This is a genomic window from Actinomadura sp. J1-007 (assembly GCF_009793335.1).
Lineage (GTDB): Bacteria > Actinomycetota > Actinomycetes > Streptosporangiales > Streptosporangiaceae > Spirillospora > Spirillospora yumaensis.
In genome coordinates this window covers 1-57,345 of record NZ_WING01000002.1, presented here as the reverse complement: position 1 = coordinate 57,345, position 57,345 = coordinate 1, and the positions used below count along the sequence as shown (strand labels likewise).

Here is a 57,345-nt window from a genome sequence, read left to right as displayed (position 1 = left end):
ACGCCGTGCAGCGTGACGTCGCGGGTGGTGGTGCGGAAGCTGCCGAGGCTGGCGCCGTCGATGCGGAGCGACTCCTCGACCATGCCCGGGATCAGGGCCGGGTCGGCGACGATCTCCTCCCAGACGGCGCGCTCGCGCAGGAGCCGGTGGACCGCGTTGGACAGCCCGTTCGGGACGGTGTCGTTGCCGCCGAGCAGCAGCGCGCTGATCGTCTCGACCACCTCGCGGTGCGACAGGCCGTCCGGTCCGGTGTCGATCAGCTCGGCCATCAGCGAGACGAAGTCGTCGCGCGGCTCGGCGCGGCGCTCGGTGACGAGCCGGTCGACGTAGTCGAGGTACTTGAGGAAGTCCCGGGCCAGCTCGCACTGGCGGTCCGGCGGCTGCGGCGACAGGAAGAGCTGGAACCAGGACAGCACCCAGTGCTTGACGCGGTCCTCGTCCTCGGGCGGGACGCCGATGAACACGGCCGCGAGGCGCGCCGAGGGCAGGTGCGCGATCTCGGACACGAAGTCGGCCTTCCCCTTCGGGACGACGCCGTCGAGCACGCCGTCCACCTCGGCGCGGAACGCGTCGCCGAGGCGGGCGACCGCGCGCGGCGTGAACGCCCGGGAGATGGCGCGGCGCATGCGGGTGTGCTTGGGCGGGTCCACGTTGGCGGCGAAGTCGTCGAGGAACGAGCGGTGGTCGCCGAGGATCTCCTTGACCTCGTCCGTGAGCGTGCGGGAGATCGTCAGCGAGCCGACGCTGGAGAACGCGGCGTGGTCCCGGTACGCGGCGCGGACGTCGTCGTAGCGGGTCAGCACGTGCATCGAGAGGTGGTCGCTCCAGAACACGGGCCGCTCGCGGCGGAGCCTGCGCAGGAACGGGTACGGGTCCGCCACGTGCCAGGCGGCGGTGACGTCGAAGTCCGTCGCGGTTTCCGGCGTCGCGTTCTGTGCGGTCACGGGCGCTCTCCGGTGAGGATGCGGCGGGGGTTGCCGACGAGCATCTGGTCGATCTGGTCCTGGGTGACGCCGCGGGCGCGCAGAGCGGGCAGGACGTCGCGCGGGATGTGCAGCAGGTGGTAGTTCGGATGGCGTTCGGCGACCACGGCCGGGTCGAAGCGGTCGTTGAAGCAGTACGAGTCGTGGGAGAGCACCATCGCGCCGGCGTGGCCGCGCTCGCAGAGGGCCGCGACGGTCGCGACGCGGTCCTCGAACGAGGTGAACTCGATGCCGAACCGGTCCATCCCGATGTACGAGCCGTTCGCGATGAGCTCCTCCAGGTAGCCGAGGTCGGTGGAGTCGCCCGCGTGGCCGATGACGACGCGCGACAGGTCCACGCCCTCGGCGGCGAGGAGCTTCTGCTGGTCCAGGCCGTTGCGGGTGGACGACTCGGAGTGCGTGGTGATCGGCACGCCGGTCTCGCGGTGGGCGGCGGCGACGGCGCGGATGACGCGCTCGACGCCGGGCGTGATGCCGGGGCGGCCGGTCGCGCACTTGAGCATGCCGGCCTTCACGCCGGTGCGGCCGATGCCCTCGGTGATGTCGCGGACGAAGAACTCGGCGAGCCGGTCCGGCCCGCCGAACAGCGTGCCCGGCCCGCGGTTGCCGAAGTACGGCGGCAGCGCGTCGTAGGTGTAGAGGCCGGTCGCGGCGACGATGTTGACGCCGGTGAGCTCGGCGACGCGCTGGACGGACGGCACGTGCCGGCCGAGCCCGATCACGGTCAGGTCCACGATCGTGTCGATCCCGGCGGCCTTGGCCGCGTCGAGCTTGGCGGCGGCCTCCCGGGCGCGCGCCTCCGGGTCCCAGCCCTCGGGGATGTCGGGCCAGTTCCACAGGATCTCGGGGCTGAGGCCGAAGACGTGCTCGTGCATGAGGGTGGCGCCGGGGTCGGCGACGGGCCCGCGCAGGGTCTCGATCACGACGGCACCACCGGGAACAGCGGGTGGTCGAACGGCTCGTTCACGGCGAGGCCGAGCCCGTCGGTCTGCCCGTACGGCGCGCCGGTGTAGAGGGTCGCGGCGTCGAAGTAGGTCGCGGTGAACGACAGCCTCGGCCGGTCGCGGCGGTTGGCGGGCGCGCCGTGGATCACCAGGCTGTGGTGGACGGTCGCGTCGCCCGCCGCCAGGTCGAACGGCTCGGAGAGCGGCAGCTCCCCCAGCCACGGGTGCTGGTCGAGCGCGCCGTCGTCCTCGCGGACGAAGCTGCGGCCGAGCGGGCCGTACCGGTGCGAGCGCTCGTAGAAGCGGAGCGCGCCCATGTCGGCGGGGACCTCGTCCAGGGCGAGCCAGACGGTCAGCATGGACGAGCGGTCCATCGGCATCCACGGGAAGTCCTGGTGGAAGACCGTCGCGCCGTGCCCGTCGGGCGGGCCCTCGGCGGCGCCCGGGTTCCCGGCGGGCTCCTTGACCAGCAGGTTGGTGACCTGGAGCCGGACGGCGTCCACGCCGACGAGCAGGCGGCGCACGTTGCGGGCGAGCGCCGGGGAGAGCGCGAGCGCGGCGTACGCCTCGTCGTGCCGGGCGATGTCGCGGTCCTGGCCGAACGCCTGGTCGACGTAGTTGTTGCGGAAGCGCCCGCGCCGTTCGCCGAGCCGTTCCAGGGCGCGTTCCCGCAGGTCGGCGACGTAGTCCGCGCCGACGAGGCCGGGGAGCCTCGCCCAGCCGCGCTCCCTGAAGGAGCCGATCTCGGAGTCGGTCACGTCGCGGACGGCGGGCTTGTCTGAACGAGCAGGCACCGGAACACCCATGGCCGTGACGGTAACGCCGGGACGGTTGACGAGCAAGCGCTTGGTATAGACTCGGGCGCATGCGACCGTTCCGTTTCGCCGCGGTGGTCCGGATGGCGGGCTCGGCCCGGGAGTGGGCGGCCAAGGCCCGGCGCCTGGAGGACTCCGGGTACGACGCGCTGCTCGTCCCCGACCACCTCGTCGGCCCGCGCTTCGCGCCCGTCGCGGCGATGGCGGCCGCGGCCTGCGCCACGTCCCGGCTGAGGGTCGGCACGCTCGTCTTCGCCAACGACTACCGGCACCCGGCCGTCCTCGCGAAGGAGGCCGCGTCGGTCGACGTGCTGTCGGACGGGCGGCTGGACCTCGGGCTCGGCACCGGCTGGATGGCGCAGGACTACCACCGGGCGGGCCTCGTCCTCGACCCGCCGGGCGTGCGGGTGGACCGCCTCGCCGAGGCGATCGACGTGCTGAAGGGGCTGTGGCGCGGCGGGCCGTTCTCCTACGCGGGCGAGCACTACCGGCTGGACGGCCTGGAGCAGGAGCCGGTGCCGGTGCAGCGCCCGGCCCCCGCCTCATGCTGGGCGGCGGCGGGCCCCGGATGCTGCGGCTCGCGGCCCGCGAGGCCGACGTCGTCAACCTCACCATGCGGGTCCGCGCGGACGGCTCGGGCCCCGACACCGCCGACGGCGGCCCCGGCGCGTTCCGCCGCAAGATCGAGGTGGTCAGGGACGCGGCGGGCGAGCGGTTCGGCGCGATCGAGCTCGGCACGTCGATCCTGCGGGTCGGCGGCGACCGGGCCGCCGCGTCCTGGAGCGCCGCCGACCCCGGCACCCAGCAGGACACCCCGCAGGTGCTGGCCGGCGGCCCGGACGCGATGGCCGACCGGCTGCGCGGCTGGCGCGAGGAGCTCGGCCTGAGCCACTTCGTCCTGCACCACGAGTCCGACCTGGACGCGTTCGACCCGGTCGTGGCCCGGCTCGCGGGGGCCTGAGCCCCACCCGCCTCGCACACCGACAGCGACCAAGCCGCTTCGGAGCGTACGATCGGGGACCTCCCCGTTCGCGGACCCCCGGTCCGCGAGCCGCGATCCCGAGGTGGACATGACGACTTCACTGGCGGCGGGCTCCCCCGGCGCCCGGCCCGGGGGCAACCTGCCCGCCGAGGTCAGCAGCTTCGTCGGGCGGCGCCAGGACGTCGCGGCCCTGAAGCAGGCGCTCGAACGGTCCCGGCTGGTCACCCTGTGCGGGGTCGGCGGGGTCGGCAAGACGCGGCTGGCGCTGCGCACGGCGACCGAGCTGCGGCGGCAGTTCGCCGACGGCGCGTGGCTGGCCGAGCTGTCGGCGCTGCGCGAGCCGGGGCCGCTCGGCCGTACGGTCGCCGACGCGCTGCGGCTGCCGGACCGGGCGCCCGGCGACGGGATCGACCTGCTGGCGGGCCAGCTCGCCGACAAGCGCATGCTGCTGATCCTCGACACCTGCGAGCACCTGATCGACGCCTGCGCGATGCTCGCCGAGGTGCTGGTGCGGGCCGCGCCCCACCTGCGGATCATCGCCACCAGCCGCGAGCCGCTGGACGTGATCGGCGAGCACACGATCATGGTGTCGCCGCTGCCGACGCCCGACCCGGCGGGCCCGCCCGCCGAGGACTGCGACTCGATGACGCTGTTCGCCGAGCGGGCGGCGGCGATGATGCCGGGGTTCGCGATCACGCCCGCCAACCGGGAGGCCGTCGCGCGGCTGTGCCACCGCCTCGACGGCATCCCGCTCGCGATCGAGCTGGCCGCCGTGCGGCTGCGGGTGATGTCGATCGACCAGCTCGTCGAACGGCTCGACGACCGGTTCCGGCTGCTCGGCACCGCGCGGACGAGCCAGTACCGGCACCAGACGCTGCACGCCGCGATCGCGTGGAGCCACGAGCTGTGCACGCCCGCCGAGCAGGTGCTGTGGGCGCGGCTGTCGGTGTTCCCCGGCGACTTCGACCTGGAGGCCGCCGAGCGGGTCTGCTCGGGCGACGACCTGCCCGCCGGGAGCCTGCTCGACGTGCTCGGGCGGCTGGTGGAGAAGTCGGTCGTCCGGTACGAGGGCGAGCGGCGCCGCTACCGGCTGCTCGACACGATCCGCGAGTTCGGCTCCGAGCTGCTCGACCAGGCCGACGGGCGGGACGGCCCGGCCCGCCGCCACCACCTGTTCTACGCCGGCCTCGCCGAACGGGCCGCCGCGGCGCAGAACTGCGGCGACCAGCTCTCCTGGACGCTGCGGCTGCGGGCCGAGACCGCCAACCTGCGGGCCGCCCTGGAGTGGGCGCTGACCACGCCGGGCGAGGAGGAGGCGGGGCTGCGGCTCGCGGTGCTGCTGCGCCAGTACTGGTACTCGACGGGCCAGTTCAGCGAGGGCCGCGACTGGAGCCACCGGGCCCTCGCCGCGACGTCGGGCGTCACCGCCGAACGGGGCTGGGCGACGTACGGGGCGGCGATGTTCACCGTCCTCCAGGGCGATCTGGAGCCGGCCGAGCCGCTGCTGGCCGGGGCCGTCCAGATCGCCGACACGCTCGGCGAGGCCGACCTGCGGGCGCACTCCGACCACCTGCGGGGCCGGGCGCTGTTCTACTCCGGCGACCTGGAGGGCGCGCTGGCGCGCTACCGCGAGGCGCAGGCGGGCTACCTGCGGGGCGGGCACACCGATCCCGACGCGCTGACCATCTACACCGACCTCGGAGCCGTGCTGTCGCTGTTCGGGGAGTTCGACGACGCGTTCGCCGTGCTGGAGGAGGGCCTGGCGGCCTGCGACCGGACCGGCGAGCGGTGGGCGCGGGCGTTCGCGCTGTGGATGCGGGGCGCGTCGCGGTGGCTGGCCGGGGCGGTCGACGAGGCCGTGGCCGACGCCTGCGCGAGCATGCGGACGATGGAGGCGTTCAACGACCTGGTCGGCGTCGCGATGTGCCTGGACGTGCTGATGGTGTGCTCGGTCGCGCGCGGCGAGCACGCGCGGGCGGCCGTCCTCGCGGGCGCGACCGAGGCGATGTGGCACCGGCTGCGCACGCCGGTCCAGCGCGGCCCGCACTACGCCGACCTGCGGGCCGCGGCGGTCGACGCGGCCCGCGACGCGCTCGGCGACGAGCGGCTGGAGACCGGCCTCGACGCGGGCCGGGCGATGCCCGTCGCCGACGCGATCGCGCTCGGCCTGGACCCCGGCCGCGTCCCGGCCCTGCCCGCCCCGCCCGAACGGCCGGCCGAGCTGCTCACCCGGCGCGAGCACCAGGTCGCCGAGCTGGTCGCCGAGGGCCTGTCCAACCGGGAGATCGCCGAACGGCTCGTGATCGCCAAGCGGACGGTCGACTCGCACGTGGAGCACATCCTCGGCAAGCTCGGCATGGCGTCCCGCACTCAGGTCGCGGCCTGGATGGCCGCCGCGGAAACGTGACCCCCCGGCCCGGCGGGCGGCGGGGGACGTCCGCCGCGGCCCCGGGCCCGGTCCCGGTCGCCCGCGCGACGATTTTGCTATAGCTCCAGCGTGTCAGCGCATTGGCGGGGACGTGCCACAGTGGGAGAGAGTGGAGCGGGGGGCTCTCCCCGGCCCCCGCCCCGGCACGACTGGAGGATGTGGACGATGAGCCGTAAGGCGCCGAAGGACGACTTCGACGACGACGCCCTGGAGGTGTCGAAGCCGAAGACGTGGGCGGCCGGCGTCCCCGGGGTCACGGCCGCGCTCCGCGACTCCTACGACCAGATGGGGGTCCGGCGCACCGCGCTGACGCTGCTGCGCGTCAACCAGAAGCGGGGGTTCGACTGCCCCGGCTGCGCCTGGCCCGAGGGCGACCGCCGGCACGTCGCCGAGTTCTGCGAGAACGGCGCGAAGGCCGTCGCCGAGGAGGCGACCACGCGGCGGATCACCCGCGAGTTCTTCGCCCGGCACACGGTCGCCGAGCTGGGCGAGCGCAGCGACCACTGGCTCGGGCAGCAGGGCCGGCTCACCGAGCCGATGATCAGGCGCGCCGGGTCCGAGCACTACGAGCCGGTCTCGTGGGACGAGGCGTTCGGGCTGCTCGGCTCGGAGCTGAACGCCCTGGACTCCCCCGACGAGGCGCTGTTCTACACCTCGGGCCGCACGAGCAACGAGGCCGCGTTCGCCTACCAGCTCTTCGCCCGAGCGTTCGGCACCAACAACCTGCCTGACTGCTCCAACATGTGCCACGAGTCGTCCGGGTCGGCGCTGAACGAGACGATCGGGGTCGGCAAGGGCTCGGTCCTGCTCGACGACCTGTACCGGGCCGACCTGATCTTCGTCGTGGGCCAGAACCCCGGGACCAACCACCCGCGGATGCTGTCGGCGCTGGAGCGGGCCAAGAAGGAGGGCGCGCGGATCGTCGCGGTCAACCCGCTGCCCGAGGCGGGCCTGATGCGGTTCAAGAACCCGCAGCGCCCGTCCGGCGTGGCCGGGCGCGGCACGGGGCTCGCCGACCGGTTCCTCCAGATCCGGCTGAACGGCGACCTCGCCCTGTTCCAGGCGCTCAACCGGATGCTGCTGGAGGCCGAGGCCGAGACGCCCGGCGCGGTCGACCGCGCGTTCCTGGCCGAGCACGCGCACGGCGTCGCCGCGTTCGAGGAGCACATCAAGGCGCTCGACTGGGACGAGGTGCTGGAGGCGACGGGCCTCACCCGGGGTGAGATCGCGGCGACGCTCGGCGACGTGCTCGCCGCGGAGCGGATCGTGGTGTGCTGGGCGATGGGCCTGACCCAGCACCGCAACTCGGTGCCGACGATCCGCGAGGTCGTCAACTTCCTGCTGCTGCGCGGCAACATCGGCCGTCCCGGCGCGGGCGTCTGCCCGGTGCGCGGGCACTCCAACGTGCAGGGCGACCGGACGATGGGGATCTACGAGAAGCCCGCGCCCGCGTTCCTGGACGCCCTGGCCGAGGAGTTCTCGTTCGAGCCGCCGCGCCGCCACGGCCTCGACACCGTCGACGCGATCCGCGCCATGCGGGACGGGACGGCCAAGGTGTTCCTCGGGATGGGCGGCAACTTCGTCCGCGCGACGCCCGACTCCGCCGTGACCGAGGCCGCGATGCGCCGCTGCCGCCTCACCGCGCACGTGTCGACCAAGCTCAACCGCTCGCACGCGGTGACCGGCGAGCAGGCGCTGATCCTCCCGGCGCTCGGCCGGACGGAGCGGGACGAGCAGGCCGCGGGGCCGCAGTTCGTGTCCGTCGAGGACTCGATGGGCATGGTGCACGCCTCGCGCGGGCGCCTCGCCCCCGCGTCGCCGCACCTGCGGTCGGAGGTCGCGATCGTGTGCGGGCTCGCCCGCGCCACGTTCGGCGACGCCTCGCCCGCCGACGCGGACTGGACGGCGATGGAGCGCGACTACGACGTGATCCGCGACCACGTCTCGCGGGTCGTCCCCGGCTTCGACGGCTACAACGAGCGGATCCGCGCGTCCGGCGGGTTCACGCTGCCGCACGCGCCGCGCGACGAGCGCCGCTTCCCGACGGCGACGGGCAAGGCCAACCTGACCGTGAACGCGCTGGAGGTGCTGCGCGTCCCCGAGGGGCGGCTGCTGCTCCAGACCGTCCGCAGCCACGACCAGTACAACACCACCGTCTACGGGATGGACGACCGCTACCGGGGCGTCAAGGCGGGCCGCCGCGTCGTGTTCGTCAACCCGTCCGACCTGGAGGCGCTCGGCCTCGCGGACGGCGCGACGGTCGACCTGGTCTCGGAGTGGTCCGACGGCGCCGAGCGGCGCGCGCCCGGGTTCCGGATCATCGCCTACCCGACCGCGCGGGGCTGCGCCGCCGCGTACTTCCCCGAGACCAACGTGCTCGTCCCGCTGGACAGCACCGCCGAGGTCAGCAACACCCCGACGTCGAAGTCCGTCGTCGTCCGGCTCGATCCGCCCGCGTAGCGGGGACCTCGGGGCCGGGCGGCGCGGGCCGCCGTCCGCCATCGGCCGCCCGTCCCCCGCGCGGGCTGGATACGATGCGAGGGTCCACGCACTGCGAACAGGTGGGGGCGCTTCGTGTCGGCTGTGTCGATGAACCACGGCGCCGGCAACCTCCCGGCCGAGGTCACCAGGTTCATCGGACGGAGCGGTGAGCTCGCCGAGGGCGCGCGGATCCTGGAGCGCGCCCGCCTGCTCACCCTGTGCGGGGCGAGCGGCGTCGGCAAGACCCGCCTGGCGCTGCGGCTGGCCGCCGACGCGCGCAAGCGCCACCCGCACGGGGCGTGGCTGGTCGAGCTGTCGGGGCTGCGCGAGCCGCATCTCGTCCCGCGCGCCGTGGCCGAGGCGCTCCACCTCCACGACCGCCCGGACGCCGACACGGTCGAGGCGCTGGAGGAGTTCCTCGCCGACCGGCGGCTGCTGCTGGTCCTCGACACCTGCGAGCACCTGGTGGACGCGTGCGCGATGCTCGCCGAGCTGCTGCTGCGGGCCGCGCCCGGGCTGCGCATCCTCGCGACGAGCCAGCAGCCGCTGAACGTGATGGGCGAGCACACCTACCTCGTCCCGCCGCTGGACTCGGGCGTCGGCGCGGACGGCGCCGCGGACTGCACCGAGCCGTCCGAGCCGTCGGAGCCGTCCGAGTCGGTCGAGCTGTTCGGCGACCGCGCCGCCGGGATCGTGCCGGGCTTCGCGCTCACCGACGCCAACCGGCCGGCCGTGGCGCGGCTGTGCCGCCGCCTCGACGGCCTCCCGCTCGCGATCGAGCTGGCGGCCGTGCGGCTGCGCTCGATGACGCTGGAGCAGATCGCCGCGCGGCTCGACGACCGGTTCCGGCTGCTCGGCACCGCGCGGTCCCGGCACGCGCGCCACCAGACGCTGCGCGCGGCGGTGAGCTGGACCCACGACCTGTGCGACCCGTCCGAGCGGCTGCTGTGGGCGCGCGCGTCGGTGTTCCCCGGCGGGTTCGACGTCGAGGCGGCCGAGGCGGTCTGCGCGGGCGGCGAGGAGGTGCCCGCGGGCGACGTCCTCGACCTGCTCGGACGGCTCGTCGACAAGTCCGTGATGACCTGCGACCGGGGCACCGGCCGCTACCGGATGCTCGACACCCTCCGCGAGTTCGGGGCCGAGCGGCTGTCGCCCGCGGACCTCCGCGAGCTGCGCCGCCGCCACCGCGACCACTACCTGGCCCTCGTCCGGCGCGCCGCCGACGGCGAGATGGGCCCCCGCCAGCTCGCGCTGGCCGGCGGGCTGCGCGACGAGCACCACAACCTGCGGGCGGCGCTCGACCACTGCCTGCGGACCCCCGGCGAGGCGCCCGCCGCCCTGCGCATGCTGGTGGCGCTGCACTTCTACTGGGTCCTCACCGGCAGGTTCGGGGAGGCGCGGAGCTGGCTCGCGCGGGCCCTCGCCCGCACCCCGCCCGGCGGCGCCGACCGAGGGTGGGCGCTGTACTCGGCCGCCGCGTTCGCCGCCGCGCAGGGCGACCTCGCCTCGGCCGGGTCGCTGGTCGACGAGCTGCGGGACGCGCACGGCGACGACGCGGCGCTGCGCGCCTGCACCGAGCAGATCCACGCGATCGCCACGTTCGTCGCCGGAGACCCCGAGGCGGCCCGCGCGTCCCTCGAACGGGCGCTCGCCGCGCAGGCCGCCGTCGGGTTCGACCGGCCGCACGCGCTGGTGACGTTCCCGGTCCTGGCCGCCGCGCTCGGCGTGCTCGGGGAGGCCGGGCGCGCCCTGGAGGTCGCCGAGGAGGGCCTGCGCGTCTGCGCCGCCACCGGTGAGCAGTGGTGCCGCTCGTACCTGCTGTGGGCGCGGGCGCTGGTCCGCTGGCTGGAGGGCGACCCCGACGCCGCGCTCGCCGACGTCCTGGCGTGCCTGCGGATCAAGGAGGCGTCCGCCGACGGCGTCGGCGCCGCCCTCGCGCTGGACCTGACCGCGTACTGCCTGGCGGCCCGCGGCGAGGGCGACCGCGCCGCGATCCTGCTCGGCGCGTCCGGGGCGCTCTGGGAACGGCTGCGCGTCTCCATGCCCGGCCCCGTCTACACCGGCGTCCGCGACGCGGAGCTCAGCCGGCTCGGCGTACGGCTCGGCCCCGAGCGGCTGGCGCTCGCGCGCGGCCACGGCGCCGCGCTGCCGCTCGGCGAGGCGACCGCGCTCGCCCGCGGCGAGCGCGACCCCGCGCTCCCCCGCGCGGCCCCGCCGGCGGGCTCGGCGGACGACCCGCTGACGCGCCGCGAGCGGGAGATCGCGGCGCTGGTCGCCGAGGGCCTCGCCAACCGGGAGATCGCCGAACGGCTCGTCATCTCCAAGCGCACCGTCGACTCGCACGTCGAGCACATCCTGGCCAAGCTCGGTTTCGGGTCGCGAACGCAGATCGCCGCGTGGACCCAGCGGCGGCCCTGACGGACGGTCCTGACGGGCGCGCCCCGCCGCGGCGGCGCGGCTGGAAGCGGCTGGAAGCGGCCACCCGGCGGCGATCCTGCCGTGGGACGGGGAGCCGCGGGCATACGATACGTACGCTCCGACGTACCGATCGAGGTGACCGTGACGGCTCTGGCTGACAGAGGGCGGCCTGGCAACCTGCCTGCCGAGGTGACCCGGTTCGTCGGCCGGCGGCGCGAGCTCACCGAGGCCAAGCAGACCCTCGGGCGGTCCCGGCTGGTCACGCTCACCGGCGTCGGCGGGGTCGGCAAGACCCGGCTCGCGGTCCGGCTGGCGTCCGACCTGCGCCGCTCGTTCGCCGACGGGGTCTGGATGGTCGAGCTGTCGGCGCTGCGCGAGCCCGAGCTGCTGCCCCGCACGGTCGCCGACGCGCTCCAGCTCCCCGGCCAGACGGCGGGCGCGCAGCTCGACCGGCTGTCGGAGCACCTGTCCGACAAGCACCTGCTGCTCGTCCTCGACACCTGCGAGCACCTGGTCGACGAGTGCGCCCTGCTGTCGGAGGTGCTGCTGCGCGCCGCGCCGCGGCTGCGGATCCTGACGACCAGCCGCGAGCCGCTCGACGTGATGGGCGAGCACAACCTGGTGATCCCGCCGCTGCCCGTCCCGGACGGGCCCGACGACGCCGGCGACGGCGCCGCCGGGGCCGCGGGCGAGGCGGGCGGCGGCGACGCCGTCACGCTGTTCGCCGACCGCGCCGAGGCGATGGTGCCCGGCTTCGCGCTCACCCCCGGCAACCGGGCGACGGTGGCGCGGCTGTGCCGCCGCCTCGACGGCATCCCGCTCGCGATCGAGCTGGCCGCCGTACGGCTGCGCACCATGTCGGTCGAGCGGCTGATGGACCGGATCGACGACCGGTTCCGGCTGCTCGGCACGAGCCGCGCGGGCCACGACCGGCACCGCACGCTGCGCGCCGCGATCGAGTGGAGCCACGAGCTGTGCACGCCGGAGGAGCAGAAGCTGTGGGCGCGGCTGTCGGTGTTCCCCGGCGACTTCGACCTGGAGGCGGCCGAGCGCGTGTGCGCCGGGCACGGCGTCGCGGCGGACGAGCTGTTCGAGGTGCTCGGGCGGCTGGTGGAGAAGTCGATCGTGCTGTGCGAGCGGGACGGCCGCCGCTACCGCCTGCTCGACACGCTGCGCGAGTACGGCCTCGAACAGCTGGACGGCCTCGGCGAGCGGCCCGACCTGCTGCGGCGGCACCGCGACCACTACCTCGGCCTCGCCGAGCGGGCGCGCGCGGCGGCGATGGGCGGCGAGCAGGTCGACTGGCTGATCCGGCTCCGCGAGGAGAACGCCAACCTGCGGGTCGCGCTGGAGTACTCGCTGACGACGGCCGGCGAGGAGCGGACCGGGCTGCGGCTGATCGTCGTCCTCCAGCACTACTGGATGTGCCTCGGGCTGTTCGGCGAGGCCCGCAGCTGGTACGAGCGGGCGCTCGCGGCCCCGTACCTGACCGGGATCGAGCGCGCGCGCATCGCGTACGGCGCGGGGATGGTCGCCGTCCAGCAGGGCGACGTCGACGGGGCCCGGCCGCTGTTCGCGGAGGCGCTGGAGGAGGACGACCTCGACCTGCGCGCGCACGCGCTGCACGGGCAGGGCCTCATCGCGCTGTTCGAGGGGCGGCTGGGCCCCGCGCGGTCGCTGCTGGAGGAGGCGTGCGCGGCGTTCGCCAAGATCGGGCACCAGGACCCGCTCGCGCTGCTCACCGGGCCGCACCTGTCGTCGGTGCACCTGCTGTGCGGCGAGGAGAGGGAGGCGCTCGCCGTCGCCGAACGGACCGTGCGGAGCGGGGAGGCGACCGGCGAGCGGTGGAACCACGCGTTCGCCCTGTACGCGCGGGGCGCGGCGCTGTGGTGGCTCGGCGAGCACGAGGCCGCCGTCCGGGACCTGCTCGACTGCCTGCGGATCAAGGAGTCGCTCGGCGACCAGCTCGGCATCACACTCGCGCTGGACCTGCTGACGCCCGCGCCGGTCGTGCGCGGCGACCACGAGCAGGCGGCGATGCTGCTCGGCGCGACCGACCGGATGTGGCGGACGCTCGGCGCGTCGCTCCAGTACGGGCCGCACTACATGAAGCGGCGGGCGATGTCGGAGCGCGCGATCCTGCGCACCCTGCCGCGGGACCGGTTCGAGGCCGCCAAGCGGCGCGGCGCCGCCCTGTCCGTGGCCGAGGCGATCGCGCTGGCGCGCGGCGAGGCCGTCCAGGTGCCGCGGGACGACGAGCCCGACCCGCTGACGGGCCGCGAGCGGGAGGTGGCCGCGCTCGTCGCCGAGGGCCTGTCCAACCGCGAGATCGCCGAACGGCTCGTCATCGCCAAGCGCACCGTCGACTCGCACATCGAGCACATCCTCGCCAAGCTCGGCTTCAACTCCCGCACGCAGATCGCGACCTGGACCGAGCGCCGCGAGCGCGGCGCCGCCCCGTCCGCCTGACCGGGCGGGGTCCCGGCCCGGGGCGCGCTGCCTTAGGCTCGCTCCATGACGAACCTCCCCGACCGCGCGGGCCCGCCGGACCCGCCGGAGATGCGCGCCTCCGACTCCGACCGGGACCGCGTCGCGCAGCTCCTGCGCGACGCGGCGGGCGACGGTCGGCTGACCCTGGAGGAGCTCGACGAGCGTCTCGACGCCGTCTACGCCGCCAAGACCTACGCCGAGCTGGAGCCGATCACCCGCGACCTGCCCGCGACGGCCGCGGCGGGCCGCACGGCGGCGGCGCCGGCGGGGGCGTTCGCGCCGGTGCCCGACGCGCCGTCCTGGAAGACCGGCATCGGCGTGATGAGCGCCTTCAAGCGGCAGGGCGTGTGGAACGTCCCGCGGCGGTTCACCGCGTTCACGTTCTGGGGCGGCGGGAAGATCGACCTGCGGGAGGCGCGGTTCGCCGGCGCCGAGGTGCGGATCATCGCGCTGGCGATCATGGGCGGGGTCGAGGTGATCGCGCCCGAGGACCTCACGGTGCACGTCAACGGCATCGGGATCATGGGCGGGTTCGACCACAAGGCCAGCGGCCCCGGCGTGCCCGGCTCCCCCAAGGTGATCGTCTCCGGCTTCGCGTTCTGGGGCGGCGTCGACGTCAAGCGCAAGGCCCGCCGCGAGGAGAAGCGCCTCCGCAAGGAGCTGAAGAAGCGCGCCTCCGAGGAGTGACGGCGGGGCCGCTGGCGGGCGGGCTCAGCCCGGGGCGAGCTTGCTGCCGGGGTACGGGCTGAGCAGCGTCTCGCGCCAGTCGCCCTCCAGGTACTCGCGGGCCTGCTTGCGCCACGAGAGCAGCCGGTGGTCGGGCTCGGTCTCGTCGTCCATGCCGAGGGCCGCGTCGCGGGCGCGCTGGAGGCCGAGGTGCGCGTCGATGTCGGTGCCCCACAGCGTGACGGCCTCGGTATCGCAGAACTGCACCTCGTACGCGCCGACGAGCCGGTGGCCGTGCTCGGCGAGCACGGGCGCGCGCTCCTCCCGCACGGCGGCGAGGTAGTCCAGCGCGGCGCCGGGGCGGACGCGGGCGCTCTCGAACAGGTACAGCGGCGCCGCGTACCCCTCGTCCAGCAGCCCGGCGATCGAGGGGCTGCCGGGCGCGGCGCCGAGCGGCCGGGAGAACGCGCCGTGCCGCAGGTCGTCGATGTCGGACAGGAACAGGTTCTTCTGGACGTCGTCGTAGATCTCCAGCATCTGCCGCCAGCCGCCGTCCCAGCCGCCGTGGCAGTCCCACAGCGTGACGACCTTGAACTGCGGGTGGCCGCTGATGCCGACCGCGTAGAACGCGCCGACCAGGTCGATGTCGCGGGACCTGATCGACAGGCCCTCGGTCAGCTCGTGCGCGCCCTCGGCGAGCCGGTCGTCCTCCTGCTTGTAGGCGGTGAGCCAGCGCAGGTACTCCAGGGGCCTGCGCGAGTTCATCGGGTGGAACTCGACCTCTTCGAGCAGGTAGACGCCGCGGCGCACGGACCCTCCCGGGGGCAGGCGGATTAACAAGCAGTTGCTTGCTTGGGACAGTAGACGCGCCCGCCCCCGCGCGCAATGCCCCGCCGCCGCGCCCCTCGCGGCGTACGGCCGGTCAGGCGCCGATCGGCGGGCGGCGCCCGTGCCAGGGCCGCGCCCGCTCGTACGCCCGGCACGCGGCCAGCACCAGGTCGTCGGCGTGCCGCGCCCCGACGACCTGGAGGCCGACCGGCAGGCCCGCGCGGGTGAGCCCGGCGGGCAGGCTCGCGGCGGGCTGCTGGGTCATGTTGAACGGGTAGGTGAACGGCGTCCAGTCCGTCCAGCGCGGGGCCGGGCGCCCGGGGCGCGCCGCCGAGCCCGCGGGCACCTCGCGGCCCGCCTCGAACGCGGTGATCGGGAGGGTCGGGGTGAGCAGCAGGTCGTACTCCCGGTGGAACAGGCCCATGATCCGCCCGAGCTCCATCCGGCGGGCGGTCGCGTCGAGGTAGTCGCTCGCCGAGTAGCGGGCGCCCCGCTCGCAGATCTCCCGCAGGCCGGGGTCCAGCCCGGCGCGGGCGTCCGGCGGCAGGTGCTCGGCGACCTTCGCGGCGCCGGAGAACCACAGGACCTCGAACTCCTCGACCGGGTCGCCGAACCCGGGGTCGGTCTCCACGACCTCCGCGCCCAGCTCGGCGAAGGCCCGCGCGGCGGCGGCGGCGAGACCGGCGACCTCGGGGTCCACGCGCGCGAAGCCGAGCGTCGGGCTGAACGCGACGCGCAGGCCCCGCAGGTCGTCCAGCGCCGCGTCCGCGAACGGCGGCGAGCCCGGCCCGCGCGGGGCCAGCTCGGACCAGTCGCGGCCGTCCGGCCCGCTGATCACGTCCATGAGCAGCGCCGCGTCCGCGACCGTCCAGGTGATCGGCCCGACGTGCGCGAGGGTGCCGAACGGGCTCGCCGGGAAGTGCGGGACGCGGCCGTACGTCGGCTTCAGCGTGAACGTGCCGGTGAACGCGGCGGGGATGCGCACCGAGCCGCCGCCGTCGGTGCCGAGCGCGAGCGGCGCGAGGCCCGCCGCGACGGCCGCCGCCGCTCCCCCGCTGGACCCGCCCGCGGTGCGGGACGGGTCCCACGGGTTGCGGGTGACGCCGGTGAGCGGGCCGTCGGTGACGCCCTTCCACGCGAACTCCGGCGTGGTGGTCTTGCCGACCAGGACCGCGCCGTGCTCGCGCAGCCGCGCGACCGACGGCGCGTCCTCGGTCCACGGCCCCGCCGGGTCGACGGCGCGGGAGCCGCGCAGCGTCGGCCAGTCGCGGGTGATCAGCACGTCCTTGATCGAGACGGGCACGCCGTCGAGCAGGCCGAGCGGCTCGCCGCGCCGCCACCGCTCGGCCGAGGCGCGGGCGGCGGCGAGCGCGCGGTCGGGGTCCACGAGGCAGAACGCGTTGAGCGCGGGATCGACCCGTTCGATCCGCTCCAGAACGGCCTCGGCGGCCTCGACCGGGGAGAGCCGCCCGGCCCGGTAGGCGGCGAGCAGCTCGGTGGCGGCCAGCTCGGTGACCGCGGTCGCCGGAGCGGAGCCGCCCGGGGGCTCGGGCGGCGGGCCGCCGTTCGTGGTCGCGGTGCCGTTCGTCATCGCTGCCCCCTCTGGTCGTCTCGCTGCGGGTCGGACGGGTCGGACGGGTCGGGCGCGCGCACGTAGCCGAGCCGCTTGTCGACGACGTTGCGCAGCGGCCGGCCGTGCCGGTGGCGGTCGAGGTTGTCGGCGAACAGCCGGACGAGGTCGTCGCGCCAGCCGGCGACGTCGCCGGACATGTGCGGGGAGACGATCACGCCGGGCAGGTCCCACAGCGGGGACGGCGCGGGCAGCGGCTCGTCCACGAACACGTCGAGGGCCGCGCCCGCGATCGTGCCCGCCCGCAGCGCGGCCACCAGGTCGTCCTCGACGACCAGCGGCCCGCGCCCGACGTTGATCAGCCGCCCGGTGGGCCGCATCCGGGCGAGCGCCGCCGCGTCGATCATGCCGCGGGTGGCGCCGGTGAGCGGCGCGGCGAGCACCACGTAGTCGGCCCCGGCGAGCGCGCCGTGCAGCCCGTCCATCGGCAGCACGTCGCCGAGGTCGGGGTCGCCCGGCCGCGCGGTGCGGCCGACGCCGCCGACCCGCATCCCGGCGGCGGCGAGGCGGCGGCCGATGGCGCGGCCGATCGGCCCGGTGCCGACGACCAGCGCGCGGGCGCCCGCGACGCGCTCGGTCTCGCGGTGCCGCCACCGCCGCTCGGCCTGGAGCCGCAGCGTCGTGTGCAGGTCCTTGGCGAAGCAGTGCACGAGCCCGAGGACGTACTCGGCGATCGGCTCGTCGAAGATCCCGCGCGAGTTGGTGACGGCCGTGCGGCCCTCGACCAGCGCGGGGAACAGCAGCCGGTCGACGCCCGCGCTCGCGATGTGCACCCAGCCGGGCCCGCCGCCGTCCGGCCACGCGCCCGCGAGCGCCTCGGACCAGAAGTCCCACATGAACAGCACGTCGGCGTCCTTGAGCGCCGGCGCGAGGTCGGGCTCGCGGACGTAGCGGACGTCGGCCAGCCGTTCGATCCCGTCCATGCCGGGCGGGCGGTCGTCCGCGACGAGGACCGCGACGCGGGGTCGTCCGGAGGGGGCGGGCGGCGCGGGTTCCATGGGCGTCACTTTCCGGAGTGCCGAGTTAACGCGGAGGCAACGCGAGTCAACACGAATGCAACCCGCAAGGGATTGACACGCTAGGAAGCATTCGTAGGATTGTCAACAATCAGCGCGGTCGTTATAGCAGGTAGCCGCACTGATCACGTGCTGCAAGACCGTCGCAACCGTGTCCCAGGCCAGGACGGCTCCCAAGGCGCTCTAACGCAAGAGTCCTCTCGGGTGAGCGACGATCATCGCCCGCCCCTGTGCACGGGGAGGCCCGGCATGCCGAAGCACATGACCATCTCGCTGGAGCGGCGCGGCGTCTCGTGCGTCGCCGAACTCCTCGAAAAGGACGCGCCGCGCACCTGCGAGGCCGTATGGCGCGCCCTGCCGCTGGGCGGCGACGCCTACCACGCCAAGTACGCCCGCAACGAGGTCTACACGATGGTGGAGACCTTCGCCGAGCAGGAGGTCGGCCAGGAGAACCCCACCGTCACCCCGATCCCCGGCGACGTCGTCTACTTCGCGTTCCCGGGCGGGATGCTCGACCGGGCGTTCAAGGAGGAGAAGGGGATCGCGGCGCTGCCCGGCGTGATCGACCTCGCGATCTTCTACGGCCGCAACAACCTGCTGCTGAACGGCGACGTCGGCTGGGTCCCGGGCAACGTCTACGCGACCATCGTCGAGGGGCTCGGCCCCATGGCCGAGGCGTGCAACGACGTCTGGCGCTCGGGCGCCGTCGGCGAGCGCCTCGTCTACCGCCGCCTCGACGAGACCTGAGCGGCGGCCCCGGATGACATTCGACCCCAAGCTGGTCAGCCAGCCGGAGCTGCTGGCCCAGCACGGCATCGGCGTGGTCGCGCCGTTCGACTTCGCCCTCGACCGCGAGCTGTGGCGGTGGACGCCCGACGACGTGTCGCTGTTCCTCACCCGGCTGCCGTACGTCCCGGTGCCGGTCACGGTGGAGATGGCGTCCGCGCTGTCGGACCACTCGATCGTCCGGCAGGCCGTCCGCGACGTGCTCGCCCCGGAGCCGCTCGCGGTGGCGTACGCCTGCGCCTCGGGGAGCTTCGTCCGGGGCGCGGCCGGCGAGCGGACGCTCCACCAGACGATGCTGTCGGCGGGGGCGCCCGCCGCGGCGACCACGTCGGGCGCCCTGGTGGAGTCGCTCCACCTGCTCGGCGCGCGGCGGATCGCCGTCGTGACGCCCTACATCGACACCGTCACCGGACGGCTGGTGTCGTACCTCGCCGAGCACGGCATCGAGGTCGTCTCGTCCGTCGGGATGGGCCTGCTCAGCCACATCTGGAAGGTCGGCTACGGCGAGATCGTCAGCGCCGTGTCGGCCGTGGACGGGCCCGAGGCCGAGGCCGTGTTCATCAGCTGCACCAACGTGCCGACGTACGACATCATCGCGCCGCTGGAGAAGATGCTCGGCAAGCCCGTCCTCACCGCCAACCAGGTCACGATGTGCTCCGCGCTGCGGCGCATGGGACGTCCCGCCGCCGGTTCCGACCAGTGGCTCGTCCAGTTCAGCAGTCCCACCGCCGCCTGAGCGCGGCGCCGCCACCGGGAGGGGCCCATGATCCAGACTGGTAGGATTGTCGACAACCTGTCCGCGGACGGGGTACCGGCGGCGCCGGCCGCCGGGTTCCTCTACCCGGGGCACAGCGCCGAGGACGACTATCCCGTGATCGAGAAGTTGCTGGGCGGCGTCCGGCTGCCGGTCGTCCACACGACGATGCGCGAGGACGCCCACCGCGTCGACGCGCTGCTCGACATCGGCGGCGCCGACGTGCTCGCCGAGGGCGCGCGCGAGCTGCGCGCCCTCGGCGTGCGGGCGGCGGTGTGGGCCTGCACGAGCGGCAGCTTCGTGTTCGGCTGGGACGGCGCGGCGGCGCAGGTCGCGGGCGTCGGCGAGGCCGCCGGGGTCCCCGCGTCGAGCACCTCGTTCGCGTTCGTGCACGCGGCCCGGCACCTCGGGCTGCGGCGGGTCGCGGTCGCGGCGACCTACCCCGCCGACGTGGCCGGGCGGTTCGCGGAGTTCCTCGGCCACGCGGGCGTCGAGGTCGTCGCGCTGTCGGCGCGCGGCATCGTCACCGCGGCCGAGGTCGGTACGCTCGGCCGCGACGCCGTGCTCGGCTTCGTCGCGGCCAACGACCATCCGGAGGCCGAGGCCGTGCTCGTGCCCGACACCGCCCTGCACACCGCGGCCTGGCTGGACGAACTGGAGGAACGCCTCGGCAAGCCGGTGCTCACCGCCAACCAGGTGAGCGTCTGGGAAGGTCTGCGCCTCGCCGCGGGCCCGGACGGGACCGTCCGCCCGCGCCCCGGCCTCGGGCGCCTGTTCGCTAGAGAGCGATGACGAAGGGGGCCCGGGCATGGGCCGATTGGGTGAGCTGGAACCTGTTCCGCGCAAGTCGACGGTCGAGCTCGTCTCCGACGAGCTGCGCGCCGCGATCCTGTACGGGTCGCTGGAGCCCGGCGCGCAGCTCGGCGAGGCCGAGCTCGCCGCGCGGCTCGGCATCAGCCGCGGGCCGCTGCGCGAGGCGATGCAGCGCCTCGTCCAGGAGGGCCTGCTGCACAGCGAGCCGCACCGCGGCCTGTTCGTGATCACCTTGGACGAGACCGACGTCGAGGACGTCTACCTCGCCCGGCTCGCCATCGAGCGCGCCGCCTGCGAGCTGATCATGCAGCGCAACCGCGGCGAGGCCGTGGTCCGCCTCACCGGCGCGCTGGACGCGCTGGTGGACGCGGCGCGCCAGCGCGACCGGGTCAAGATGAGCGACGCCGACCAGGAGTTCCACCAGGTGCTGGTCAGCTCGTCGGGCAGCGCCCGGCTGGAGCGGATGGCGCAGACGCTGCTGGTCGAGACCCGGATGTGCCTGAACGCCCTCCAGGACAAGTACCCCGAGCCGGGCGAGCTGGTCGAGGAGCACCGCCGCCTCGTCGACGCGATCGGCGACGGCGAGGAGGAGCGCCTGCTCCGGCTCATCGAGGAGCACATGACCGACTCCATCCAGCGCCTCCGCGTCACCTAGCCGGCGGCGCGCGCCCCGTCCGCGGCGGGAGCAGGACGATGTGACCGGCCCGCACTGGACAGCCGGACCCGGCCCGTGGTCCGATGGCTTGCAGTTTGTCGACAATCTACATCTCGGGAGGAACGCATGGCGAAGCTGTCACCGGTGCTGAAGCAGGCCACCCCCGTGCTGGCCGAGCGCGGCGAGGGCGTCCACCTCTACGACGAGCGGGGCCGGCGCCATCTCGACTTCACCTCCGGCATCGGCGTGACGAACACCGGCCACTGCCATCCCCGCGTCGTCGAGGCGGTGCGCGCCCAGGCCGGCACGCTGATCCACGGCCAGTACACGACGGTCATGCACCGGCCCCTGCTGCGGCTGACCGAGCGCCTCGGGGACGTCCTGCCGGAGGGCCTGGACTCGGTGTTCTACCTCAACAGCGGCAGCGAGGCGGTGGAGGCGGCCGTCCGGCTGGCCCGGCACGCGACCGGCCGCCAGAACATCGTGGCGTTCCAGGGCGGGTTCCACGGCCGCACGATGGGCGCCGCAGCGCTCACCACCGCCGGGACGAAGTTCCGCGCGGGGATCGGCCCGGTGATGCCCGGACGGGCGCTCGCCCCGTTCCCCCAGGCGTACCGCTACGGCTGGGACGAGGACGAGGCGACCCGCTTCGCGCTGCGCGAGCTCGACCACCTGCTCGCCACCGACTGCTCCCCCGGCGACACCGCCGCGTTCATCGTCGAGCCGGTGCTCGGCGAGGGCGGCTACATCCCCGCGCCGCCCGCGTTCCTGGAGGGCCTGCGCGAGCGCGCCGACCGGCACGGCGTCCTGCTCATCGCCGACGAGGTGCAGACCGGCTTCGGCCGTACGGGGCGCTTCTGGGGCCACCAGCACGCCTCCGCCCGCCCCGACGTCCTCGTCACCGCCAAGGGCCTGGCGAGCGGCTTCCCCCTGTCGGCCATCGCCGCGCCCGCCGCGCTGATGGAGCGCGCGCGGCCCGGGTCGCAGGGCGGCACGTACGGCGGCAACGCGGTCGCCTGCGCCGCCGCGCTCGCCACCCTCGACGTCATCCGCGACGAGGACCTGGTGGGCAACGCGGCCCGTACCGGCGAACGGCTCCAGGAGGGCCTGCGCAAGGTCGCCGCCGACCACCCGCGCATCGGCGACGTGCGCGGCCTCGGGCTGATGCAGGCCGCCGAGTTCACCGCGCCGGACGGCGGGCCCGACGCCGCCGCCGCGCAGGCGGCGCACCGGGCCGCCGCCGAGCGCGGCCTGCTCCTGCTCACCTGCGGCGCGTACGGCAACGTCGTCCGCTTCATCCCCCCGCTGGTGGCCACCGAGGCCGACATCGACGAGGGCCTGGCCCTGTGGGCGTCCGCCGTCGCCGCCTGCTAGCGGCCGCGGTCCCCGTTCCCGACCTTCCGGTAGACGATCGCCAGGGCCACCACCAGCACGACCAGGGCGACGACCACGATCCCGAACTTGATCAGCCGGTCCATCAGCAGCTCGCCGAGGATGTCGGAGTCGCCGCCGGCGAGCACCGCCGCCGTCATCGCCGTCATCGCCGTCCACCCCGTTCACCGCGTTCACCGCGGTCCTCCGGGCGCCGGTCGCGCGAACGGTCGTCGAGGTAGCGCAGGGCTCCCCGGACGGCGAGCCCGCCGAGGCCGCCGCGGCGCCCGCCCCCGCCTCGCGGCGGCCGTTCGGCCCAGGCGCGGACGACGGGCTGGACGGCGGAGGCGACGCGGCGGGCGTCCACGGGCCTCCCCCGCCGCTTCAGCGCGATCGCCACCGCGAACCCGGCGACGATCAGCACCGTGATCCCGGCGACGATGATCCCGAACCTGATCAGCAGCAGGTCCATCACCTCCCGCATCCCGTTCCCCTTCCAATGATTTAGCAGAGCCGTGCCAAATCAACGTAGCATGACCGTGCTATAAAGGACCATGCCCAAGGTCGTGGACCCCGAGGAGCGCCGCCGCGAGGTCGCCGAGGCGGTGTTCCGCGTCGCCCGGCGCGAGGGGCTGGAGCAGGCGTCGCTGCGCAACGTGGCCGCGGAGGCGGGGCTCGCGATCGGCTCGGTCCGGCACTACTTCGACGGCCAGGCCGACATCATGATCTTCGCGATGCGCTACTTCGCGCAGCGGGCGGGCGAGCGCCTGAAGGCCCGCGCGCAGCGGCTCAAGACCCCCGATCCGGACGCGCCGCCCGCCGAGCACGTCGCGGCGCTGGAGGCGCTGTTCGCCGAGGTGCTCCCCCTGGACGGCGAACGGCGCGAGGAGGCCGAGGTCTGGCTGACGTTCGTCACCAGCGCCCGCACGCACCCCGGCCTGGAGCCGTACGCGACGCAGATGCACGAGAACCTGCGCGGGCTGATCGTCCGCCTCCTCCAGGCCGCGGACGGCCTCGGCCTGCTCCGCGCCGGCCTCGACATCGAGGCGGAGGCCGACCGCGTCCACGTCCTCCTGGACGGCCTCACCATGCACGCCGTCCTGCGCCCCGCCGCGCTGGGCCCCGAGGAACTGTCAGCCGTCCTCCACCGCCACGTCACCGAGATCACCGATCCCGCCGCCCGCCGCTGAAGGGCCGCGCCACCTGCGATAGCCACTTTTTTGTGGGTACTTGTCGGCGGCCCGGGGGCGGCCCGAAGCTTGGTCGTGGACGGGCCGCAGGGGACCGTCCGATCCAGATGGGACGGGGAGGCCGGCGTGCGTCAGGAATCCGATCGTGACTCGGCCAGCTTCTCCAGGCGGCGGTGGCCCCAGTCGGAAAGGGGCGCCAGCGCCTCTGAGAGTTCGCGGCCGAACGGGGTCAGCGAGTACACGGTCTTCAACGGCCGCACATCGTGCACCTCCCTGTGGACCAGTCCGTCGCCCTCCATTTCGCGGAGCGTCTGAGTCAGCACCTTCTCGCTGAGGCCCGGCAGCCGCCGGCGCAGTTCGCCGGGACGGTGCGGACCCGATTCCAGGAGCCACAGCAGGATCGTCTTCCATTTGCCGTCGATCACGGCGATCGCGGCGGTCACACCGCAGACGTTCGGGTCCTGGGCACGGCTGCGCGTCATCTTCTTCCCATCATCGCCGTTCGCCATCACTTATCGAGGAGTTGAGGCATGACCTCGCACACCGAACAGTCTGCCGTCACCGTGCTCGGGTTGGGACCGATGGGCAGGGCCCTGACCGGCGCCTTCCTGGACGCCGGCCTACGGACCACGGTCTGGAACCGGACGCCGGGCAAGGACCGCGAACTGGTCGAGCGGGGCGCGGTCAGCGCTGGATCGCCCGAGGAGGCGGTCGCCGCGAGCGGGCTGACCGTGGTCTGCGTGGTGAACTACGACGCGGCGGACGCCATCGTGCGGCGCGGCGCGGTCGCCGACGCGCTCAAGGGACGCACGGTCGTGAATCTGACCGCCGACACCCCCGACCGGGCCCGGGAGGCCGCGGCATGGGCGGCCGAGCGGGGCATCGGCTACCTGGACGGCGCGATCATGACGCCGACCACGACCATCGGGACACCGGCCGGGGTGTTCCTCTACAGCGGTCCCGAGGAGCTCTACCGCCGGCACCGGCCGGCGCTGGACGCGCTGGGCGGCGCCCACACCCACCTCGGCGAGGACATCGGGCGGGCGGCCGCCTACGACATCGCCCTGCTCGACATCTTCTGGACCGCGATGGCGGGCTACGCGCACGCGCTGGCCGTGGCGAGGGCCGAGGGCGTCAGCGCGCGGGAGCTGGCGCCGTTCGCCAAGGGCATCGGCGCGATCCTCCCGCCGATCTTCGAGCGGTCCGCGGAGGACGTGGACGGCGGCGGCTACTCCGGCGAGGGCAACCCGATCACCTCGGCGGTGTCGTCCATGGCCCACATCGTCCACGCCTCCGAGGCCCACGGCATCGACGCGGGCGTGATGCGCGCGGCCGAAGGTCTCGCGCGCCGCGCCATCGGGCGGGGCCACGGCGCGGACGGGTTCCTCCGGATCACCGAGATCCTGAACCCCCGTTGAGAGGGGCGCGAGATCGCCGCGGCGAAGGGCCCGAGCCGGGCGGACGGGAGCGCGGTGCCGGCGGCGCCGGGGGGCTGGGCTAGCCTCTTAGATTCCGAATCTCGTTCTGGTCATGTGGCCCCCCGGAGGAGTGCGATGAGTCCTTGGAACACGCCTGAGCGCTTGGCGCTGCGGGAGCTGGTGCGCGAGTTCACGGCCAAGGAGATCGTGCCGTTCCTGGCGGAGTGGGAGCGGGCCGGGGAGCTGCCGCGCGAGCTGCACCGCAAGGCGGCGGACGCGGGGCTGCTCGGCGCCGGGTTCCCCGAGGCGGCGGGCGGGGCGGGCGGCGAGGTGTTCGACGCGCTGATCGTGGCGGAGGAGCTGATCCAGGCCGGCGGGTCGGGCGGGGTCGTGGCGTCGCTGTTCACGCACGGGATCGCGCTCCCGCACCTGATCGCGTCCGGGAACGAGGACCTGATCGAACGGTTCGCGCGGCCGGTGCTCGCCGGGGAGATGATCGGCGCGCTCGGGGTGACCGAGCCCGACACCGGGTCGGACGTGGCCGGGATCCGCACCACCGCCGTGCGCGACGGCGACGTCTACGTGGTGAACGGGGCGAAGCTGTTCATCACCTCGGGCGTGCGCGCCGACTTCGTGACGGCGGCGGTGCGGACGGGCGGGCCGGGGTTCGGCGGGATCTCGCTGCTGGTCATCGAGAAGGGCACGCCCGGGTTCACGGTGTCGCGGGCGCTGGACAAGATGGGCTGGCTCTGCTCCGACACCGCCGAGCTGGCGTTCGACGACGTGCGCGTGCCCGCCGCCAACCTCATCGGGGAGGAGAACGGCGGGTTCCTCCAGATCGTGCAGAACTTCGTGACCGAGCGGCTCTCGCTCGCCGTCCAGGCGTACGCGACGGCGCAGCGCTGCCTGGACCTCACGGTGGAGTGGATCCGGTCGCGCGAGACGTTCGGGCGCCCGCTGTCGTCGCGGCAGCTCGTCCGGCACAAGGTCGCGGAGATGGCCCGGCAGGTGGACGTCGCGCGCGCGTACACGCGGTCCGTCGCCGAACGGCACGTCGCCGGCGAGGACGTGCTGACGCAGACCGCGTACGCCAAGAACACGGCGGTGTACGCGGTCGAGCACGTCGTGCACGAGGCCGTTCAACTGCACGGCGGGATGGGCTACATGCGCGAGTCCGAGGTCGAGCGCCACTACCGCGACGCCCGCATCCTCGGCATCGGCGGCGGGACGAACGAGATCATGAACGAGATCGTCGCCAAGACCCTCGGGCTCTGACCTCAGGGCAGGAAGCGGGCGGCCAGCTCGCGCTGGCGCGCGGCGGCGCGGGCGCGGATCTCCGCGACGTCCACGGTGGTGAACGCGCGGTCCCGCATCACCGCGCGGCCCTCCACGAAGACGGTGTGGACGTCGCGGCCGTTCGCGGCCTCGTAGAGGAACGCCTCGGGCGTGATGGACGCGGCGGCGTCGGCGGCGTCCAGGCCGAGCAGGACGACGTCGGCGCGCTTGCCGGCCTCCAGCGACCCGATCCGGTCGGCGAGGCCGAGCGCCCGGGAGCCGCCGCGGGTGGCGATGGTGAGCGGCTCGGCCGGCTCGACGGCGAACCGGTCGTGGTACGGCGTGCCGTACACGAGCTGCTGGTTCGTCCGGGCGCCGTGCGCGACCTGGAACAGGTCGAGGGTGCCGCGGGTGTTGACGCCGTCGGTGCCGAGCCCGATCGCGACGCCGCGCCGCCACATGTCGAGCGCGGGCGCGGGGCCGATCGAGGGGTTGCCGAGCGCGCAGTGGCAGGCGGACGCGCCGTGCGCCACGTACGACTCCACGTCGCGGGGCGCGGTCAGCACCGAGTGCGCGCCGTGCAGGTGCCGGTCGAACACGCCGAGGTCGATCAGGTGGTCGATCGGCCGCCGCCCGAACGCCTCCAGGCAGTGGTCGATCTCGTAGGTGCCCTCGACGAGATGGGTGTGGATCTTGACGTCCAGCTCGCGGGCGGCCTTCGCCATCGCGGTGACCAGCTCGGTCGAGCAGGTGATGATCTGGCGCAGGGACAGCGACGCGGCGACGCGCTCGCCGGAGCCGGACGGCCAGCGGCCGACCAGGTCGAGGTTGCCCTGGAGGGCCTGCTCGGTGGTCGTGCGCATCGAGTCGGGGATGCGGGACCCGCCGTCCATCGTGCTGAGGGAGACGAGGCCGCGGATGCCGGTCTCGACGGCGGCGCGGCCCATCGCGTCGGGGTGCGGGCCGCCCGCGTCCCAGAACGCGGTCGTGCCGTTCGCGATCATGTTGGTGTAGGCGAGCAGCCCCGACAGCTCCATGTCCTCGGGGGTCAGCATCGCCTCGAACGGCACGTAGTACTCGCGCCAGAACGGCACCCGCAGCGCCCCGCGCCGCCCGAGCGTGGTGATCAGGCCGCGCATCAGCGTCTGCGCGGTGTGCACGTGCGCGTCCACCAGTCCGGGCATCGCGATCGACCCGTGGGCGAAGACGCGCTCGGCGGGCGCGTACCGGTCGCCGAGCTCGGCGGACGGCCCGACGTCGGCGATCGCGCCGTCGCGCACCGCGATGGCCCCGTCCGGGATCACGGTCCCGGCGTCGTCGAAGGTCACGACGTGGGCGTTCTGGATGAGCAGGTCGATGGTCTGCAACGGGGTCCTTCCGGGGCGGGAGCGGTGGTGCGGTGGGCGCGGGGCGCGGGGGGGCGCGGGGCGCGGCGGTCAGCCGGCGAGGCCGAAGCGGCGGGCGACGAGGCCGTCCACCCAGCCGATCAGCGCGTAGAGGGCGAGGACGAGGAGCACGACGAGGACGCCGGAGCTCCACAGCGCGTCGAACGACAGCCGTTCGTAGGAGTCGGTGATGAGGTGGCCGAGGCCCTTGCCGGTCGCGAGCCATTCGGCGAGGGTCGCGCCGACGACGGCGTTCGGGATCGCGATGCGGGCGGAGGCGGTGAGCGCGGGGACCGCGTACGGCATCCGGACCTTCATCGCGGCCGACAGCGACGAGCCGCCCGCCGCGCGCACCACGTCGGCGGCTCCGGCGGGCGCGGAGCGCAGCGCGACGAGCAGGTTCACCAGGGTCGGGAAGAACGTGCCGAGCGTGATGACGACGCTGACGCCCGCCAGGCCGCGGCCGAACACCAGCACGATCAGGGGGGTCATCGCGATCAGCGGGACGGACCGCAGCACGATCGCGAGCGGCAGGACGAGCCGTTCGACGGGCCGCCAGGCGACCATGGCGACCGCGGCGAGGACCGCGACGAGCGTGCCGACGGCGAAGCCGGTCCCGGCGTCGATCACGGTCTGGCCGAGGCCGGAGCCGAACGCGGACCAGAACTCCCCCGCCCCGTCGCCGGTGAGGAACGACAGCACGTCGCCCGGCCCCTTGGCGAAGAACGGGTCGAGGTTGAGGCCCGACACGATGAACTGCCAGAGCCCGAGCAGCAGCGCCGCCGACAGCACCGCGCCCGCGATCCGCTGCGCCGGGCCGCCCTGGGCCGCGCCCGCGCCCGCGACCTCGGCGCCCGCGGTGGTCTCCTTCCCGGCCCACGGGGTGGCGAGCCGGGCGGCGAACGAGATGAGCGCGTAGACGGCCCCGGCGAGCAGGCCGATGTAGACGGCGGTCGCCCAGGTCCGTTCGACCTCCATCGCGGTCTGCGACTGCACGATGAACGCGCCGAGCCCGCGGTCGGCGCCGAAGAACTCGGCGACGAGCGCGCCGAGCAGCGCGGCCGGGGTCGCGATGCGCAGCCCGGCGAAGACCTGCGGGAGCGCGGCCGGGAACCGCACCTTCAGCAGCGCCGTCCGGGACGTCCCGCCCGCGGCGCGGACCACGTCGAGCGCGCGGGAGTCGGCGCCGTGCAGGCCGAGCAGCACGCCGATCAGCGACGGGAAGTAGACCATCAGGGCGGTGATGACGACCTTCGCGCTGCCGCCGGGGAGCGCGACGATGAGGATCGGCGCGATCGCGATGAACGGGACGGCGTGCACGACGACGCCGAGCCGGCTCACGACGGGCTCGGCGGCGGGCCACAGCAGCGCGATCGCGGCGAGCGGGACGACCACGAGGTTGCCCCAGAAGAAGCCCTGCGCGGCGACCCACAGCGTCGGCCACGTGTTGCCCGCCAGCAGCGACCGGTCGCGCCACAGCGCCTGGACGATCTCCCACGGGTACGGCACGAGCTGCTCGTCCGACAGCGTCCACGCGACCGCGCACCAGACCGCGAGGACGGCGGCGGCGCCCCCGGCGACGACCGCCCAGCCGCCGAGCCGTCCCGAGCCCGTCCGGCGGGCGCGCGGGGCGGCGGGCGCGGCGGCGCTAGCCACGCTCGCCTCCGGACGCCGCGCCGTGCTCCGCTCCGTGCCCGGCACCGTGCCCCGCGCCCTGCCCGGCGAACAGCTCCTCGGAGAGCCGGTCGACGTACGCGTGGAACTCCGGGGTGCGCTGGAGCTCGGGCGTGCGGGGACGGGGCAGGTCGATCGGGATCTCGGCGACGACGCGTCCGGGCCGGGCCGCCATCACCACGACCCGGTCGCTGAGGAACACCGCCTCCGGGATGGAGTGCGTGACCAGCAGGGTCGTGGCGGGCTTGGCCGTCCAGATGCGCTGGAGCTCCAGGTTCATGCTCTGGCGGGTCATGTCGTCCAGCGCGCCGAACGGCTCGTCCAGCAGCAGCACCTCCGGCCGGAGGACGAGCGTGCGGGCGATCGCGACGCGCTGGCGCATGCCGCCGGAGAGCTGGCCGGGGCGGGCCTTCTCGAAGCCCTTCAGCCCGGTCAGCTCGATCAGGTCGGAGACCAGGCCCCGGTCGGGGCGCCGGCCGGCGACCTCCAGGGGGACGCGGATGTTGCGCTCGACCGAGCGCCACGGCAGCAGCGCCGCGTCCTGGAACGCGACGCCGACCTTGTGCGCGGTGCGGGCGCGGGCGGGGGCCTCGCCGTGCACGGCGACGGTCCCGGCGGTCGGCGCGTCCAGGTCGGCGAACATGCGCAGCAGCGTGGACTTGCCGCAGCCGGACGGGCCGAGCAGCGAGACGAACGACCCGGCGGGCGTGGTCAGGTCGACGCCGCCGAGCGCGGTCACGGTGTCGCCGGACACCCGGAACACCCGCTCGACGCCGTCGGCGGTGAGGCCCGCCGCGGGGGTTGACGACATGCTGGGGTCCTTCCTCACAGGTTTCCTGGGGGTGTCGGGCCGTCCGGGGCCTACAGGCGGGTGGCGCCGCCGTAGACCTCGTCGATGAGCGACGGGTCGAACATGGCCTTGACGTCGGCCTTGACGCCGATGCCGCGCAGGAACCGCTCCTGCGTGGCGATGCCCTCGGGGGTGAGCCGCATCAGCCCGTGCCGTTCGGTGTCGGGGGTGCGGGCGAGGCCGGCCCAGACCTTGGCGCCCGCCGCCTGGGAGCGCGGGTCGAGGCCGGTCCGCCTGCCGTACCGGTCCACGACGACGCGGGCCGCGGCGCCGGGGTCGTCCACCGCGTCCTGGAGGCCGCGGATCGTGCCGCGCAGGACCTTGGCGATGCGTGCGCGGGTCGCGTCGTTCCTGAGGTTGTGGGCGCTGACGGTGAGCAGGCCGCTCCAGCGGTTGTAGCCGTGGTCGGCGAGCGCGATCGAGGTGGTGCGGATGCCGCGCAGGCCGAGCGCGACGGGCTGGTTGGCGAGCGTCGCGGAGATCGCGTCGACCTCGCCGGAGGCCAGCGCGGACGGGTCGGTGCCGGTCGGGACCATGGTCACCTTGCTCGCGTCCACCCCGGCGAGCCGGAAGAACGCCGCGTACACCCGGGCGTCGCTCTGCGCGACGCCGAACCGGCGGCCCTCCAGGTCCTTCGGGGTGCGGACGGGCTTGTCGGCGAGCGACAGGATGCACGAGGACGACCGCTGGAAGGTGGCGCCGATCGCGACGAGCGGCGCGCCCTTGGCGACCGCGTCGCCGAGCTTGTCGCTCGCCTCCACGCCGACCAGCACCTTGCCGGTGATGATCTGCGGCTCGATCACGACGTTCGGGCCGCCGGGCGCGAGCTTCGGCGTGACGCCCTCCCGCCGGTAGTGCCCGTTGGCGGCGGCGACGAGCAGCGCCATCGACTCGACGTTCGGCAGCCAGCCGAGCTGGATCCGGGTGGCGCCGTCGGCGTCGGTGCCGCCCGCGCCGCCGCAGGCGGCGAGGGCAGGCGCGAGCGCGGCGGCGCCGCCGAGCGTCGCGGCGCCGCGCAGCAGCCCGCGCCGCGACAGGCCGGGTGAGGGGGACACGGGGCCTCCTGAACGGGGACGTGGGAACGGCAACGGGGTCAGATCCGGAGCAGGTCAGATCCGGAGCAGGTCGAGGAGGCGGGGCCGGTCCACCTCCAGGACGATCTGCACGGCGGGACGGTCGTCGTACCGGTCGAGCCAGTCCACGACGGTGAGGCCGCGGTCGAGGCCGGGGCCGTACCCGACGTAGATCCGGTGGGTCTCGGCGCGGGTGACGATCGACGGGTCGAGCGCGACGGCCATGGCGAGCGGGTCGGGGCGCAGGAACGACGGGCGGTTCGCGTACGCGGGGTCGGCCGCGAACCGGTGCCGGACCACCTCGTCCAGCACCCGCGCCGGGCGCGCGTCCCCCGCGAAGAACCCGGCGAACTCCCCCGGCGTGAACGGGTGCGCCATCGTGGTCTCCCAGGAGATCAGCGTCACCCGGGAGAACTCGGCGAAGACCAGGTCGGCGGCGGCGGGGTCGGCGCCGGTGTTGAACTCGGCGTTCATCGTCAGGTTGCCGCGGCCGTCGATCGCGCCGCCCATGACGACGACGCGGTCCACCAGCTCGGGCAGGCGGGGTTCGAGGCGGACGGCGAGCGCGAGGTTGGTGAGCGGCCCGAGCGCGACGACGGTCGTCTCGCCGGGGTGGCGGCGGGCGGCGTCGATCAGCGCGAGCGCCGCCGCGCCCGCGGTCTCGGGCACGTCCGGGACCCGGTGCCGGGGGACGCCGCCGAGCCCGTCCGCGCCGTGGATCTCCGCGGCGTCCACCCGGGGGCCGGCGAGGGGGCCGGACGCGCCGCGGTGCACCGGCACGTCCCCGACGCCGTAGGCGCCGAGGAGCCAGCGCGCGTTGGCGGTGACCCGGCCGACGTCCACGTTGCCCGCGACGGTGCAGACGGCGGCGACGGGCGGCGCGGGGCGGGCCGCCGTCGGGGTCAGCGCCATCGCGAGCGCGTGCGCGTCGTCGAGTCCCGGGTCCGTGTCGACCACCAGTACGGACACCCGGCCTCCAGGGTTAAAAAGCAGGTAATAAACGATTAATTAGAAGTAGACTCGATGCTGCGTCTAGTGTCAAGGGCGGGTCCGGCGGGCGGGCCCGGCACCGGATCCGGAGGTGGGCAGCGTGACCGGCGCGCGCCGCGTGACGATCGCCGACGTCGCCGAGGCGGCCGGGGTGTCCACGACCGCGGTGTCCTGGGCCCTCAACGACAAGGGCACCCTCGACCCGCGCACGCGCGCGCGGATCAGGGCGCTCGCGAGCGAGCTCGGCTACCGCCCGAGCGTCCGCGCCCGGCACCTGCGCTCGGGCCGTTCGCAGGCGATCGCGCTGGTCAGCACCATGCCGCCCGCGATCGTCGGCGGCACCTCGCGGCTCGGGTTCTTCATGGAGATCGGCATGGCCGCCGCCCGCGCCGCGCTCGACCGCGGCTACGCGCTGATGCTGGTCCCGCCGGTCGAGGACGGCGCGTTCATCGACCGGCTCGACGTCGACGGCGCGCTGGTCATCGAGCCGGTGCTCGGGCACTGGGCGGGCGAGCGGCTCGCCGCGCGCGGGCTGCCGGCCGTCGCGATCGGCCGCGACCCGACGCCCGGCGGCACGATGGCGTGGGTCGACCGCGGCGCGTCCGGCGCCGACGTGGTCCTCGGCCACCTCGCCGACCGCGGCTGCCGCGAGATCGCCGTCGTGGTGACCGCGCAGGCCCGGTCCACCACCGAGGACGTGTGCGCCTACCTGCGCACGTGGGCGGCCGAGCGCGGGCTGCCCGCGCACGTGGCGCGCGCCGACGAGCACGGCGGCGCCCGGGCGGGCCACGACGCCACCCTCGCCCTGCTGCGCGAGCACCCGTCCGTGGACGCGGTGTACGCGCCGATCGACGCGTTCGCCGTCGGCGCCCTGAGCGCGGCCCGCGAACTCGGCCGGGACGTGCCCGGCGACCTGCTCGTCGCGACCAACTACGACGGCGACCGCTCGCGCAGCGCCGACCCGCCGCTCACCGCGCTCGACCTGCGTCTGGAGGGCCTCGCCGAACGGGCCGTCGCGCTGCTGCTCGACCGGATCGAGGGCCGGGCCGGCGAGGCGGCCTCCGTCCCCGGCCCGGCGCCGCGCCTGATCCCGAGGGCCAGCACCGCCCGCTGAGCGAGCCCCGGCCGCACCCCGCCGCACCGGCCGGGCCGGCCGCACGGCCCGACCCCGCCGCAGCAGCCGGACGGCCCGGACCGGCCGCGGCAGCCCGACGGCCCGGCCCGGTCGGGACAGCCGGACGGCCCGCCCCGGACGGCCCGGACGGGCCCGGCGGCCGAACGGACCGGACGGACCGCCCCGGTCGGGCCCGGCGGACCGGACGGGCCGGTCGGTCAGGCGGCGCGTGCCAGGAGGCCGTCGACCAGGGCGCTCAGCCCGTCGGCGTAGGCGTCCTGGGCGGTCAGCGGGATCCAGTCGGCGCCGATCTCGGCGAGCCGCGGGTACTCGGCGGCGTCGACGTCGGCGAACACCGTCTCGCGGTACGTCGGCCGTCCGGCCTCGGCGCGGCGGCCCGCGCTCGCCCGGACGATGATCTCCCCGGCGGTGTAGTACCAGATCGCGCGGTAGGCGTGCACCGCGGCCTCCGTGGCGAGGCCGCCGGCCATGAAGGCGTCCACGATCCGGTCGCCGTACCAGAGGGCCTCGGAGGCGAGCAGGTCGTCGGCGGCGAGCACCTCGACGATCCACGGGCATCCGGCGAGGCCGTCGCGCATCCCGGTCGCGACGGCGAGGATCCGCTCGCGCGGGTCGTCCGGCAGCGCGGGGCGCGGCATCCCGGCGGCGTACTCGGCGAGCAGCAGGAGCAGCAGCTCCTCCTTGTCGCGCACGTGGTGGTAGAGCGCCATCGGCGTGCTGCCGACCTCCCTGGCGAGCCGCCGCATCGTCAGCTTCGCGACGCCCTCGGCGTCGATCACCGCGCGCGCCGCGGCGAGGATCTCCGGGCGCGAGATGCGGGGCGGGCGGCCGGCTCCCCGGCGCTCGGACGTCGGCTGTGGCATGCCCACATCATCGCCCATCGCTGGACAGCCGGAAGGCCGCCCGCTATTTTTCTTACATGTATAAAAATTCTCGGGGGCATCCGGGGCTCGTGCTGGCGGCGGCGGCCGTGGCGCAGTTCGTCGTCGCCCTGGACATGTCCGTCGTCAACGTCGCGCTGCCCGCCGTCCGCACCTCCCTCGGCTTCGCGCCCCTCGACCTGTCGTGGGTCGTGCACGTCTACGCCCTGACGTTCGGCGGGTTCCTGCTGCTCGGCGGCCGGGCCTGCGACCTGTACGGCCGGCGCAGGCTGTTCGTCGGTGGACTCGTCGTGTTCGGGCTGGCGTCCCTCGCGGGCGGCCTCGCCCAGGCGCCGTGGCAGCTCATCGCCGCCCGCGCCGTCCAGGGCCTCGCCGCCGCGGCCGTCGCGCCCGCCGCGCTGGCCGCCCTCACCACCGCGTTCCCGCAGGGGCCGGCCCGCGTCCGCGCGCTCGGGATCTGGAGCGCGGTGAACGCGGCGGGCGGCGCGGTCGGCGTCCTCGCCGGCGGGCTGCTCACCGAGTACGCGGGCTGGCGGTGGGTGATGCTGGTCAACCTGCCGATCGTCGCGGCGGCGCTGCACCTCGCCGCGTCCGGCCTGCCCGCCGACCCGCCCGTGCGGCGCGCGCGGCCCGACCTGCCGGGCGCCGCGCTCGCGACGCTCGGGACCGGGTGCCTGGTCCTCGGCGTCGTCCGCACCGACCGGTACGGCTGGACGTCGGCCACGACGCTGGGGACGCTGCTCGCCGCCGCCGTGCTGCTCGCCGCGTTCGTCCTCGTGGAGGCGCGGACCGCGGACCCGCTCATCCGCCTCGGCCTGCTGCGCGGCCGCTGGGTCGCGGGCGCCAACGTGGTCGTGTTCCTGGCCGCCGCGGGCCAGTTCGCCGCGTTCTACTTCGTCTCGCTCTACATGCAGCAGGTGCTCGGCATGGGCGCCGCCGCGACGGGCGCCGCGTTCCTGCCGTTCTCCCTCGGCGTCGTCGTCGGAGCGGTGCTCGCGACGCGGCTGACCGCCCGCCGGACGCCGCGCGTCGCGCTCGTCCCGGGAGCGGTCCTCGCGGCGGCGGGGCTGGCCTGGTTCAGCATGATCAGTCCGGGCGGGAGCTTCCTCGCCGACGTCCTCGGCCCGTCCCTGCTGGGCAGCGTCGGCGTCGGCCTCGTCCTGTCCCCCGTCGCGGACGCCGCGACGACCGGCGTCCCCCGCGCGAGGCCGGCATGGCGTCCGGCGTCCTGAACAGCGCGCGCCAGCTCGGCGGGTGCGTGGGCCTCGCGGTCCTCGCGACCGTCGCCGCCGCCCGTACGGGCTCGTCCGCGTCCCCGTCCGCCCTGAACGACGGCTACGCGCTGAGCCTCGCGGTCGGCGCGGGCCTGTTCCTGACCGCCGCCGCCGTCGCGGCCGCCGTCCTCCCGAGGCGCCGCCCCGCGGACGTCCCGGAACACCGTGAAGCAGAACTGGAAGGGATCCCCTCATGACCGTCACGACCGTCGACATGCTCTCCTCCGCCATCACGTTCGGCGACGGCGGCAGGGTCGAGGCCGCCGAGCCCCGGATGACCGAGGACGACGGCGCCTGGCAGCTCGCGACGTTCCGCGTCGAGACCGACGCCGACGTCCACGCCGACCACTGGGAGGTGCACCCGGCCGCCGAGGAGGCGGTCTGCTGCCTGTCCGGCGCGCTGCGCGTGTACTTCCGCCCCGAGTCGCCGGACGGGGACGAGACGGAGGTGAGGCTCTCCGCGGGCGGCGCGGTGATCGTCCCGCGGGGGCGGTGGCACCGGCTGGAGCTGGACGAGCCGTCCGTCGTGATGTCGGTCGCCCTCCGCCGGGGCAGCCGTCAGGAGAAGCGCTCCGACGTGTGACCGCGGACGCCGCGCGCCGCCCGTCCGAACGGGCGGCGCGCGGGCGTACGGCTCAGGAGCCGGCGGCCCGCACCGCGCCGGAGGCGAGCAGTTCCTCCGCGTCCTCGAAGCCGAGGTCGGTGAGGACGTCGCGGCTCTGGCCGCCGGGCAGGACCGGGACGCCGTCGGTGCCGGCGGGCGTCCGCGAGAAGCGCGGCGCGGGCGCGGGCTGGTGCTGCCCCCCGCGCTCGACGAAGACCTCGCGCTCGGTGTTGTACGGGTGGACGGCGGCCTCGCGCATCGACAGGACGGGCGCCACGCACGCGTCGCTGGGCAGGAACACCTCGGCCCACTCGTCGCGCGTCCGCGCCTTGAACGCGGCGGCGAAGCGCTCGCGCAGCTCGGGCCAGCGGCTCCGGTCGTGCTGGCCGGGCAGCGTGTCGTCGCCGTCCAGGCCGAGCAGCCGCAGCAGCTCGGCGTAGAACTGGGGCTCGATCGCGCCGACCGCCATGTGCCGTCCGTCGGCGGTCTCGTAGACGTCGTACCAGGGGGCGCCCGAGTCGAGCATGTTGACGCCGCGCTCGTCCTGCCACATGCCGCCCGCGAGGAAGCCGTGGATGAACGTGGACAGGTGGGCGGCGCCGTCCACGATCGCGGCGTCCACCACCTGCCCCTTCCCGGAGACCTTCGACTCCAGCAGGGCGGACAGGACGCCGACGACGAGGTACATGCTGCCGCCCGCGAAGTCGCCGAGCAGGTTCAGCGGGATCTGCGGCGGGCCGCCCGCGCGGCCGATCGCGTGCAGGGCGCCGGTGATCGCGATGTACGCCACGTCGTGCCCGGCGCTCTGCGCGAGCGCGCCCTCCTGGCCCCACCCGGTCATCCGCCCGTACACCAGCCTCGGGTTGCGGGCGAGGCAGTCGTCCGGGCCGAGGCCGAGGCGCTCGGTGACGCCGGGCCGGAACCCTTCGAGCAGGACGTCGGACCTCTCCACCAGGCGCAGCACGACGTCCTTGCCGCGCTCGCTCTTGAGGTCGATCGCGATGGAGCGCTTGCCCCGGTTGGTGAAGTCGGTGCCGCCGAAGCCGCCGCCGCCGGACGCGGCGGAGGCGCGGTCCACCCGGATCACGTCCGCGCCGAGGTCGGCCAGCAGCATCGCGGCGAACGGCCCGGGCCCGATGCCGGCCAGCTCGATCACGCGCACTCCGGAGAGCGGACCCTTGCCCATGTCTGCGACCCCTTTCCCCGGCGACCCCGGGTGAACCTCGTTCGGTGCGCCCCCCAGTCTGCCCGATCGCGGTAAGCGCCCGCTGACCCGGGTCAGCCGGTGCGGGCGGCGAGGGAGACGGGGGCCTCGGGCCGCGCTCCGGCGGCGGGCGGGGTGGCGACGAGGAGGCGGCCGGTCAGCCGGGCCGTTCGGAACGGGCCGTCCGCGTGGGGGACGAGGCCGCGGGCGGCGGCGGCGAAGTAGTACCAGGCGCCTGAGGGCGCCTGCCACCACGTGCCGCTCACCGGTCCGCGGTCGTCGCACCAGCCGGTCGAGCCCTGCTCCCCCGCGCGCAGCAGCGTCGCCTGCCCGGCCGTGCCGCCGCCCGCGAACGCCATCCGCGTGCAGACCCAGTCGGCCGTCCCGGCGCCGTAGGGGAGCTCGCCGGACCAGAAGTTCCACGCGGTGGCCTCGGCGACCGGGCGCGCGGTCCGCGGGACGTGGCAGGCGAGCCGTTCCCACAGCGCGAGCCCGGCGCGCTGGAGCTTGGCGGGCGCGGCGTGCCCGGCCCGGAACCTGTGGGCGGGCGTGTGGTGGCCGAGGACGACGGCCCGGGGCCCGCCGAGGTCGCCGACGGTGCGCACGCCGTCCCGCCCCTTCACCTGGAACAGCGGGCCGCGCCCGCAGCGAGTGCGCGCGGTCACCGGGTCGGTCACGCCGTCGCGGACGGCGAGGCGGCGGCCGCCGGGCGTCACGGGGGCGGAGTCCCACGGCGACAGCAGGTAGCGCCCGCCGGGCAGCGCGATCGGCCCGGTCGGGTCGCCGCCCGCCGCGGCGACGTCGAGCGCGCCGTTCGTCCCGGTGTAGCGGGCGATGCGGACGCCGTGCCGCAGCACCGCGAACGGCGTGCCGTCCACGTGCCCCGCATAGAGGAGCTGCGCGGCGCCGCCGACGCCGTGCCCGCCGCGCAGGCGCGCCCAGGCGGCCACGGCGCGGCGGGTGAACGCCCGGTCGGACGCCAGGTCGCCCCGCGCGGGCCACGTGTCGAGGCTGGGCGCGCCGTTCGCCCACGCGCCCGGCTCGGCGGCGGTGAGCCGCAGGTCGCGGGCCTCGGCGGGGCGCGTGCCGCCGAACAGCGGTCCGGCGAGGAGCGAGCCGCCGTTCTCCGTCGCGACGAGCGCGCCGATCAGCGTGGCGGTGAGCGCCCCGGCGGCCACGATCGGCAGCGGCGAGCGGCGCCGGACGGGACGCAGCGGCGCGGGCTCGAACGTCGCGGCGCGCCCGGCGGGCGGCACGGCCTCGACCCGCTCGGCGGCCTCGATCACCGCCCACGGGTCGGGCACGCGCAGGTCGGCGAGCTGGTCGCGGACCGCGTACCGCGGCATCCCCGCCACCCGGCGCAGCACGTACGCGACGCGGACCGGCGGGTCGAGCCGCGCCAGCGCGGCGGTCAGCGCCGGGTCGGGCAGGCGGGCGGGCAGCGCGCGCAGCCACGGGCCGAGCCCGACGCCGAGCCGGCGCGGCGGGCGCATCGCCGTGCGCAGCACGCGGGTGCGGCGCCGCGCCTCGTCCGCCGCCGCGTCGCCGCGCCGGGCGTCCCGGCTCGGGCGGCGGGCGGTCGCGCCGTCCACGATGCGCCGCGCGACCGCGAGCCGGTGGACCCGTTTCCCCTTTCCGGGAAGAACGAAATACGCCAACCGGACAAGGTCCCGGTACCGCGTCTCCGCCTCGGATCTCGTCTCGACATTCTCGGGTGTCACGCCTGCTCCCTCGGGCCTTCCGGACATGGGGGACCCGAGGCTAAACACCGCCGCCGCCGAACGGCGCCGAATTGGCGGAACGATTAACCAGGCCGGTGGAAATATCGCGCTATGCCGGTCGCGGTCCCGGCGTCCGTGCGATCCGCCGGGTGAACGACCCGTGGAATCCCATCGGAATGTGATGGCGGAGCCGGGCCACCGCGACCGGCTCCGCCTCCACGTCCCGGGCGTCCAGGACGAGCAGCCGGGAGCGGTGCTCGTCCGGGTCGTACGCGAGGGTCAGCAGCCAGCCGTCCCCCTCGGCGGCGCCGGGCTCGCGCGGCACGAACACCGGCTCCCGAAGCCGTGGCCGGGCGGCAGCTCGTGAACGGCGCGCCGGCCGGTGGCGTGGTCGTAGGCGTGGATTCCGGTGGACGATTCCGTACGACCGGCGAAATAGGTGTAGCGGTGCGGCCTGCCCGCCTGCCTGACATCGGAATGCGGCAGTTCCATGGGCAGCGCGCACACCTGCTCTTCTTCGACCGCCCCCGACGCCTTCACGCGGTAGCGCATCAGCGCGCAGCCCCAGGGGAAATCGCTCGTCCGGAAGTCGCGGAACGCCGTGCTCACCTGTTCCCAATCGGCGAAGCGGACGAATTCCACGACGATGTCGTCACCGTCCTCGAAGGCGTTCACGAAATGGAACCCGAGCAGCGCCTCGTGCTCGATGACGCGCGCCCTGCCGCCGTACCGGGGAACGATCGTGAAGCACGTCGGACGGTGCGGCTCGTAGCTCAGCCCGTCCGCGATGGAGCCGGTGCCGAGCAGGATCTGCGCGGCCTTCGGGATCACCGGGTTCACGACGAAGACCAGGTGGCGGCGGGTGAGCGCGAAGTCGTGGTTCCACGGGCTGTACGGCAGGGAGATCCGCGGCAGGTGGTGGAGCCGCCCGCGCGCGTCCACGCGGTAGCAGCGCAGGCTCCGCGCCCGCGTGAAGTCCATCCCGAAGTTGAACAGCTCCCCGGTGTCGGGACACCGCGACGGATGCGCCGAGAACGCCGACATCACCTTCAGCCGCCCGCCGAACGAGTGCTCCCCGTACGTCTCCAGGCTGTCGGGGTCGAGGCGGAACGGCCGCCCGCCCTCCCACAGCGCGAGCAGCTGCCCGCCGTGCAGGACGACCCCGGTGTTGGCGACGTTCGCGGGCGGGCGCAGCATGTTGCCGAGCATCCCGCCGGGCCGCTGCGTGCCGAGCCCGCGCAGCCCCACCCGCCCGTGGCGCTGCCCGTACCTGTAGTGGCGCGTCCGCACGTACCGGTTGCGGTAGTGGATCCGCCCGTCGCCCGGGAACGCGAACAGCGACAGCATCCCGTCGCCGTCGAAGATGTGGTCGAGCAGGCTCTCGCCCACCCGCCACCGGCCCGGGCCGTTCCGGTACAGGGTCCCGGCGAGCCCCTCCGGCAGCCGCCCCTCGATCTCGCGGACCTCGTAGTCATGCTCGTCGTCGAGCGCCTCGTACACCTTGTGCCACGGGTCGTCCCCATGGGGAACGGCGCGTTCGGCGTGGGCGTCGTGGGCATCGTGCCGGGCCTCTGCCGTCACGGCGGGCCTCCTCGTCATCCGTACGCACGGCCGCCCCGATCGTGGCCGCGCCCGCCCGCAGCGTGCCACGCAAAACAGACGTAGTTCAATACCTAACGACTAATGCCGCCCCTCCCGGTCGACACCACCCGACCACACCACCCGACCACACCGCCCGGCTGGGGTGGGCCGGCTGGGGTGGGCCGGCTGGGGTGGGCCGGCTGGGGTGGACCGGCTGGGGTGGACCGGCTGGGGTGGACCGGCTGGGGTGGACCGGCTGGGGTGGACCGGCTGGGGTGGACCGGCTGGGGTGGACCGGCGCGGGCGGTCGGGCGGTCCGGTGCGGGCGGTCCGAACGCAGGCCGTCCGGCTCGGGCGGTCCGGCATGAGCGGGCCGAATCAGGCCGTCCGACACAGGCCGTCCGACACAGGCCGTCCGACTGGGGCCGTCCGGCTTGGAGCGGCCCGACACAGGCCGTCCGACTCGGAGCAGTGCGGCACAGGTGGTCCGGCTTGGGGGACGTCCGCGTCAAGGGGTGTTCAGGGCCTCGGCGTAGGTGGTGATCATGACGTTGCGGCCGGACAGGACGACGGCGAGGCGGCCCTGGATTTCGATCTTCCCGGCGAGGACGGCGGCGACGCCGCAGGCTCCTGAGCCCTCCACGACCAGGCCGTGTTCGGCGAACAGCCAGCGCATCGCCGCACGGATCTCGTCCTCGGTGACCGACGTGAGGGCGGTGCCGGCGGCGCGGAGGATGCCGGGGGTGACGGAGCCGGGCTCCAGGTTGCCACTGAGGCCGTCGGCGATGGTGTCGCCGACCTCGACCTCGGTGATCGCGCCCGTACGCACCGCCGTGGACACCGCGGGCGAGGCGGCCGCCTCGACGCCGACGACGCGCGTGTCCCCGCGTTCTCGTGCCCAGAGGGCGAGGCCCGCGACGAGGCCGCCGCCGCCCAGCGGGGCGACGACCGTCAGCGGGCCTGCCGCCTGTGAATCGAGTTCACAACCGATCGTGGCTTGACCTGAAATCACATGCGGGTCGTTGTAGGGAGACACATACCGTCCGGGCAGGCCCATCGCGTGGGCCTCGGCCTCCTCGTACGTCGTTCCGTGGCGGACGAGCGTCGCCGGGCTCGCGGCGATCCGGTCGGTCTTGGCGCGCGACGCGCGGGTGGACACGACCACGGTCACGTCGGCGGCACTCCTGGACGCCGCGTACGCCATGCCGAGCCCGTGGTTGCCGGCGCTGGCGGTGACGGCGGGCTCCCCCGGCGGCAGCGCGGCGACGGCCGCGAGCGCGCCCCGCACCTTGAACGACCCGGTCGGCTGGAACGTCTCCGCCTTGAGCAGCGCGCCGGGCGCTAGCGCGTCCGCCGGAACGACCGGAGTCGGCGCGAGCGTCGCGGCCACGACCTCCCACGCCCGGTCAAGGTCGGCGCGCGAAGGCGGCCCGACGGCACGAACGGTCATGAACGCTCCCCCAAGTCGATCTTCCCCCTCAGTCTGTCCCACCACCCCCATCCACCCCCCAGCCACCCCGCGAGACCAGTCCCCTGGCCACTCCGCCAGACCGCCACCCGCCAGTCCGCCAAGCAGTCGGCCCGCCAGCCAGTCGGCCCGCCTCGGAGTGGGCCGCACCGGGCCCGACGGACGCGTACAGCAACTGAGAGAACGGCACACCACAGAGGGCGTCGGTCCCGTCCCCGAACAAGCCGCAGAGGCCTGATGAACCCGTGTGACGGCCATGGGGGCGGGGCTAGCCGCAGGCTCTCGGGCGTGTTCCACGCACACGCGACAGCCGGACCCAATGGGCCCGCGCGGCGGTCGAGGGGGCGGCGCGGGCCACAGGATGACGGGACTGTCCCCGAACAGGCGACAGCCGGGCCCGATGAGCACGCCCGGCGGCTGAGGGGCCAGGACGGTCACGGGTCTCGGGCCCGTCCCCTGAACACGCGACAGCCGGGCCCAACAGGCCCGCGCGGCGGTCGAAGGGGCAGCGCCGCCACAGGGTGGCGGGACTGTCGCCGACACGCAACGGTCCGGCCCAATGAGCGCGCGCGGCGGCCGAGGGGCCAGGACGGTCACGGGTCTCGGGCCCGTTCCCCGAACACGCGACAGCCGGGCCCAACAGGCCCGCGCGGCGGTCGAAGGGGCAGCGCCGCCACAGGATGGCGGGACTGTCGCCGAACACGCGACGGCCCGGCCCAATGAGCGCGCGCAGCGGCCGAGGGGCCCAAGCGGTCACAGGGTCGCGGGCCCGTTCCCCGGACACGCGACGGCCGGGCCCAATGGGCCCGCGCGGCGGCTGAGGGAGCGGGGCGGCCATGGGGTGGGGGCGGAAGGGGGCTGGGGCAGGGGCTCGGCGGGGCGGAGGGGGTGGGGGTGGGATGGGAGCGAGTGGGGGGCAGATCGGGGTGGGCTGGGTAGGGGATGGGGATGGAGAATGCGCTGCCTGATCTGCCCTTGATGGGGTGGGGACCGACCAAGGACACGCTGCATCTGTTCACGCAGGTCGTGGGGAAGATTCAGCTTGCGTCGGCGCCGCCGCGCAATCACTGGTGGCATGCGACGCTGCGGGTCAATGAGCACGGGTACGGGACGGGGCGGATGGTGCGGGACGGGGTGAGCTTCGGCATCGCGTTCGACCTCGTACGGCACCGGCTCGTCGTGCGGACGCCTGGACGGGAGGAGGCGATTCCGCTGCGGGACGGGTTGTCGGTGGCGGAGTTCTACTCCAGCCTGTTCGCGCTGCTGCGGGAGTTGGGCGTGAACGTGGAGATCAAGGCGGAGCCGTTCGGGGTGCCGATGACGACGCCGTTCGCCGACGACACCGAGCACGACGCGTACGACCGCGAACGGGTCGAGGACTACCGCCGGGCGCTGCTGTGGGTGGACGAGGTTTTCCGGGAGTTCCAGGGGTGGTTTTGCGGGAAGAGCAGTCCGGTGCAGTTGTTCTGGCACAGTTTCGACCTGGCGACGGCGCGGTTCTCGGGGCGTGCGGCGCCGGAGATGAAGGACGCCGACAGGGTGACCAGGGAGGCGTACAGCCACGAGGTCATCAGTTTCGGGTGGTGGCCGGGCGATCGGGCGGTTTCCGCGCCGATGTTCTACTCGTACACGCATCCGGAGCCGGAAGGGTTGGCCGGGCAGCCGTTGCGGCCTCCGTCCGCGTGGTGGGAGGCGTCCGGGAGCAGTCATCAGGCGCGGCTGTCGTGGGACGACGTCCGCGCCGCCGCCGAGCCGCGTGACGCGCTGCTCGACTTCTTGCAGAGCGCGTACGCGGCGGGCGCCGTGACGGCGAACTGGCCGTACGACGACTTCCACTCCTCGTGGTGCCCGCCGCGCGGGCAGGTCACCGCCACGCCGAGCTGACGTTCGGCGTCGCGGGGAACGCTGGCGCAGGCGTCGGGTCGGTCGGCGGACGCTTCCGCTCTTGGCAGTGACCAGGTGTCCGAGCGCGCCGGTGTGGTGCCGGGCGCGGACGGTGGCGGTGGGGTCCGGGGCGGACGGCTGGGAACGCGTCCGGTCGGTCGGGTCGGTCGGCGGGCGCGGGCGTGTGTCCGCGCCGGCGCCGCGTTCTCGGACGGACGGCCAGCAGACCTCCGACTCGCCGGGGATGTCTCGGCGTTGTCGCGCTATGTGTTCGTTTGCTTGCTTTCTGACAGAAATTGGCTTGGGGTGCGTCGGCGGGGCCCGGATCGCGGGGGCGGGGCGGGCTGTCCAGCCTGAACCGAACGCGAACGTTATCTCCGACGTCCTACTGTTTTGGGCATCGCGAACGACGACTCCGAGGTGGACGTGGACAACGCAAGCATCGCCGATCTGTGGGACCGAGTGACGGGGACCCAGCCGGACCCGCCCTGGTGGCTGGTCGCGCTGGTCGGCCTCGTGGCGTTCGGCGCGGTGCTGCACGGTCCGACCTGGCGGGTCGCGCGAAACGTCGTGACGATCGCGCACGAGGGCGGGCACGCGCTGATCGCCCTGGTCACCGGCCGGAAGCTGGACGGGATCAAGCTGCACTCCGACACCTCGGGCGTCACCGTCTCGCGCGGCAGGCCGCACGGGCCGGGCATGGTGTTCACCGCGATGGCCGGGTACCTCACGCCGCCGCTGCTCGGGCTGCTGTTCGCGGCGCTGCTGGCGGGCGGGCGGATCACGCTGATGCTGTGGTTCTCGCTGGCGCTGCTCGCCGGGATGCTCGTCATGATCCGCAACGCGTACGGGGCGGTGTCGGTGATCGCGACCGGCGCGGTCATCTTCGGGGTGTCGTGGCTCGGCGGCGCGAAGGTGCAGGCCGGGTTCGCGTACCTGGCGGCGTGGTTCCTGCTGTTCGCCGCCGCCCGTCCCGTCGTCGAGCTCCAGCGGATGCGCGCGCGGCGGATGGCGCCGAGCTCCGACGCCGACCAGCTCGCCAACCTCACCGGCGTCCCCGGCCTGGCGTGGGTGAGCCTGTTCGCGGCGGTCGCCCTGCTGGCCCTGGTCGCGGGCGGCGCGCTGATGGTCCCGGACGGCGGCTCCGTCCCGGAAGTGCCGCGCCCGCCCGGCTACTGACCCGGCGAGCCCCGGCCGCTGGCGCGCGGCGCGCGGCTCTGCGCGCGTTCAGGCCAGGGCGCGCTGGAGGTCGTCCAGGTGGGATTCGAGGGCGGCGGCCATGCGCGCGGGCGTGAGCCGGTCCGGACGCGTCGCGGCGTGCACGGCCAGCCCGTCGACGAGGGCGTGCAGCCGGTCGGTCTCGCGCTCCACCGCGCCGTCCGAACGGTCCGGCCCGGCGAGGGCGGCGACGAGGGCGCGGCAGCCGGAGCGGAGCGCCTCGTAGCCCTCGTCGCGCAGCGCCCGCAGCTCCGGGTCCACCATCGAGCGCGAGGTGAACGCGAGCCAGACCTCGTTCTCGGCGGCGCGCTCGGCGTCCATGGGCAGCAGCTCGGCCAGCACCGCGGCGGCGCGGCGGCGCGGGTCGGGTTCGTCGGGGAGGGCGGCGATGCGGCGCTCGATCCGTTCGGTCACCGTCCGCAGGGTGAACGCGAGCAGGCCGGACTGGGACGCGAAGTAGTGGCGCAGCGAGCCCGGCGACAGCCCGGCCTCGCGCGCGACGTTGCGGACGGACGCCTGGTCGAGCCCGTCCCGCCGGACGACCCGCCACACGGCCGCCGCGACGTCCCGCCTGCGCTCCTCGGGATCCACGACCTTCGGCACCGGTCTTTTATAGCACAGGCGTGTTACCATCCTTTTTATGACACAGCCGTACTATAAAGGAGCCGCGATGGCGCCCGGCACCGGACCGACGGCCACGGAACCGTCGGCGTCCAGCACGCCCCAGCCGCCGACGCGGGGCGGACGGCTCCGGGGAAGGCCGCGGCGCGCCGTGCTCGCGTTCGCCGCGGCGGTCCTCCTGCTGCTCGCGGGGCTCGGCCTCGGCGGTGCGGCGGCGGCGCAGGCGGACTCCGGCGGCTACTTCTCGTCCTCCGAGCACCGCTTCGCGACGTCCGCCGCCGCGCTGAAGACCGACGAGATCGAGGTGGGCTCCAGCGCCGCGCACGCGGCCGACCCGAATCCCGACGTCGGGGAGGTGGCGCGCGTCCGCGTCGTCGTCCGGGCGGCGGACCCGGACGTCCCGATGTTCGTGGGGATCGGCCCGAAGGAAGATGTCGAGAGGTACTTGAGGGGGACCGCCCACGACGACTTCCGTTCGGCCCGGCTCTCGCCGTTCAAGGCGGATTTCGCGCGCGTCGGCGGCGGTTCCCGCGCAACGGCGCCGCCGACCGCGGAGGACTTCTGGGCGGCGGCCTCGTACGGACCCGGCACCCGCACGCTGACCTGGGACAAGACCCACGGCGCGTGGTCGGCCGTCGTCATGCGGCTGGACGGCGCGCCGGGCGTGGACGTGCGCGCGTCGTCGGGCTGCGGTTCGGCTTCCTGCTGCCCGCGGGCCTGGGTGCGCTCGCGGGCGCCGCACTGCTGCTGGCGTACGCGGTGATCGCCGGCCGCCGCCCCCGCAACGGCGAGCGTCCCCGTAGCGGCGGACGTGCGCACGGCGGCGGGCGTCCGCACGACGGCGAGCGTCCCCGCGATGGCAGACGTGCGCGCGACAGCGAGCGTCCCCTCGGCGGCGGACGTGCGCACGGCGGCGGGCGTCTCCGCGGCGGCGAGCGTCCGCGCAGCGGCGAGCGTCCGCGCGATGGCAGACGTGCGCGCGACAGCGAGCGTCCCCTCGGCGGCGAGCGTCCGCGCGACGGCGAGCGTCCCCGCGGCCGCAGACGTGCGCGCGACGGCGAGCGTCCCCGCGACGGTGGGCGTCCCCGCGACAGCGGACGTCCCCGTGACGGCGGACGTACGCACGACGGCGGGCGTCCGCACGACGGCGAGCGTCCCCGCGATGGCAGACGTGCGCGCGACAGCGAGCGTCCCCTCGGCGGCGGGCGTTCGGGCGGCGGCGGGCGTGCGCACGGCGGGGGGGTCGGGCCGGATGCGGTCAGGGCGCTGGGCGGCGCGTACGGCCGTGTCCACGATGGTGCATGGCCGTCAAGAAGCTCGACCGCGCGAAGTACCACCGCAAGCGCAGGGCCCGGCTCCGGCGCGGCAGGGTCCGCTCCCGCCCCACCGTGGGCAAGGGAAAGGGCCGCTGACCTCGCCCGGACGGGCCGACGGCGGGCCGGGGTCCGCGGACGTGCGGTGAGTGTCCGACCCTGTCGATAGTTTCGACACTGTGAGCGATCGATGGGATCGGGAGCACGTGATCGGCCTGGCGCCCGACGCGGCGTCCGCCAAGGCCGCCGGCGGGATCGCCAGGCCCGCCGCGTGGAACGGTACCGGCTGCGACGAGGAGGCCGTCTGGGGCGAGTGCCAGGGCAGCGGTAAGAACGCCTACCGGGCGTGCATCGATCTGTCCGAGCCGGCGTTCCGCTGCTCGTGCCCGAGCCGCAAGTTCCCGTGCAAGCACGCCGTCGCGCTGCTGCTGCTGTGGAGCGACGGCACGGTCGGCGGCGGCCCGCGGCCGGGCTGGGCGGCCGAATGGCTCGACCAGCGCCGCGACCGCGCCGACAGCACGCAGGAGCGCCGCGCGTCGTCCGCCGCCAAGGCCAGGGACCCCAAGACCGCGGAACGGCGCGAACGGCGCGTCGGAGACGGCCTCGCCGAGTTCGACCAGTGGCTGCGCGACCAGGTCACGCACGGGCTCGCGCGGGCGGAGAAGGCGCCCTACCGGGTGTGGGACGACGCGGCGCGGCGGCTCGTCGACGCGCAGGCGGGCGCGCTCGCCGGGCAGGTGAAGGCGCTGGCCTCGATCCCGCGCCGCCCCGGCTGGCCCGACCGGCTGCTGGAGGAGTACGCCCTGCTGCGGCTGCTCGTCCGCGCCTACCAGCGGCGGGACGCGCTGCCCGAGGCGCTGCGCGACACCGTCCGCTCGCGGGTCGGGTTCACCGTCCCGCAGGAGGACGTGCTCGAACGCGGCCCGCGCGTCCGCGACCGCTGGCACGTGACCGGCTCGCGCGACTCCGTCCAGGACCAGCTCACCACGCGCCGCGTCTGGCTGCGCGGCGCCGCGACGGGGCGTCCCGCGCTGGTGCTGTCGTTCGCCGCGCCCGGACGCCCCTTCGACGCGGCGCTCGCCGTCGGCATGGCGGTGGACGCCGACCTGGCGTTCTACCCGGGCGCCCAGCCGCTGCGCGCCCTCGTCGCCGAACGGCACGGGCCCGCCGCGCCGAGCGCGCCCGGCGGCACGACCGTCGCCGCGTTCCTCGACGAGCACGCCGCGGCGCTGGCCCGCGACCCGTGGCTCGACCGCTGGCCCGCCGTCCTCGCGCCCGTACGGCTCGCGCGCGACGGCTCGGGCGGGCTGCACGCCGTCGACGCCGAGGGCGCGTCGCTCCCGCTGCTGACGGCCGAGCCGTGGCGGCTGCTGGCGGTCTCCGGCGGCGCGGCCGTAACGCTCTCCGGCGAGTGGACGCCGCAGGGCCTGCGCGCCCTGGCGGCCTGGCACGAGGACGAAGGGGTCGTGATCCTGTGACCGCACCCCCCACCCACGCGCCACGCCCCGCGAACAGACCCCTGAACGGGACCGCGACCGAAACCGTGAACCGAGCCGCGAACGGGACCGTGATCGGACCTGCGAACGGGGCCGCGATCGGAGCCGCGATCAAAGCCGTGGCCGGAGCCGCGAACAGCCCTGCGATCGAGGCCGTAAACGGACCTGCGAACAGACCTGCGAACGGAGTCGTGAACGGGGGCGCGGTCGGAGCCATGGACGGACCTGCGAACGGAGCTGTGATCGCGTGAGCGGCTGGAACGATCACGTCAGCGCGGCACTCCTCGGCACCGAACGCCGTCCCGCGCCTCCTCCCCCGCTCCCGACCGTTCCCGACGACGCCTCCGGAGCCGACGACGCCCCTGGCGCCGGGGATGCGGCCGGAGCCGACGACGCTTCTGGAGCCGGGGAGGTGGCCGGAGCCGGGGATGCGGCCGGGCGGTTGCTCGATCAGGCGGCGTTGCTGGCCGTCCAGCGGAGGGCGGGGCGCGTTCCGGAGAGGGTGGCGGACACGGGCGGGGAGCCGGGGCGGATCGAGCTGATCGCGCCCGCGCCCGCCGAGGAGGTCCCGGCGGTCCCGCCCGCGGCGGCGGCACGGCTCGCGCGGATCCTCGCCGGGGAGCAGATCCGCGTCCTGCCCGAGTGGCTCGACGCGGCGGCGGCCCGCGGCCTGCGGGTGCCCGCGCGGCTGCTGCCCGAACTGCTGGAGAAGGGCCGCGGCGACCGGATGCTGCGGCCGTCGATCGCGCGGGCGGCGGGCCGGCGCGGGGTGTGGCTCGCGCTGCGCAACACCGACTGGGCCTACCTCGTCGGGTCCGGCGACGACCCGGGCGGCGGCGCCGACGTGTGGGAGACCGGCTCCCGCAACCAGCGGGTCGCCCACCTCACCCGCCTGCGCGGCACCGACCCCGCCGCGGCCCGCGAGGCGCTGCGCGGCACGTGGGCGCGGGAGCCCGCGCCCGACCGCGCCGCGTTCCTCGCCACGTTCGAGCACGGACTGTCGCCGGACGACGAGGAGTTCCTCGAATCGGCCCTCGAAGACCGCGGCAAGGACGTCCGGCAGCTCGCCTCCGACCTGCTGGCGCGCCTGCCCGGCTCCGCCTACGGCCGCCGGATGGCGGACCGGGCCCGCGCCTGCCTGCGGCCCGAGACCCGCACCGTACGGCTGCGTGAGCAGACGTGGATCGTGGTCGAGCCGCCGCGCGCGCACGACGAGGACCTCGCGCGCGACGGCGTGCCGTTCCACCCGAGCGGGTCGTTCGCCCCGAGCGGCCGCGCGGGCGGCGGACCGGTCGGCACGCGCGCGGCATGGCTGCGGGAGATCCTCGCCCGCACGCCCCTGGAGACGTGGACGGAGCTGTTCGGGCTGCCGCCGATGGAGATCGTCTGCCTGCCGGTGGCCGACGCCGCCGAGGAGGGCGGGCGCGCGGCCCGCGACGTCCACATCGGTTGGGCGCGCGCGGCGCTGCGCCAGCGCGACACCGCGTGGGCGCGGGCGCTGCTCAAGGGCGGCGTGGTCGTGGACGAGCCGGAGGCCCTCGCCGACCTGCTGCCCGTGCTGCCCGCCGCCGAGCGCGACCCGGCCGCCGCCGACCTGATCCGCTGGGTCGAGGGCCACCCCGACCTGCTCCGCGTCCTCGAACGGGTCCCCGGCCCGTGGTCGGGCGTCCTCGCCGACGCGGTCGTCGCCATCCTCACCGCCGCCGCGCGGCGCCCCTCGCACCGCCACGAGCACACCCTCGTGCAGCTCTGCCGCCTCGCCGACCAGCGCCTGGCCCCGCCGCAGCCGTACGCCTGGAACCACCGGACGCCGCCTCGGAGCCCGAACCCACGCCCGCCGCGACGTCCGCTCCGGCGTCCGCCCCGACGTCCGGCCCGACGTCCGCACCCGCTTCCGGCCCTGCGTCCGCACCCGCGTCCGGACCTGCGTCCGCACCCGCGTCCGGACCTGCGTCCGTCTCGCCGTCCGGACCCACGTCCGGCCGCGCGTCGGGTCCGGCGTCCGGACCTGCGTCCCGGCCCGCGCCGGGTCCGGCTTCCGGCCCGGCGTCCCGTCCCCAGTCCGGATACGCGTCCGGACCTGCGTCCGCTCCCGCGTCGGGTCCGGCGTCCGGACCCACCTCCGGACCCACGCCGGGCCCGGCGGCCGGTCCGGGGCCCCGTCCCGCGTCCCGGCCGCAGTCCGGGTATGCGTCCGGACCCGCGTCCGCCTCGCCGTCCGGGCCCGCGTCCGGCCGTGCGGCGGGTCCGGCGGCCGGAGCCGCGCCCGGCCAGGGGGCCGGTCGCGCGGCCGGACCCGTCTCGGGTTCGCCTTCCGGGGACGCGTCCGGGTCGGTCGGGGGGTCCGGCCGGGCGGTGGCCGGCTCGGCCACCGCGCGGGCCATCGGGGAGCTGACCGAGACCCTGCGTTTCCGCGACGACATGCTGAAGGAGCTCACCCAGTGACCAGTGACGCCGTTCTGCGTCCGCACGCCGAACAGCAGTACGCCGACGAGCTGGCCCGGCTCGCCGAGCACGACGAGCGGCCCCGTCCCCCGGGCTGGCGGCTGTCGCCGTGGGCCGTCACCACGTACCTGCTGGGCGGCGAACTGCCGGACGGCTCGCGGATCGCCCCGAAGTACGTGGGGCCGCGCCGGCTGATGGAGGTCGCGGTCGCGACCCTCGCGACCGACCGGGCGCTGCTGCTGCTCGGCGTGCCCGGCACCGCGAAGACGTGGGTGTCCGAGCATCTCGCGGCGGCCGTGTCGGGCGACTCGACGCTGCTGGTCCAGGGCACGGCGGGCACCGCCGAGGAGGCCATCCGGTACGGGTGGAACTACGCGCGGCTGCTCGCCGAGGGCCCGTCGGAGAAGGCGCTGGTCGAGAGCCCGCTGATGCGCGCGATGCGGACGGGCGCGGTCGCGCGGATCGAGGAGCTGACCCGGATGCCGAGCGACGTCCAGGACAGCCTGATCACGATCCTGTCGGAGAAGACGCTGCCGGTGCCGGAGCTCGGCACCGAGGTCCAGGCGGTCAAGGGCTTCACCGTGATCGGCACGGCCAACGACCGCGACCGGGGCGTCAACGAGCTGTCCAGCGCGCTGCGGCGGCGGTTCAACACCGTCGTGCTGCCGCTGCCCGAGAGCGTGGAGGACGAGGTCGACATCGTCGCGCGCCGCGTCGACCAGATCGGCGCGTCCCTCGACCTGCCCGAGACGCCCGCCGGGCTGGAGGAGATCCGCCGCGTGGTCACCGTGTTCCGCGAGCTGCGCTCGGGGCTGACGGGCGACGGCCGCACCAAGCTGAAGTCGCCGAGCGGGACGCTCAGCACGGCCGAGGCGATCTCGGTCATCACCAGCGGTCTCGCGCTCGCCGCGCACTTCGGCGACGGGGTGCTGCGGGCGGCCGACGTGGCGGGCGGCATCGTCGGCGCCGTCGTGCAGGACCCGGTGTCCGACCGGGTGGTCTGGCAGGAGTACCTGGAGACGGTGGTGCGCGACCGCGACGAGTGGCGCGACTTCTACCGCGCCTGCCGCGAGGTCTCCTGATGGCGGCTGATCCCCGCGTACGCGTGTACGGGATCCGCCACCACGGTCCGGGCTCGGCGCGCGCGCTGCGCGGCGCGCTGGAGGAGTTCCGGCCCGACGCCGTCCTGATCGAGGGGCCGCCCGAGGCCGACCCGCTCGTGGAGCTGGCCGCCGACCCCGGCATGGTCCCGCCCGTCGCGCTGCTCGCGTACGCCCCGGGCCGCCCGCCCCTGCCACCCGAACCCGCGCCCAACGGCTCCACCCCCCCGCCCCACCGGAACGCTCCCGAGAGCCAACCCTCCGCGAACGGCAACGGCACGGCGGCCGCCAGTCCGACGAGCGACAGCACAGGCGATCGCGGCAGCACAGGCGATCGGGACGGCGCGACGGGCGACGGCGCGGGACGCGGCGGCGGCCCGGCGGGCGACGGCGCGACGGGCGACGGCGCAACGAACGACGGTGCGGCGGGCGACAGCACGGGCCACGGCGACGGCGCGGAACGCGGCGACGGTGCGGAACGCGGCGACGGTGCGGCGGGCGACAGAACGGCGGGCGACGGTGCGGCGGGCGGTGGCGCGGGACGCGGCGACGGTGCGGCGGGCGGCGGGGATAGTCGCGTGGCCGGGGGTGGGCCGGGAGGGGGAGGTAGCGGGACGGCTGGGAGCGACGGGGGTGACAGGGGTGACGGGAGTAGTGAGCGGCAGGCGGCGTTCTGGCCGTTCGCTGAGTTCAGTCCGGAGTGGCAGGCGATCCGGTACGCGCTGGGTGCGGGCGTGCCCGTGCGCTTCTGCGACCTGCCCGCCGCGCACCAGCTCGTCCCGCTCCAGGCCCCCGAGCAGGACGGGACCGACGGTCAAGGCGCGGAAGGCGCGGACAGCGCGCAAGGCGCAGAGGGCGCGGAAGGCGAGGGCGTCGCTGAGGTCGTGGAGGGGATCCGGCTCGATCCGCTCGGCTGGCTGGCGAAGGCCGCCGGGTACGACGACACCGAGCGCTGGTGGGACGACGTCGTGGAGCACCGCGGCGAGGGGCCGTCGCCGTTCCCGGCCATCGCCGAGGCCATGACGGAGTTGCGCGAGCAGCTCGCGGCGGCCGAGGAGCGGCCTGGCGCGGGGCTGCCGCCCGGCCATCTTGTCCGCGAGGAGCAGCGCGAGGCGCACATGCGCCGCACCCTGCGCCGCGCGCTGAAGGACGGGTACGAGCGGGTCGCGGTCGTGTGCGGGGCGTGGCACGTCCCGGCGGTGCTGGCGAAGGTCCCGGCCGCGCAGGACGACCGGACGCTGCGCGGACTGCCCAAGACCAAGGTCGCGATGACGTGGGTGCCGTGGACGCACGGGCGGCTCGCGGGGCGTTCCGGCTATGGGGCGGGGTGCGGTCGCCCGGCTGGTACCACCACCTGTTCGCCGCGCCGGACCGGCCGGTCGAGCGCTGGCTGACCCGGGCGGCGCGGGTGCTGCGCGAGGAGGACCTGCACGTCTCGTCCGCCCACGTGATCGAGGCCGTACGGCTCGCGGACGCGCTCGCCGCGCTGCGCGGGCGGCCGCTCGCGGGGCTGGACGAGGTCACCGAGGCGACCCGGGCGGTGCTGTGCGAGGGCGCCGACCTGCCGGTGGAGCTGATCCAGCGGCGCATGGTCGTCGGCGAACGGCTCGGCGCCGTCCCCGAGCGGACCCCGATGGTGCCGCTCCAGCGCGACCTCCAGGCCGAGCAGCGGCGGCTGCGGCTGAAGCCGTCCGCGCTCGACAAGGAGCAGGACCTCGACCTGCGCCGGCCGATCGACCTCGCGCGGAGCAGGCTGCTGCACCGGCTCGCGCTGCTCGACGTCGACTGGGGCGTGCCGCGCGATCCGGGGCGTTCCAAGGGGACGTTCCGGGAGACGTGGACGCTGGCGTGGCGGCCGGAGTTCGACGTCGAGCTGATCGAGGCGAGCGCGTGGGGCACGACCGTGCGGGGCGCCGCGTCGGCCCGCGCGGAGGCGATGGCGGAGCAGGCCGCGGCCCTGTCCGACCTGACGTCCGTCGCGGAGCGCTGCCTGCTCGCCGACCTCGGCGGCGCGCTCCCGGCGGTGATGCGGGCGATCTCCGACCGCGCCGCCGTCGACACCGACGTGGCGCACCTGATGGCGGCGATGCCCGCGCTCGTCCGCGCGCTGCGGTACGGGGACGTGCGCGGCACCGCGACCGGCCCGCTGCGCACGGTCGTGGACGGCCTGGTCGTGCGGATCTGCGTGGGCCTGCCCCCGGCGGTGGCCGGGCTGGACGACGACGCGGCCCGCGAGACGCTGCGCCACGTGGACGCGGTGCACGGCGCGCTCGCGCTGCTCGCCGACGAGGGCCACGCGGCGCGGTGGCAGCGCGCGCTGGAGGGGCTGGTGTCGCGGCCGGACGGCCTGCACGGGCTCGTCGAGGGCCGCCTGACGCGCCTGCTCCACGACGCCGGACGGCTCCGCGACGTCCCCGACCGGATGGCTCGCGCGGTGTCCGTCGGCGCCGCGCCCGAACGCGCCGCCGCGTGGGTGGAGGGGTTCCTGTCCGGCGGCGGCCTGATCCTCGTGCACGACGCCGACCTGCTCCGCCTGGTCGACGGCTGGATCGCGGGGCTGCCGAACGACTCGTTCACCGACGTCCTGCCGCTGCTGCGCCGCACGTTCGGCGAGTACGCCGCCGCCGAGCGCCGCGCGATCGGCGAGCGGGCCCGCCGCCTCGGTCCCGCGACCGCGGCGGCCGGGCCCGGCGAGCCGGGTCCCGGCGAGCGCCTCGACCCGCGCCGGGCCGCGCCCGCGGCGGCGGCCGTCCTCGACATCCTCGGCTGGGAGACGCCATGACCACCGACCCCGCCCGCCCCGTCCCGGACGCCGCCGACGCCACCAACGCCGCCGCCGACGACGAGCGGCTCAGGCGGTGGCGGCTCGTCCTCGGCGGCGAGGCGTCCGACGGACGGGCCGCGCGCTGGACGGCGACGACGCGCGGATGGACGCCGCGCTGGAGAAGCTGTACGGCTCGGGGCCCGGCGAGCGCGACCGCTCGCGGCCGGGGCGCCGCAGCGCGGGGCTGGGCGACTCGGCGCCGTCGGTCGCGCGGTGGCTCGGCGACATCCGCGAGTACTTCCCGTCCACGGTCGTGCAGGTCATGCAGAAGGACGCGATCGAACGGCTCGACCTCACGCGGCTGCTGCTGGAGCCGGAGATGCTCGACGCCGTCGAACCCGACGTGCACCTGGTCGGCACGCTGCTCTCGCTCAACAAGGTCATGCCCGACCGCGCCCGCGAGTCGGCGCGCGCCGTGGTCCGCAGGGTCGTCCGCGACCTGGAACGGCGGCTCGCGCAGCGGACCCGTTCGGCGGTCGGCGGCGCGCTGGACCGGTCGGCGCGCGTGCCGCGCCCCCGGCGGCCGTCCGACGTCGACTGGGAGCGGACGATCCGCGCCAACCTGCGCCACTACCTGCCCGAGCACCGCACCCTCGTGCCCGAGCGGCTCATCGGCTACGGGCGGCGGCAGCGGGCCGTCAAGCGCGACGTGGTGCTGTGCGTCGACCAGAGCGGGTCGATGGCGGCGTCGGTGGTGTACGCGAGCGTGTTCGGGGCGGTGCTCGCGTCGGTGCGGTCGCTGCGCACGTCGCTGGTGGTGTTCGACACGCGGTGGTCGACCTCACCGACCAGCTCCAGGACCCGGTCGAGCTGCTGTTCGGCACGCAGCTCGGCGGCGGCACCGACATCAACCGCGCCCTCGCGTACTGCCAGGGCCTGGTCGCCCGCCCGGCCGACACGATCCTCGTGCTGATCAGCGACCTGTACGAGGGCGGCGTCCGCGCCGAGATGCTCCAGCGGGTGGCCGCGCTCACCGCCGCGGGCGTCCAGGTGGTGGTGCTGCTCGCGCTGTCGGACGAGGGCGCGCCCGCCTACGACACGAGAACGCCGCCGCGCTCGCCGAGCTCGGCGTCCCGGCGTTCGGCTGCACGCCCGACGCGTTCCCCGACCTGATGGCGGCGGCCGTCGAGCGCCGCGACCTGCGGCGCTGGGCGGAACGCGAGACCGGCTGATCCTGCTTGGGCAAACTCCGGCGCGTCCCCGCGCGGCACGGCGGCGCGCCGGGGTTGGCTGGGCCCGCCGGGGGCGGCGCCTCCGGCGGCCGACGACCACGCCCGTGTCCTCCCGCGCGGACCGATCCCGAGTGGGAGACCACGGATGTCCCTGGCGAACACCTGGAAGTTCCGGATACCGCTGCTGGCCGCGGCGATCTCCGTCCTGCTGGCGTCCGTCGCCGCGACCTCGGTCGTGCTGGCGAGCGCCGGGCCCGGGGAGCGGCGGGCGGGCGGTTCGGCGACCAGCACCGGCGTGCGGCTCGACGTCACGCCGGTCCCGGGTCTCGGCCGGCCGGGCTTCAACGGGTCGTGGGGCAGGCGTCCATCGGCGCGGACACCGGCCAGGTGAACGCCGATTACGGCGAGGACCCCGACGGCGTCGCCGGTACGTCACGATCGCCGTCCCGTCCGGCAGCGTCACCGGCGACACGGCCGGAGGCTCGTGGCGGGGCGTCAGCGACCCGAACGACGTGAACGTGAGCCTCGTCCCCGGCGGGCCGCCCGTCCTGAACGTGCGACGATGCACACGTTCGCGCAGTGCCAGCCGCCGCACGCGCCCATCACGCAGAACTCCGTCACCGCGCCCACGGTCGCGGGCCGCCCGATCCGGCAGGGCGTGACCACCGTCCCGGTGACCGGGGAGCGGCTCGGGCTGCGGAACGCCGGGGGGACGGCGCTGCCGGACGCCACGTTCACCGACGACCTGTCCGACATCGCGCGCCACGCGCACATCGACGGATCACGGCGAGCACGGGCCACGCCGCCTACGGCTTCCGCCCGCCGAAGCTCACCTGGACGGGGTCGCTCAAGCCCGGCCGGACCGCGACGGTCCGGATCACGGCGACCGCGCGGCGGCCCGGGGTGATGCGCAACGCGGTCGGCAAGGACAGGACGAGCACGCACGTCGTCCCTCGGCACGTCAAGTGACCGTGCGGGCCCGCCGCCCCACCGGCGGCGGGCCCGCGCTCACCGCGCCGCCCGCAGCCCGCGCGAGCAGCACCACGACCAGCCCCGACAGCGCCGCGTGCATCACCAGCGCCGACGCCTGGACGGGCACCAGGACGCTCCAGGCCCCCCACATCGCCACCCGGACGTCCGCGCGGCCATCACCGTCCACGCCGCGCCCCGGCTCCCCGCCACGCCAGCACGACGCCGACCAGCGTCACCACCGCCAGCACGGCGAACGACGACGCCACGACCGCAGCAGCTCACGCGCCGCCCCTCGCTGAGCCGCGGGAGCGCGATGAGGAACGCGAGCGCCACGACGTCGAGCGCCGCGAGCACCCCCGCCAGGACGAGCCCGGCGAACACCGCGGGCCCCCGCCCAGCTCCCGCCGTACGTCGCGCGCCCCGGCCGTTCCGGCCACGCCGGAGGCACCGGAGGTGCGGGAGGCCCCGGAGCGTTCCCGCCTCGCGCCTCGTTCGCTGCGGGGGCCGGTGCGGGCGC

46 protein-coding genes and 4 pseudogenes (1 of these 50 only partly in view) are annotated in these 57,345 nt (G+C 75.3%); 28 read left to right on the top strand and 22 right to left on the bottom strand.

The genetic code is table 11. The features are described from left to right. The 3 genes in view from GEV43_RS34370 to GEV43_RS34360 are tightly spaced (each overlapping or abutting the next) and all read right to left on the bottom strand, a layout consistent with a single transcriptional unit that may run on beyond the window. Positions 1–944: the 5' portion of a cytochrome P450 gene (locus GEV43_RS34370; protein ID WP_160824987.1), read on the bottom strand. The gene continues 307 nt to the left of window position 1, outside the view; 944 of the gene's 1,251 nt are visible here — the first part of the coding sequence; its start codon is at positions 942–944; its stop codon lies off the left edge, out of view. Next, positions 941–1,906, bottom strand: coding sequence for a phosphotriesterase-related protein (locus GEV43_RS34365; RefSeq protein WP_309240079.1), 966 nt, complete (start codon positions 1,904–1,906; stop codon positions 941–943). Before GEV43_RS34365 ends, GEV43_RS34370 begins: the two co-directional genes overlap by 4 nt. Then, complete coding sequence (locus GEV43_RS34360) at positions 1,903–2,733, bottom strand: phytanoyl-CoA dioxygenase family protein (protein WP_160824985.1); 831 nt, start codon at positions 2,731–2,733, stop codon at positions 1,903–1,905. The genes GEV43_RS34365 and GEV43_RS34360 overlap by 4 nt, the downstream gene beginning before the upstream one ends. 59 nt (positions 2,734–2,792) lie before the next feature. Between GEV43_RS34360 and GEV43_RS56555 the strand changes: the two are divergent. The 7 genes and pseudogenes from GEV43_RS56555 to GEV43_RS34330 form a co-directional block, all read left to right on the top strand. Further along, positions 2,793–3,245, top strand: a pseudogene (locus GEV43_RS56555) (LLM class flavin-dependent oxidoreductase); the annotation flags it as partial. A gap of 41 nt (positions 3,246–3,286) precedes the next feature. Further along, entirely contained in the window at positions 3,287–3,703 is a 417-nt protein-coding gene (locus tag GEV43_RS51835; RefSeq protein ID WP_241684134.1) for an LLM class flavin-dependent oxidoreductase, read from the top strand. Between the two features lie 109 nt (positions 3,704–3,812). After that, positions 3,813–6,131 carry a LuxR C-terminal-related transcriptional regulator gene (locus tag GEV43_RS34350; protein WP_160824984.1) on the top strand — a complete coding sequence of 773 codons (2,319 nt, stop codon included), beginning with the start codon at positions 3,813–3,815 and terminating at the stop codon, positions 6,129–6,131. Between the two features lie 186 nt (positions 6,132–6,317). Further along, entirely contained in the window at positions 6,318–8,612 is a 2,295-nt protein-coding gene (locus GEV43_RS34345) for an FdhF/YdeP family oxidoreductase (RefSeq protein ID WP_160824983.1), read from the top strand. Positions 8,613–8,741: 129 nt separating this feature from the next. After that, complete coding sequence (locus GEV43_RS34340; protein ID WP_160824982.1) at positions 8,742–11,051, top strand: LuxR C-terminal-related transcriptional regulator; 2,310 nt, start codon at positions 8,742–8,744, stop codon at positions 11,049–11,051. Positions 11,052–11,240: 189 nt separating this feature from the next. Then, positions 11,241–13,520 (top strand): LuxR C-terminal-related transcriptional regulator, encoded by a 2,280-nt coding sequence (locus tag GEV43_RS34335; RefSeq protein WP_309240078.1) that lies wholly within the window; start codon positions 11,241–11,243, stop codon positions 13,518–13,520. 45 nt (positions 13,521–13,565) lie between these two features. Beyond that, positions 13,566–14,228: a DUF1707 domain-containing protein gene (locus GEV43_RS34330; protein ID WP_160824980.1), complete on the top strand. Its 663-nt coding sequence runs from the start codon at positions 13,566–13,568 to the stop codon at positions 14,226–14,228. 24 nt (positions 14,229–14,252) lie between these two features. Here the strand turns inward: GEV43_RS34330 and GEV43_RS34325 are convergent, their stop codons facing one another. The 3 genes from GEV43_RS34325 to GEV43_RS34315 all read right to left on the bottom strand — a co-directional run bounded on the left by GEV43_RS34325 (position 14,253) and on the right by GEV43_RS34315 (position 17,663). Continuing rightward, positions 14,253–15,017, bottom strand: a complete 765-nt coding sequence (locus tag GEV43_RS34325; protein ID WP_160824979.1) for a hypothetical protein — start codon at positions 15,015–15,017, stop codon at positions 14,253–14,255. Between the two features lie 112 nt (positions 15,018–15,129). Continuing rightward, positions 15,130–16,626, bottom strand: coding sequence for an amidase (locus GEV43_RS34320; RefSeq protein WP_160824978.1), 1,497 nt, complete (start codon positions 16,624–16,626; stop codon positions 15,130–15,132). After that, positions 16,623–17,663 carry a D-2-hydroxyacid dehydrogenase gene (locus GEV43_RS34315; protein WP_160824977.1) on the bottom strand — a complete coding sequence of 347 codons (1,041 nt, stop codon included), beginning with the start codon at positions 17,661–17,663 and terminating at the stop codon, positions 16,623–16,625. The genes GEV43_RS34320 and GEV43_RS34315 overlap by 4 nt, the downstream gene beginning before the upstream one ends. A gap of 279 nt (positions 17,664–17,942) precedes the next feature. On the opposite strand from GEV43_RS34315, the gene GEV43_RS34310 reads away from it, so the two are divergent. The 5 genes from GEV43_RS34310 (at position 17,943) to GEV43_RS34290 (ending at position 22,063) form a co-directional block, all read left to right on the top strand. Next, complete coding sequence (locus GEV43_RS34310) at positions 17,943–18,428, top strand: DUF3830 family protein (RefSeq protein WP_175251011.1); 486 nt, start codon at positions 17,943–17,945, stop codon at positions 18,426–18,428. 13 nt (positions 18,429–18,441) lie between these two features. After that, a complete protein-coding gene (locus tag GEV43_RS34305; RefSeq protein WP_160824975.1) occupies positions 18,442–19,203 on the top strand; it encodes an Asp/Glu racemase in 762 nt (253 codons plus the stop codon). Positions 19,204–19,230: 27 nt separating this feature from the next. After that, on the top strand, positions 19,231–20,013 hold the full coding sequence (locus GEV43_RS34300) for an aspartate/glutamate racemase family protein (RefSeq protein WP_160824974.1): 783 nt from the start codon (positions 19,231–19,233) through the stop codon (positions 20,011–20,013). 16 nt (positions 20,014–20,029) lie between these two features. Next, a complete protein-coding gene (locus GEV43_RS34295; RefSeq protein ID WP_160824973.1) occupies positions 20,030–20,689 on the top strand; it encodes a GntR family transcriptional regulator in 660 nt (219 codons plus the stop codon). Between the two features lie 126 nt (positions 20,690–20,815). Further along, a complete protein-coding gene (locus tag GEV43_RS34290) occupies positions 20,816–22,063 on the top strand; it encodes an aspartate aminotransferase family protein (RefSeq protein WP_160824972.1) in 1,248 nt (415 codons plus the stop codon). On the opposite strand, the gene GEV43_RS34285 is transcribed toward GEV43_RS34290, so the two are convergent. After that, entirely contained in the window at positions 22,060–22,230 is a 171-nt protein-coding gene (locus GEV43_RS34285) for a hypothetical protein (RefSeq protein ID WP_160824971.1), read from the bottom strand. The two genes, GEV43_RS34290 and GEV43_RS34285, sit on opposite strands and share 4 nt — an antisense overlap. Next, positions 22,227–22,544 carry a hypothetical protein gene (locus GEV43_RS34280; protein ID WP_175250966.1) on the bottom strand — a complete coding sequence of 106 codons (318 nt, stop codon included), beginning with the start codon at positions 22,542–22,544 and terminating at the stop codon, positions 22,227–22,229. Before GEV43_RS34280 ends, GEV43_RS34285 begins: the two co-directional genes overlap by 4 nt. Positions 22,545–22,614: 70 nt before the next feature. Between GEV43_RS34280 and GEV43_RS34275 the strand changes: the two genes are divergently transcribed. Then, positions 22,615–23,250, top strand: coding sequence for a TetR/AcrR family transcriptional regulator (locus GEV43_RS34275; protein WP_160824970.1), 636 nt, complete (start codon positions 22,615–22,617; stop codon positions 23,248–23,250). Positions 23,251–23,381: 131 nt separating this feature from the next. On the opposite strand, the gene GEV43_RS34270 is transcribed toward GEV43_RS34275, so the two are convergent. Continuing rightward, the gene (locus GEV43_RS34270; RefSeq protein WP_375539115.1) at positions 23,382–23,759 is read right to left on the bottom strand and encodes a winged helix-turn-helix transcriptional regulator; all 378 of its coding nucleotides are present in this window, start codon (positions 23,757–23,759) and stop codon (positions 23,382–23,384) included. A gap of 21 nt (positions 23,760–23,780) precedes the next feature. Between GEV43_RS34270 and GEV43_RS34265 the strand changes: the two genes are divergently transcribed. Then, positions 23,781–24,668: an NAD(P)-dependent oxidoreductase gene (locus GEV43_RS34265; RefSeq protein ID WP_160824969.1), complete on the top strand. Its 888-nt coding sequence runs from the start codon at positions 23,781–23,783 to the stop codon at positions 24,666–24,668. Positions 24,669–24,803: 135 nt separating this feature from the next. Beyond that, a complete protein-coding gene (locus GEV43_RS34260; RefSeq protein ID WP_160824968.1) occupies positions 24,804–25,943 on the top strand; it encodes an acyl-CoA dehydrogenase family protein in 1,140 nt (379 codons plus the stop codon). A gap of 2 nt (positions 25,944–25,945) precedes the next feature. Here the strand turns inward: GEV43_RS34260 and GEV43_RS34255 are convergent, their stop codons facing one another. From GEV43_RS34255 to GEV43_RS34235, 5 genes are all read right to left on the bottom strand, one after another. Then, entirely contained in the window at positions 25,946–27,310 is a 1,365-nt protein-coding gene (locus tag GEV43_RS34255; RefSeq protein WP_160824967.1) for an amidohydrolase family protein, read from the bottom strand. Positions 27,311–27,379: 69 nt separating this feature from the next. Beyond that, positions 27,380–28,984 carry an ABC transporter permease gene (locus GEV43_RS34250; RefSeq protein ID WP_160824966.1) on the bottom strand — a complete coding sequence of 535 codons (1,605 nt, stop codon included), beginning with the start codon at positions 28,982–28,984 and terminating at the stop codon, positions 27,380–27,382. After that, positions 28,977–29,813: an ABC transporter ATP-binding protein gene (locus GEV43_RS34245; protein WP_160824965.1), complete on the bottom strand. Its 837-nt coding sequence runs from the start codon at positions 29,811–29,813 to the stop codon at positions 28,977–28,979. The genes GEV43_RS34250 and GEV43_RS34245 overlap by 8 nt, the downstream gene beginning before the upstream one ends. A gap of 50 nt (positions 29,814–29,863) precedes the next feature. Continuing rightward, positions 29,864–30,907, bottom strand: a complete 1,044-nt coding sequence (locus GEV43_RS34240; protein ID WP_160824964.1) for an ABC transporter substrate-binding protein — start codon at positions 30,905–30,907, stop codon at positions 29,864–29,866. A 54-nt stretch (positions 30,908–30,961) separates the two neighbouring features. Then, the gene (locus GEV43_RS34235; protein WP_160824963.1) at positions 30,962–31,894 is read right to left on the bottom strand and encodes a nucleoside hydrolase; all 933 of its coding nucleotides are present in this window, start codon (positions 31,892–31,894) and stop codon (positions 30,962–30,964) included. A gap of 121 nt (positions 31,895–32,015) precedes the next feature. On the opposite strand from GEV43_RS34235, the gene GEV43_RS34230 reads away from it, so the two are divergent. Then, complete coding sequence (locus tag GEV43_RS34230; RefSeq protein WP_309240077.1) at positions 32,016–33,029, top strand: substrate-binding domain-containing protein; 1,014 nt, start codon at positions 32,016–32,018, stop codon at positions 33,027–33,029. A gap of 218 nt (positions 33,030–33,247) precedes the next feature. Here the strand turns inward: GEV43_RS34230 and GEV43_RS34225 are convergent, their stop codons facing one another. Next, a complete protein-coding gene (locus GEV43_RS34225; protein WP_175250965.1) occupies positions 33,248–33,913 on the bottom strand; it encodes a TetR/AcrR family transcriptional regulator in 666 nt (221 codons plus the stop codon). A gap of 56 nt (positions 33,914–33,969) precedes the next feature. Here GEV43_RS34225 and GEV43_RS34220 point away from each other — a divergent pair, with 56 nt between their 5' ends. From GEV43_RS34220 to GEV43_RS34215, 3 genes are read left to right on the top strand one after another with little or no spacing between them, the layout of a single operon-like run. Further along, the gene (locus GEV43_RS34220) at positions 33,970–35,163 is read left to right on the top strand and encodes an MFS transporter (RefSeq protein ID WP_241684133.1); all 1,194 of its coding nucleotides are present in this window, start codon (positions 33,970–33,972) and stop codon (positions 35,161–35,163) included. Further along, entirely contained in the window at positions 35,145–35,402 is a 258-nt protein-coding gene (locus GEV43_RS51825) for a hypothetical protein (protein ID WP_241684132.1), read from the top strand. Before GEV43_RS34220 ends, GEV43_RS51825 begins: the two co-directional genes overlap by 19 nt. Further along, a complete protein-coding gene (locus tag GEV43_RS34215; RefSeq protein WP_160824961.1) occupies positions 35,399–35,788 on the top strand; it encodes a cupin domain-containing protein in 390 nt (129 codons plus the stop codon). The genes GEV43_RS51825 and GEV43_RS34215 overlap by 4 nt, the downstream gene beginning before the upstream one ends. A 52-nt stretch (positions 35,789–35,840) precedes the next feature. Here GEV43_RS34215 and GEV43_RS34210 read toward each other — a convergent pair whose 3' ends face one another. The 4 genes and pseudogenes from GEV43_RS34210 to GEV43_RS34190 all read right to left on the bottom strand — a co-directional run bounded on the left by GEV43_RS34210 (position 35,841) and on the right by GEV43_RS34190 (position 41,765). Next, on the bottom strand, positions 35,841–36,995 hold the full coding sequence (locus GEV43_RS34210; RefSeq protein WP_160824960.1) for a CaiB/BaiF CoA-transferase family protein: 1,155 nt from the start codon (positions 36,993–36,995) through the stop codon (positions 35,841–35,843). Positions 36,996–37,087: 92 nt separating this feature from the next. Further along, positions 37,088–38,734, bottom strand: coding sequence for a hypothetical protein (locus GEV43_RS34205; RefSeq protein ID WP_160824959.1), 1,647 nt, complete (start codon positions 38,732–38,734; stop codon positions 37,088–37,090). Positions 38,735–38,843: 109 nt separating this feature from the next. After that, a pseudogene (locus tag GEV43_RS51820) lies at positions 38,844–40,333 on the bottom strand (carotenoid oxygenase family protein). A gap of 490 nt (positions 40,334–40,823) precedes the next feature. Next, complete coding sequence (locus GEV43_RS34190; RefSeq protein ID WP_160824956.1) at positions 40,824–41,765, bottom strand: threonine/serine dehydratase; 942 nt, start codon at positions 41,763–41,765, stop codon at positions 40,824–40,826. A gap of 966 nt (positions 41,766–42,731) precedes the next feature. On the opposite strand from GEV43_RS34190, the gene GEV43_RS34185 reads away from it, so the two are divergent. Together GEV43_RS34185 and GEV43_RS34180 are read left to right on the top strand one after the other, a co-directional pair. Beyond that, positions 42,732–43,667, top strand: a complete 936-nt coding sequence (locus GEV43_RS34185) for a DUF5996 family protein (protein WP_175250963.1) — start codon at positions 42,732–42,734, stop codon at positions 43,665–43,667. Between the two features lie 393 nt (positions 43,668–44,060). Then, the gene (locus tag GEV43_RS34180) at positions 44,061–44,846 is read left to right on the top strand and encodes a M50 family metallopeptidase (RefSeq protein ID WP_175250962.1); all 786 of its coding nucleotides are present in this window, start codon (positions 44,061–44,063) and stop codon (positions 44,844–44,846) included. Positions 44,847–44,894: 48 nt separating this feature from the next. On the opposite strand, the gene GEV43_RS34175 is transcribed toward GEV43_RS34180, so the two are convergent. Beyond that, entirely contained in the window at positions 44,895–45,488 is a 594-nt protein-coding gene (locus GEV43_RS34175; protein ID WP_309240076.1) for a TetR family transcriptional regulator C-terminal domain-containing protein, read from the bottom strand. 67 nt (positions 45,489–45,555) lie between these two features. Between GEV43_RS34175 and GEV43_RS34170 the strand changes: the two genes are divergently transcribed. The 7 genes and pseudogenes from GEV43_RS34170 to GEV43_RS34135 all read left to right on the top strand — a co-directional run bounded on the left by GEV43_RS34170 (position 45,556) and on the right by GEV43_RS34135 (position 56,247). After that, complete coding sequence (locus tag GEV43_RS34170) at positions 45,556–46,269, top strand: hypothetical protein (protein ID WP_160824954.1); 714 nt, start codon at positions 45,556–45,558, stop codon at positions 46,267–46,269. A gap of 729 nt (positions 46,270–46,998) precedes the next feature. After that, the gene (locus GEV43_RS34165) at positions 46,999–48,297 is read left to right on the top strand and encodes an SWIM zinc finger family protein (RefSeq protein ID WP_160824953.1); all 1,299 of its coding nucleotides are present in this window, start codon (positions 46,999–47,001) and stop codon (positions 48,295–48,297) included. A gap of 265 nt (positions 48,298–48,562) precedes the next feature. Beyond that, on the top strand, positions 48,563–50,710 hold the full coding sequence (locus GEV43_RS34160) for a DUF5691 domain-containing protein (RefSeq protein WP_160824952.1): 2,148 nt from the start codon (positions 48,563–48,565) through the stop codon (positions 50,708–50,710). A gap of 46 nt (positions 50,711–50,756) precedes the next feature. Beyond that, positions 50,757–51,842, top strand: a complete 1,086-nt coding sequence (locus GEV43_RS34155) for an AAA family ATPase (protein WP_160824951.1) — start codon at positions 50,757–50,759, stop codon at positions 51,840–51,842. Further along, positions 51,842–54,642, top strand: a pseudogene (locus tag GEV43_RS34145) (DUF5682 family protein). The gene GEV43_RS34155 and the pseudogene GEV43_RS34145 overlap by 1 nt, the downstream one beginning before the upstream one ends. Then, positions 54,639–55,856: pseudogene (locus GEV43_RS34140) on the top strand (VWA domain-containing protein). The pseudogenes GEV43_RS34145 and GEV43_RS34140 overlap by 4 nt, the downstream one beginning before the upstream one ends. A 145-nt stretch (positions 55,857–56,001) precedes the next feature. After that, positions 56,002–56,247, top strand: coding sequence for a hypothetical protein (locus tag GEV43_RS34135; protein ID WP_160824950.1), 246 nt, complete (start codon positions 56,002–56,004; stop codon positions 56,245–56,247). Positions 56,248–56,662: 415 nt separating this feature from the next. On the opposite strand, the gene GEV43_RS54220 is transcribed toward GEV43_RS34135, so the two are convergent. Both GEV43_RS54220 and GEV43_RS34130 read right to left on the bottom strand, forming a co-directional pair. Beyond that, on the bottom strand, positions 56,663–56,797 hold the full coding sequence (locus GEV43_RS54220) for a hypothetical protein (RefSeq protein ID WP_302931353.1): 135 nt from the start codon (positions 56,795–56,797) through the stop codon (positions 56,663–56,665). Between the two features lie 20 nt (positions 56,798–56,817). After that, complete coding sequence (locus GEV43_RS34130) at positions 56,818–57,015, bottom strand: hypothetical protein (protein ID WP_160824949.1); 198 nt, start codon at positions 57,013–57,015, stop codon at positions 56,818–56,820. Between the last annotated feature and the right edge of the window lie 330 nt (positions 57,016–57,345).

Excerpts from the sequence above, each read along its gene's own strand:
- GEV43_RS34270 (WP_375539115.1), bottom strand. The coding sequence starts at position 23,759 with ATGGCGAACGGCGATGATGGGAAGAAGATGACGCGCAGCCGTGCCCAG.
- GEV43_RS34135 (WP_160824950.1), top strand. The coding sequence starts at position 56,002 with ATGTCCCTGGCGAACACCTGGAAGTTCCGGATACCGCTGCTGGCCGCG.
- GEV43_RS34295 (WP_160824973.1), top strand. The coding sequence starts at position 20,030 with ATGGGCCGATTGGGTGAGCTGGAACCTGTTCCGCGCAAGTCGACGGTC.
- GEV43_RS34185 (WP_175250963.1), top strand. The coding sequence starts at position 42,732 with ATGGAGAATGCGCTGCCTGATCTGCCCTTGATGGGGTGGGGACCGACC.
- GEV43_RS34360 (WP_160824985.1), bottom strand. The coding sequence starts at position 2,733 with ATGGGTGTTCCGGTGCCTGCTCGTTCAGACAAGCCCGCCGTCCGCGAC.
- GEV43_RS34265 (WP_160824969.1), top strand. The coding sequence starts at position 23,781 with ATGACCTCGCACACCGAACAGTCTGCCGTCACCGTGCTCGGGTTGGGA.
- GEV43_RS34245 (WP_160824965.1), bottom strand. The coding sequence starts at position 29,813 with ATGTCGTCAACCCCCGCGGCGGGCCTCACCGCCGACGGCGTCGAGCGG.
- GEV43_RS34275 (WP_160824970.1), top strand. The coding sequence starts at position 22,615 with ATGCCCAAGGTCGTGGACCCCGAGGAGCGCCGCCGCGAGGTCGCCGAG.
- GEV43_RS34280 (WP_175250966.1), bottom strand. The coding sequence starts at position 22,544 with ATGCGGGAGGTGATGGACCTGCTGCTGATCAGGTTCGGGATCATCGTC.
- GEV43_RS34340 (WP_160824982.1), top strand. The coding sequence starts at position 8,742 with ATGAACCACGGCGCCGGCAACCTCCCGGCCGAGGTCACCAGGTTCATC.
- GEV43_RS34225 (WP_175250965.1), bottom strand. The coding sequence starts at position 33,913 with ATGCCACAGCCGACGTCCGAGCGCCGGGGAGCCGGCCGCCCGCCCCGC.
- GEV43_RS34330 (WP_160824980.1), top strand. The coding sequence starts at position 13,566 with ATGACGAACCTCCCCGACCGCGCGGGCCCGCCGGACCCGCCGGAGATG.
- GEV43_RS34300 (WP_160824974.1), top strand. The coding sequence starts at position 19,231 with ATGATCCAGACTGGTAGGATTGTCGACAACCTGTCCGCGGACGGGGTA.
- GEV43_RS34170 (WP_160824954.1), top strand. The coding sequence starts at position 45,556 with ATGGCGCCCGGCACCGGACCGACGGCCACGGAACCGTCGGCGTCCAGC.
- GEV43_RS34210 (WP_160824960.1), bottom strand. The coding sequence starts at position 36,995 with ATGGGCAAGGGTCCGCTCTCCGGAGTGCGCGTGATCGAGCTGGCCGGC.
- GEV43_RS34190 (WP_160824956.1), bottom strand. The coding sequence starts at position 41,765 with ATGACCGTTCGTGCCGTCGGGCCGCCTTCGCGCGCCGACCTTGACCGG.
- GEV43_RS34320 (WP_160824978.1), bottom strand. The coding sequence starts at position 16,626 with ATGACGAACGGCACCGCGACCACGAACGGCGGCCCGCCGCCCGAGCCC.
- GEV43_RS51825 (WP_241684132.1), top strand. The coding sequence starts at position 35,145 with ATGGCGTCCGGCGTCCTGAACAGCGCGCGCCAGCTCGGCGGGTGCGTG.
- GEV43_RS34310 (WP_175251011.1), top strand. The coding sequence starts at position 17,943 with ATGACCATCTCGCTGGAGCGGCGCGGCGTCTCGTGCGTCGCCGAACTC.
- GEV43_RS34220 (WP_241684133.1), top strand. The coding sequence starts at position 33,970 with ATGTATAAAAATTCTCGGGGGCATCCGGGGCTCGTGCTGGCGGCGGCG.
- GEV43_RS34350 (WP_160824984.1), top strand. The coding sequence starts at position 3,813 with ATGACGACTTCACTGGCGGCGGGCTCCCCCGGCGCCCGGCCCGGGGGC.
- GEV43_RS34285 (WP_160824971.1), bottom strand. The coding sequence starts at position 22,230 with ATGACGGCGATGACGGCGGCGGTGCTCGCCGGCGGCGACTCCGACATC.
- GEV43_RS34260 (WP_160824968.1), top strand. The coding sequence starts at position 24,804 with ATGAGTCCTTGGAACACGCCTGAGCGCTTGGCGCTGCGGGAGCTGGTG.
- GEV43_RS34315 (WP_160824977.1), bottom strand. The coding sequence starts at position 17,663 with ATGGAACCCGCGCCGCCCGCCCCCTCCGGACGACCCCGCGTCGCGGTC.
- GEV43_RS34290 (WP_160824972.1), top strand. The coding sequence starts at position 20,816 with ATGGCGAAGCTGTCACCGGTGCTGAAGCAGGCCACCCCCGTGCTGGCC.
- GEV43_RS34305 (WP_160824975.1), top strand. The coding sequence starts at position 18,442 with ATGACATTCGACCCCAAGCTGGTCAGCCAGCCGGAGCTGCTGGCCCAG.
- GEV43_RS34215 (WP_160824961.1), top strand. The coding sequence starts at position 35,399 with ATGACCGTCACGACCGTCGACATGCTCTCCTCCGCCATCACGTTCGGC.
- GEV43_RS51835 (WP_241684134.1), top strand. The coding sequence starts at position 3,287 with ATGCTGGGCGGCGGCGGGCCCCGGATGCTGCGGCTCGCGGCCCGCGAG.
- GEV43_RS34345 (WP_160824983.1), top strand. The coding sequence starts at position 6,318 with ATGAGCCGTAAGGCGCCGAAGGACGACTTCGACGACGACGCCCTGGAG.